Below are 57,671 nucleotides of genomic sequence, written 5' to 3'. Positions count from 1 at the left end.
AAGATCGGCGCATATTGAAATCCAATAAAGCTATTTTGTTGACCGGAGCACTTGCTTTGGCCGTTTACCCTCTCGCGTTTTATAGCTCTATGAGAATGGCCGGTGTGGCGATTGGGACGGTAGTCTCTATCGCGAGTGCGCCATTCTTCGTTGCATTTCTGGAGTGCCTGTTTGGCAAAGAGAAAACAATCGATACCCGCTGGGTGATAAGCCTCATCGTGGGCGCAACTGGTATCCTTTTACTGACTCTATCAGAGACATCAACTTCCACACAAACTGATATTCAACACATGAAATTCATAGGAATAGCGCTCGGATTGCTTGCGGGTTTCACCTATGCCACTTACGCGTGGGCAGCCAAAATGCTCATCACTGAAGGCATACATTCCAAATCTGCGATGGGGAGTATTTTCGGGCTGGGTTCACTATTGTTGTTACCTTCATTGTTTTTTACTGGTGGTAATTTGTTTGCGACACCAATAAATACATCCGTCGCTTTGTACATGGCGTTTGTTCCAATGTTTCTTGGCTATGTCTGCTTTGGTTATGGGTTAAAAACGGTGTCTGCCAGCAAAGCGAGTTTGTTGACGCTGTTTGAGCCTGCTGTAGCAGCAGTATTTGCCGTAGTCGTAGTCGGAGAGCATATTGGCGTGTCAGGGTGGGGAGGAATTGGGCTGATAATGGTTTGCTTGTTACTTCAATCCTATCAGCCCAAAAATAGAGAGAGTTTGTTAGCTACGCAAAGCCAGTGAAACTTTGGAAGTCGGCTGGCGCGCTAAGGCGTCGCTGATTTCCCATCCAGCCTGAGCGAGACGGTTTAGATCTACGCCTGTTTCAATCCCTAAACCTTGGCAAAGGTAAACCACATCTTCTGTCGCTACGTTACCAGAAGCGCCTGCGGCATAAGGGCATCCCCCTAAACCTGCTACGCTGCTATCTACAACACGAACGCCCATTTGAAGAGCTTGGTATATATTGGCAAGCGCTTGTCCCCAAGTGTCATGGAAATGAACAGCGACCTGTTGTGAAGGCACTCGCTCAAAAACCGCGTTGAGCATGTTCGCAATTCGTACTGGCGTACCCGTACCAATCGTGTCTCCAAGAGACACTTCATAGCAACCAAGATCAAGCAGTGCTTGAGCAACCTTGGCGACCTGACTGGGCTCGGTTGGGCCGTCATAAGGGCAATCGACGATACAGGATAAGTAACCTCTAACCGGAATGCCTTTGTCTTTTGCTTGAGCCACCACTGGGCGAAATCTTTCCAGGCTTTCTTCAATAGAACAGTTGATGTTCTTCTGACAGAAACCTTCTGAAGCCGATGTGAATACCGCGACTTCATCGGCACTGGTGTTTAGGGCTTGTTCGAAGCCTCTCAGATTGGGAGTCAGCACCGAGTAAGTCACTCCTGTTATACGAGTGATTTGAGACATCACCTCCATCGAATCTGACATTTGTGGTACCCATTTTGGCGAAACAAAGGAACCCGCCTCAATGTGTGTTAAACCGCAGCAGGACAGTTGATTAATAAGTGAAACTTTCACTTTTGTAGAAACCAATTCCTCATTTTGCAAACCGTCGCGAGGACCTACTTCGACTATCTTGACTGACTCTGGCAGTAACGAGGTCGTCGTCATTTACGGCCTCCCATTGCCCAATTTGGTGGTCGCTTATCAAAGAAAGCTTTAAGACCTTCTTGCCCTTGTTCAGACACCCTGACTTTTGCGATTAATTGACTGGTGTATTCAATTAAAGCATCGTCAAGCGCCTGAGAATCACACTCGCGAATCAGAGCTTTGGTTTGTGTTAGAGCAGCAGGGCTATTGAGCTGCCACTGATTTACCATTTCAGTGACGGTTTTCTCCAGTTCGCTGGCTTCAACAGCTTCATGAATTAAACCAATCTCAACCGCTTTGTTGGCGCCAAAGCGTTCTGCAGTCAGCATGTAGCGTCTCGATTGGCGAGCACCGATCGCACGTTTCACATAGGGGCCGATGGTCGCTGGTACCAATCCTAGCTTTACTTCGCTGAGACAGAACAAGGCGCTATGATCAGCAATCGCGACATCACAGCAACAGATGAGCCCCAGAGCTCCACCAAACGCACAGCCATGAACAACAGCGAGAGTAGGGTGAGGGAAGTTATCCAAGCAGCGCATCAACTGAGCAAGTCTTGACGCATCTTGCTGATTTTCCTGCTCACTTTTACCTACCATTGACTGCATCCAGCCAAGATCAGCGCCAGCGGAGAAATGCTTTCCATTACCACGTAACACTAAGCATCTAACATCCGACCGCTGTGCCAGTGAGTTAATCGATTCTATTAACTGTTCGATAACCTGCGCGTTGAACGCATTGTGCTTGTCTGGCCGGTTAAGTGACAGATTGGCAACGCCGAACGTATCGACGTTGCAAGTGAGATAGTCGGTATCTTTCAGAGTGGTCATGTCAGGCTCCTACATTCTAAAGATACCGAAATGGCTATCAGGCATCGGAGCATGTTCTGTCGCGGTGAGCGCTTGGGCGAGAACATGTCGAGTTTCTTTAGGATCAATGATGCCATCATCCCAGAGGCGAGCACTTGCGTAGTATGGATGGCCTTGTTCTTCATACTGATCAACGATGGTTTGCCTGAACTGACCTTCTTCCATTTCTGACCAAGGTTCGCCTTGGCGTTTCAGGACTTCACGTTTCACTTGGGTGAGCACGCCAGCTGCTTGCTCACCGCCCATTACTGAGATGCGAGCGTTAGGCCACATCCACATCATCGTTGGCTCATAAGCTCGACCGCACATACCGTAGTTGCCCGCTCCGTATGAGCCGCCAATGATGATGGTGAACTTAGGCACATCAGCACAAGCCACTGCCATGACGAGTTTGGCGCCATGTTTGGCGATGCCACCTTCCTCAACTTTTTTGCCAACCATGAATCCCGTAATGTTCTGTAGGAACAGCAATGGAATTTTTCGCTTGGCACACAACTCGATAAAGTGGGCGCCTTTCTGCGCTGATTCCGCAAACAAGATGCCGTTGTTGGCGACAATACCAATCAGTTTGCCCTCGATACGAGCAAAGCCACACACTAGTGTTGTGCCAAACAGGGCTTTAAATTCATCGAAGTCGGAATCATCAACAATGCGCGCAATCACTTCTCTTACATCGAAAGACAAGCGCAGATCGGCATTGACGATGCCGTAGATATCTTCAGCGGGTAGACGTGGTGGCAACACCTTTTCCGTCTGGGGTATCACAGGTTCTTGATTGCTGCTTGCAAGTGCTTCTCGCGCCATATGGAAAGCTTGTTGCTCATTTTCTGCGTAGTAGTCTGCAACCCCTGATTTACGGCAATGAACATCTGCACCGCCGAGTTCTTCGTCCGTCACGATTTCACCTGTAGCCGCCTTAACTAAAGGAGGTCCGGCAAGGAAAATGGTGCCTTGTTTTTTCACGATGACAGAGACATCTGCCATCGCCGGAATATAAGCGCCACCTGCGGTACAAGGCCCAAGAACAACCGCTATTTGTGGTATACCCTTGGCAGACATGCGTGCTTGATTAAAGAAAATACGCCCAAAATGGTCTTTGTCTGGGAACACCTCAGCTTGGTGAGGTAAGTTCGCGCCACCAGAGTCGACCAGATAAACACAGGGTAAGTGGCAGCGTTCAGCGATTTCTTGTGCTCTGAGGTGTTTTTTCACTGTCAGTGGGTAGTAGGTACCGCCTTTGACTGATGGGTCGTTGGCCAGCACCATACAGGTAACCCCTTTTATTTTGCCGATACCTGCAACGACACCTGCACAAGGGATTGATTCTTCATAAACATTCCACGCTGCGAACTGACCGACTTCTAAAAAGTCTGATCCTTGATCGAGCAGAAGATTAATTCGTTCTCGTACCGGAAGTTTTCCTTTCTTTCGCTGCCTTTCGACAGCCCTAGCGCCACCACCTTGTTTGATGGATTCAACATCTGCGTTCAATTTTTCGACCAGTCCACTCATCGCTTGCTGATTTTTAGTGAACAGGGGAGAGTCGGTTTTGATTTTAGTTTTTATGATTGCCATAACATCCTCGTTAGCGTGACTCTTCAAACAGTTCACGCCCGATAAGCATCCTGCGAATTTCAGAAGTACCTGCGCCAATTTCATAGAGTTTGGCGTCTCTTAATAAGCGACCGGCAGGGAATTCATTGATGTATCCATTACCGCCTAGCAGCTGGATGGCATCGAGTGCAAGCTGTGTTGCTAATTCGGCGCTGTAAAGAATCGCGCCAGCGGCATCTTTTCTTGTTGTTTCACCGCGGTCACAGGCAGCGGCAACGGTATAGACATAAGCGCGTGCTGCGTTGGCACGGGTGTACATATCCGCCACCTTGGCTTGAACTAACTGGAACTCACCGATGGACTGACCAAATTGCTTACGGTCATGAACGTAAGGCACAACAAGGTCCAAACAAGCCTGCATGATGCCTAATGGGCCAGCAGCCAGTACCACGCGCTCGTAATCTAAGCCACTCATTAAGACTTTGACGCCTTGATTTACTTCACCAAGTACGTTTTCAACGGGTACTTTGCAGTTGTTGAAAACCAGCTCGCAGGTGTTTGAGCCTCGCATGCCGAGTTTGTCGAGCTTTTGAGCGTGACTGAACCCTTCAAAATCACGTTCGATGATGAAAGCGGTGATGCCTCGTGAAGCCGCGCTAGGGTTGGTTTTAGCATAGACGACGAGTACGTCCGCATCTGGGCCGTTGGTGATCCACATTTTAGTGCCATTCAGCACATAATGATCGCCGTTTAATTCGGCTTTGAGCTGCATACTGACAACGTCTGAACCTGCATTGGGTTCGCTCATTGCTAGCGCACCAATGTAGGAGCCATCGATTAATTTAGGTAGGTATTTTTCTCTTTGAACAGCATTTCCGTTGCGGAAAATCTGATTCACACACAGGTTAGAATGAGCACCATAACTAAGTGCAACAGAAGCAGACGCACGGCTTATCTCTTCCATGGCTACCACGTGTGCTAAATAGCCCATTGCGGCGCCACCATATTGTTCGTCTATGGTCACGCCAAGCAAGCCCATTTCACCCATTAGCGACCATAAGTGGTTCGGGAATTGGTTTTCCTCGTCCACTTTGGCCGCGATAGGTGCAATGTGCTCGCGGGCAAAAGCATTCACGTGTTCCCGCAACATATTCACAGACTCATCGAGCCCAAAGTTGAGGGGGGTGTACTGAGATATCATATCGCCTCCGATTCAGCGGTTTTTGCTGGTTACGATCCCTGGCGGATTAATGATGTCTCGAGAAGCGCTTTAGCTGGCTTGTGAACGCTGCAACGCTTCTTCACATCGTTGGCGAGCGGTATTCAAATCGTCAAGGACGATGGTGATGTCCTCAAGTTGACGTTTGAGTACATCTTCCTTCTCATCAATGATTTTGAGCATCTTAATCAACTGGGTATCTATTTGATTAGTATCGTAAAGCTCTAACAAGTCGCGTATCTCGGCCAATGAAAAACCAAGTCGCTTCCCTCGTAAAATCAACTTAAGACGAACCCTGTCTCTGCGCTGATAAACTCGCATACTGCCTTTGCGCTCAGGTTGAATTAGGCCCATATCTTCGTAAAAGCGGATACTTCTTGTTGTGATATCAAACTCTTTAGCGAGCTCGCTGATTTTGTATGTTTCCACCAGATGAAACTCCCCAACTGCCAGGTGATAGACAATCACACTTTCCACTACGACGGTAAAAAAGATTTTACAGGTTGTGAATGTGTTTCTTTACGTTAACGTAAATGTTAGTGCTATGCTTACGTAAACGTCAAGAAATAACCATGCAAAAAACAAATGGCTTTGAAAAGTGAAAGCAGCGTCGTGAATTTAGCTGCTTTGTGGTCGCAGAGGTAGTAAAGCCGTTACTCAACAATCTTGTGAGGAGCAGGCAATGCAAGAGAAAGAGATTTGGATAGTTGCAGCGAAGAGAACGCCAATGGGGCGTTTTCAGGGCATGCTTTCTGAATATTCTTCACCCAAGCTAGGGGCGGTCGCGATAAAGGCGGCAATGGAAGAGCAATCTTTATCGCCAGAGTTAGTCGATGAAGTGTATATGGGCTGTGTGTTGCCCGCAGGCTGTGGGCAAGCGCCAGCGAGACAAGCGGCTCTAGGGGCTGATCTACCGAAAGCGGTAGGTTGTACGACCATCAATAAAGTTTGTGGCTCCGGTATGAAAGCAGTAATGCTAGCAAACGACCTTATTCGAGCGGGCAGTGCCAATTGCATTGTTGCGGGAGGTATGGAGAGCATGACTAATGCGCCGTATCTGCTCAAGGAGTCACGCTCTGGGATGCGTATGGGTCATAAATCGACCTACGATCATATGTTCTTAGATGGTCTGCAGGATGCGTATGAAGGTGAACTCATGGGAGTTTTTGGTCAGCAAATTGCCGATAAGCTTGAATTTACCCGAGAGCAGATGGATGAGTGGGCAACCTTGTCGGTTAACCGAGCCATTGAAGCACAGCAGCAGGATTTGTTTGCCGGTGAAATTGTCCCTGTTGTCCTCAAGAAAGATCCTCCGCTTGATTATGATGAGCAACCACGCTCAATCAAACCCGAAAAAATACCTCAGTTAAGGCCCGCATTCGCCAAAGATGGTTCGATTACTGCAGCCAACTCCAGCGCGATATCCGACGGGGCTGCCGCTCTTGTGGTGATGGATGCGCAGACTGCCAAGCAACAGGGTTTGGAACCACTGGCGATTATCAAAGGTCATGCAACGCATGCCCGTATTCCTGCTGAATTCACATTGGCACCTGTTTACGCGATTGAGCAGCTTCTATCTCAGCTTGATTGGGCGGTGGACGAAGTGGATTTATGGGAAATCAACGAAGCTTTTGCTGTGGTGACGCAGATAGCTGTCAAACAGCTCAGCCTCGATAGCGAGAAAGTTAACGTGAAAGGCGGTGCGTGCGCATTAGGCCATCCCATTGGTGCCAGTGGTGCAAGGATTCTTGTCACGCTGATTCATAGCCTTCGTCAGTTGCAGGCTCTGGGCACAGATGGAAACAAGAACAACAAACGCGTGGTGCGAGGTGTTGCATCACTCTGTATTGGTGGCGGTGAAGCAACCGCAATGGGCATTGAGATCCCACTATAAAAGAAAAGGACATCATTATGACTCAGTCAGTTCCCTTATTTATTGGCGGTGAGTTCTGCCAGTCACAGACCAATGAATGGGTTGAGGTGACCAACCCGGCAACCAGTGAAGTCATTGCCAAACTTCCTTGTGCGACTGAACAGGAAATTGAGCAAGCAATTCAAAATGCCGCTGAAGTATTTAAATCTTGGAAGGAAGTTGCGGTATCGGAGCGAGCTCGCTTGATGTTGCGTTATCAGCACTTACTTAAAGAGCACCATGATGAGCTAGCGGAGCTTCTTTCAAAAGAAACCGGCAAAATTACGATCGATGCGAAAGGTGATGTTTGGCGCGGTATTGAAGTGGTTGAACAAGCCGCGAATATCGCAAGCAATATGATGGGCGAAACCGTCGAAAATGTTGCGACGGAAATTGATACTTACTCGATGATTCAACCGCTAGGGGTATGCTGTGGTATCACACCGTTTAACTTCCCAGCCATGATTCCCTTGTGGATGTTCCCACTGGCAATCGCCGCAGGGAACACCTTTGTTCTTAAACCTTCTGAGCAAGTACCGCTTACTGCGATGCGTTTGGCTGAGCTATTTGAACAGGCTGGCGCGCCAAAAGGCGTTCTTCAGGTTGTTCATGGCCGTAAGAATCAGGTCGATAAACTGCTCGTTCATCCTTTGATTCGTGCTGTGTCATTCGTAGGCTCTGTGCCAGTTGCTCAGTACATCTATCAGACGGGCACCAACTTCAATAAACGTGTTCAGGCGTTCGCTGGTGCGAAAAACCATATGGTTGTGATGCCAGACGCCAATAAAGCGCAGGTGATTAATAACTTGGTCGGCAGCTCAATTGGCGCGGCTGGTCAACGATGCATGGCAATCTCAGTTGCCGTGTTCGTTGGAAGCTCGAAAGAGTGGGTCGATGATCTTAAAACGGAAATGGCGAAGATGACTCCGGGTGCATGGGATGATGGTAACGCAGCGTACGGCCCATTGATCAGCAAAGAAGCTAAGAATCGCGTGGTGAGTTTGATTGAAGAAGGCAAAGCGCAAGGGGCTGTGTGTGAACTAGACGGAACTCAGTGCCATGTTGAAGGCATGCCAGAAGGTAACTGGCTGGGCCCAACCTTGTTCACAGGTGTAACGACTGATATGTCGGTTTATGAGCAGGAAATCTTTGGTCCTGTTTTAGTTTGCCTGGAAGTCGAGACACTAGAAGAGGCGATTGAACTCATCAATAACAACCCATACGGCAACGGAACATCGATTTTCACCGCAAACGGTGCGGCTGCACGCAAATACCAACACGAAATTCAAGTTGGTCAAGTGGGTATCAATGTCCCTATTCCAGTGCCTTTGCCGTTCTTCTCATTCACTGGATGGCGTGGCAGCTTCTATGGCGACCTACATGCTTATGGTAAGCAAGCGGTTCGATTCTATACCGAAACCAAAACCGTCACGTCACGCTGGTTTGATGATGATATCCCGACAGGGCCAAACCTAACCATTCAACTGCGATAACGGGAGGACAAATGGATTTTGAACTTAATGAAGACCAACGTGCATTTGCTGAAACCGCTCAGCAGTTTGCGATGGATGAGTTAGCGCCGATGGCTGCAGAGTGGGATGAAAAGCAGCTGTTTCCAAAAGATGTACTTAAAGCTGCAGGTGAATTAGGTTTTCTCAGCCTGTATACGCCGGAAGATCAGGGGGGCTTGCAGCTGAGCCGTCTTGATTCCTCAATCATCTTCGAGCAACTGGCGATGGGGTGCACTTCCACCACAGCATTCATGACCATTCACAACATGGTGACTTGGATGATTGCCAGTTTTGCTACTGAAGAAGCCAAAGAAGAGTTTTGTCCAAAACTGATCACTGGCGATTGGCTTGGTTCATATTGTTTAACTGAGCCAAACGCGGGATCTGATGCTGCCTCATTGACAACCTCTGCGAAAAAGCAGGGCGATGAGTACATCATCAATGGTGGTAAAACCTTTATCTCCGGTGCTGGTGACACGGAAGTGTTAGTTGTGATGGCGCGTACAGGCGATAGCTCAGCAAAAGGTATTTCTGCTTTTGTGATTCCTGCGGATGCTGAAGGTATCAGCTACGGGCGAAAAGAGCCCAAAATGGGATGGAACAGTCAACCAACACGTGCCATCACGTTTGACAATGTTGTAGTACCTGAAAAGTACTTGTTAGGGAAAGAAGGGGAAGGCTTTACTTTCGCAATGAAAGGGCTGGATGGAGGGCGTATTAATATCGCGACTTGTTCCATAGGTACAGCACAGCAGGCGTTGAATGAGGCGATGCAATACGTCAAAGAGCGCAAACAGTTTGGTAAAGAACTGGCTCAGTTTCAGGGGCTGCAGTTCAGGTTAGCTGACATGGTGACTGAGCTGGTCGCTGCCAGACAAATGGTGCGCCTCGCTGCAAGCAAATTGGATAATCAGGACCCAGAAGCCACGGCATATTGTGCGATGGCAAAACGATTTGCAACCGATGTCGGTTTTAAGATTTGTGACCAGGCACTTCAGCTATACGGAGGCTACGGCTATATCAAAGAGTACCCGATGGAGCGTCATTTCCGCGATGTGCGTGTTCACCAGATCCTTGAAGGTACTAATGAAATCATGCGATTGATCATCGCACGTCGAATGCTAGCTGAAGGCTCTCAACTACTCTAATTGAAAGGATGCTCAACGATGAATCATTCAGAAGGAAGTACCATTCAACATACGATTCGCAACCATGTCGCAGTCGTTACCATGAACAACCCCCCAGCGAATACGTGGACAGCGCAAAGTCTGGCTCAATTGAAACAACTCGTCTTAGACCTTAATGAGAATAAAGACGTTTACGCTTTAGTCATTACCGGACAGGGTGAGAAGTTCTTCTCTGCAGGCGCTGATTTAAAATTGTTTGCAGATGGTGATAAATCTGTCGCGGTGGATATGTCGCGCTTGTTTGGTGAGGCATTTGAAACCTTATCTGCATTCCGTGGTGTTTCCATTGCCGCCATTAATGGCTACGCGATGGGGGGCGGTCTGGAAGTGGCTTTAGCTTGTGATATTCGAATCGCAGAAGAGCAGGCGGTTATGGCGCTTCCAGAAGCCAAAGTTGGCCTATTGCCTTGTGCTGGTGGTACGCAAAACCTGACGGCGCTTGTCGGTGAAGGGTGGGCGAAACGCGTTATCTTGTGCGGTGAACAGATTGATGCGGCAAAAGCACTTAACATCAAGCTGGTTGAAGAGGTTGTCAGCAAAGGGAATGCCCTTGATGCAGCAATTAGCCTTGCAGAAATGGTGGCAAATCAATCTCCGTCTTCGGTCACTGCTTGTAAATCATTGATACAAAATACAAGGACGAGCCCATTAGCACACGGTTTGATGAAGGAACGTGAACTGTTTATTCAGTTGTTTGACACTCAAGATCAAACAGAAGGTGTCAACGCGTTTCTAGAAAAACGTCAACCTCAATGGAAAAATGGCTAGGAGGCAATATGACAGCAACCGTTCATTTTAAAGAGCTACCTTGCCAAGACGGGAATACCAAGATTGGTGTGGCGACCCTTGACAATGCGCCATCACTGAATGCCTTGACCTATGACATGTTAGCTTTGCTTAAAGAGAAACTCGAACGCTGGCAAGAAGACGACAGTATTGCTTGTGTCTTATTGGAAGGGCAAGGCGAGAAAGCGTTCTGTGCTGGTGGTGACGTACGCACCATGCATGATGTCATGCGAGATCAATCCAGTCAGGAAATCGAAGCGTTTTGTACCACTTTTTTCAAACTTGAGTACGAATGTGATTACCTGATCCACACCTACTGCAAACCAATTATTGCATGGGGTGAAGGCATCATCATGGGCGGTGGAATGGGCCTTTATATGGGCTCTAGCCACAAAGTGGTGACGCCATCAACGCGCCTGGCCATGCCTGAAGTGAGCATCGGCTTGTATCCCGATGTTGGGGCCACGTGGTTCCTTAATAGGCTTGAACCTGGGGTAGGGCTATTCCTCGGTTTAACGGGAGTGATGATCAACGGTAGCGATGCGCTTGATGTAAATTTAGCTGACCACATGGTGCTTTCAGAAGAGAAAGAGTCGCTGGTTGAGCGCTTGTTATCTTTACTCTGGGACGAGCGGGAAGACGCTTATGACGCGGTGACAGACTTGCTCGTTGAATTCGCTGACAAAGTTAACGGCCACAAGCCAGACCCGCAAATGCAGCCCTTTATGCAGGATATCCAACGCGCGTGTAGCGCTAGTAATGTTGTAGAAGTAAGTAAGAACATTCTCGAGCTGGAAGGGCAAAGCAAGTGGCTCGACGTTGCGAAAAGAAATCATGCCTCAGGCAGCCCGATCACATCCCATATTTGCTTCAGGCAGCTGAATCAATACAAAGATCTGTCATTAGCCGATTGTTTTCGTCTTGAATTGAATCTCTCGGTACGTTCTGGGTTGTTAGGAGAGTTTCGAGAGGGCGTCAGAGCCAGATTGATTGACAAGGATGGCGAGCCTAAATGGCAGTTCAGCCGTGTCGATAATGTTGATGAAGCCGTTATTGATACCTTGTTTGCATCACTTTGGGATGAAAAGTCGCACCCGCTGGCACAGCTGGGCCATTACTGAGCTCTACGAGCAGGGAAAGAAGGAAATAATTCATGAGTACCATAGCGTTTATAGGTTTAGGTAATATGGGTGGCCCGATGGCCGAAAACTTACTTGCTGCTGGTTTGAAAGTGCAGGTGTTCGACTTAATGCCTGAAGCAGTAAAAAAACTGGAGTCTGCGGGTGCCGTTGCTGCGCCCACAGTGGAAGATGCTGTCAAAGGCGCGGATACGGTGGTAACAATGTTACCTGCCAGCGAGCATGTGCGAGCGGTATATCTTGGCGACCATAGCGGTGGTGTTGGCTTACTAAATATGGTTGAAGATGGCACTTTTCTGATTGACTCTTCGACTATTGATCCCCAGTCAGCTCGCATTGTTGCCCAGTGCGCGGCAGAGAAGGGGCTTGATTTTGTTGATGCACCTGTCTCTGGCGGTGTGGCAGGGGCAAAAGCGGGGACGCTTACTTTCATTGTCGGAGGTTCAGACAGTGCCTTTGAAAAAGCAGAGTCTGTTCTTAAACATATGGGCAAAAACATCTTCCATGCTGGTAAAGCTGGTGATGGACAGATGGGTAAAATCTGCAATAACCTGATGTTGGGTATTCTTATGTCAGGGACTTGTGAAGCACTCAACCTAGGCATTGATAATGGATTGGACCCGAAAGTCCTTTCTAACATCATGCTGCAAAGCTCTGGCCGTAACTGGGCACTGGAACTGTATAACCCTTGCCCAGGTGTGATGGAAACAGCACCTGCTAGCAACGAATTTAAGCCAGGTTTTATGAGTAAACTGATGCTTAAAGACTTGGGGTTAGGGCTGGATGCTGCTGCGCAGAGCCAATCTTCCGTGCCGATGGGGTCTTTAGCCCGAAATCTGTATGCTTTTCACAACGCAAATGGCAATGAAGAGCTAGACTTTTCAAGTTTGTTCGAGTTTTATCAATCTAAAAAGTAACGGAGTTCGCCGATGGATCTAAAACAGAGCGTAATAGCGATTACTGGTGCAGGGCAAGGCTTAGGTCAGATGATGGCTATCACACTAGCGCAAGCTGGCGCGGAACTAGCCCTACTGGATGTTAACGAAGAAGCCCTGATGGATACCAAAGAACAGTGCAACATGCTCGGGGTTAAAGCACTGACTTACAAAGTTAATGTGACGGATGAGCAGGAAGTGGAGCAGGTATTCAGTGACATTGTCACTGATTTTGGACAGTTAGACGGCCTGATCAATAATGCTGGGATTCTTCGCGATGGTTTACTGGTGAAAGTCAAAGATGGTGAGATGACTAAAATGTCGCTTGAGCAATTCAACTCCGTGATTGACGTGAACCTTACCGGAACGTTTTTGTGTGGACGAGAAGCCGCGGTTCAGATGATCAATTCCAAGCGAAAAGGGGTCATCATCAACATTTCTAGCGTTGCTCGTGCTGGGAACATCGGTCAGACAAACTATGCGGCGTCTAAAGCAGCTGTGGCGACTCTGGCGGCGACTTGGGGTAAAGAGCTGGCAAGGTATGGTATTCGAGCGGCCGCTATTGCACCTGGTGTGATTGAGACATCGATGACGGGAGCGATGAAACCAGAAGCGCGCGAGCGTCTGGAAAGAATGGTACCCGTGGGTCGGATGGGCGATCCCAAAGAAATTGCGAATACCGCTAAGTTTATCTTTGAGAATGACTACGTGAATGCGCGTGTATTTGAAGTCGACGGCGGGATATTCATGTAAAGCTTAAGCTTTCAAACGTTAAAAAGGCACGTGAGTTACGTGCCTTTTTTGTTTTAGAAATGAGTTACTTTAACTCGAACTTCCCTTTCATAATTGCCCAGTGGCCAGGGAAAGAACAGAAGAAGGTGTAGTCACCACCTGCTTTCATTTTTTCTGTACTGAATGTCACTGAAGTGCTTTCGCCACCACCAATGATTTTGGTGAACGCGTAAACACGTGCATCATCTGGTTTGACGTAGTTGTTCGCCGCGCCCGCCGACATACCTTCCGTACCTACAGCCTGAACATTCGCTGTATCGGCAATAACCACGTTGTGTCCCATAGAGGTTGCAGCCAGCTTACCTGTATGGTTCAACGTTAGTGTGACTTCTTTACAGCTAGACGGGACGCTAATGCTGTTAGTTGAGAACTGCATCATGTCGTTCGCATCAACAGAAACAGAACATTCTGCGCTTGCTTGAGCTCCGAAGCTGACCGAACCAATGACAACAGCAAGAATTCCAACACTACGTTTAATCATATTTATTCCTCACGGTTTGTAGTTGAGACCTATTCTCATATACGTAAGAAATAGAAACTTTGATCACTTTCACTAAGTGCTGGATTTCTCGTTAAATACAGTTACATATTCTGATAATTGGGACCACCGCCACCTTCTGGCGGTATCCAAGTGATATTTTGCGAAGGATCTTTTATATCACAGGTTTTGCAATGCAAGCAGTTGGCGGCATTGATCTGTAGCTTTGGCTTGTTATCTACCGTGACAATTTCGTACACGCCAGCAGGGCAGTAGCGTTGGCTGGGCTCATCAAAAAGAGGCAGGTGATTTTCAATAGGAATACTTTCACTGGCAATAATCAAATGACAGGGCTGGTCTTCTTCATGCTGTGTGCCTGAAAGGTAAACAGAAGAGGGCTTATCAAAACTTAGTTTGCCATCGGGTTTAGGATAGTGAATCGCCTCGCACTGGGAAATTTCTTTCATCGAAAGGTAATCTGCTTGTGGATCGGAAATCACCCACGGTGCTGCTTTGTTAAACAGAGACTGCCAGATGTTTTGTTCGAAGGTTGCTAGTGCTCCTCCCATAATCGCACCGTATTTGTGGATTGAAGAGGCAAAGTTTCGGCTCTGCTTTAGCTCGTCAAACAGCCACGATGACTCAAACAGGCTTTGATAATCAGCTACTTTCTGGCTATCGTCTGCTTGGAGTGCGTCGAACACCGCTTCGGCAGCGAGCATGCCGGATTTCATAGCAGTATGACTGCCTTTGATTTTTCCTGAATTCAACGTCCCTGCGTCGCAACCAATCAGTAGCCCACCCGGAAACTGCTGTTTGGGTAATGAGTCAAAACCGCCTTTAGCGATCGCTCTTGCGCCATACGAAATCCGTTCACCGCTTTCGAGGTATTGTCGAATCACAGGGTGGTGCTTAAAACGTTGAAATTCATCGAATGGGCTGAGGTATGGGTTCGAGTAGTTTAAATCAATGATCAACCCGACGACGATTTGGTTATTTTCTAGATGGTAAAGAAAACTACCACCGCTAGAGTCTGTTTCGTTCAGAGGCCAACCTGCGCCATGAAGCACACTACCTGCCATATGGATCTCGCTGTCCGGAGGGAGTTGCCAGATTTCTTTTAATCCAAGGGCGTAGTGTTGCGGTTGTCGACCCTCATTGAGGTTGAACTTGCTAATGAGCTGTTTGCCCAAGTGGCCGCGTGCACCTTCAGCAAACACAGTGTATTTGGCTTTCAGTTCTATCCCAGCCTCAAACGTTGGTTTTTGTTCTCCTGATTTGTTCAGACCCATATCGGATGTGTTAATACCCGTTACGGCACCTGATTCATCATAATTCACACTAGCAGCAGCAAAACCCGGATAGACTTCAATCTCCAACTCTTCGGCTTTCTGACCAAGCCAGCGGCACAAGTTCGCTAGGCTAATTACGTGGTTGTTGGAACTGTTGTGCATTAGCTTGGGAGTCAAAAATGCAGGCATCTTGATATGGTTGCTTGCTGTCGTCATGTACATGAACTCATCACAGGTGACGGGATTATTGATTGGCGCACCAAGTTCTTTCCAGTCAGGGAAAAGTTCATCCAAAGCTTTGGTTTCAAAAATTGCACCTGAAAGTATATGTGCACCGACTTCAGCCCCTTTTTCAACAACACAGATCGATAGAGGTACTTCGTTGATTTTACTGAGTTGGGCGAGTTTGATTGCGGTCGATAACCCCGCAGGTCCGGCTCCAACGACGACGACATCAAACTCCATACATTCTCTTTCCATGGTGTAAACCTACCTTGCCAATTAATTCTTATAGATAAATATAGTGCAGTTGACGTAAACGTAAACTTTACTAAGCTGAGTATAGGTTAAAAAACCGACATGAGTTGTGTTTAATGTGATATTAAGCCGCAAAGTTGCGACATAAAACAGCGATAAACACATCATCTATCAACTTGTTATCGTTCTGGAAATGCTTTAGCACCAAGGAGGAGATGTGAAAATACTAGTCGCCATAAAGCGAGTGATTGACCCTTATGTCAAAGTTAGGGTGAAGAGTGATGGCAGCGGTGTTGAAACCAACAACGTCAAAATGTCGATGAACCCATTTTGCGAAATTGCAGTGGAAGAAGCGGTTCGCCTGAAAGAATCCGGTGTTGCAGAAGAGGTGATTGTCGTCTCTATTGGTGATATTGCCTGTCAAGAGAACCTCAGGGGGGCATTGGCGCTAGGTGCTGATAGAGCTATTCATATAGAGGTAAATGAGTCACCAGAACCGCTAGTCGTGGCAAAGTTACTGAAAGGCTTAATCGAGCAAGAGCAACCTGGCATCGTCCTTCTGGGTAAACAATCCATTGACACTGACAACAATCAGGTCGCGCAAATGCTCGCCGCGTTGACTCATAGACCGCAGGGCACATTTGCTTCCAAAGTCCAAATCGACGGAGACTGGGTAAGTGTAACACGCGAAGTAGATGGCGGTTTAGAAACGGTGAAATTGGCTTTACCTGCAATCATTAGTACCGATTTGCGTCTTAACGAACCTCGTTATGCTTCATTACCGAATATCATGAAAGCCAAGAAAAAACCTTTAGATGTTATTTCAGCAGCGGATCTCGGTGTTGATTTGGTACGCAGCCATGAAATCATCGAAGTAATGACTCCAGCTGAGCGTTCTTCTGGAGTGATGGTCTCCAGTGTGGGAGAACTGGTTGATAAACTTAAGAATGAAGCCAAGGTGTTGTGAGGGAAATAAGTATGAATGCGAAAACCTTAGTCATCGTTGAGCACGATAACCAGACCTTGATAGCGGATACATTGAAAACCTTGTCAGCGGCGTCATCACTCAGCACTGAAATCAGCGCACTGGTCGTAGGCAGCGCTTGTCAGCGAGTCGTAGAGCAAGTCGCTAAAGTCGATACAGTCAAAGAAGTGTTGGTCGCAGATTCAGACGCTTATCAAGATCAGCTAGCAGAGAACTGTGCTTCATTAGTACAACAGGTTGCGGCGGACTTTACACATGTGCTTGCTCCTGCGACGACGTTTGGCAAGAACCTAATGCCAAGAGTTGCGGCTTTACTGGATGTCGGACAATTGTCAGATGTTATTAAGATTGAGTCTGAGGATACTGTTATCAGACCTATCTATGCCGGTAATGCGCTAGCAAAAGTAAAATCATCAGACCGGATTAAAATGATGACCATTCGAAGCTCTGCATTCGATATGGTACCGATAGACGACGATTCTTCCGCAGAGATCAAGCCTGTGGATATTAACGTCGTAAACGATTTATCCCAATTGGTGGAGCGTCAGAGAACAGAAAGTGCACGTCCAGATTTACCTGCTGCGAGAGTGGTTGTGTCTGGCGGCCGAGGTCTTGCTAGTAAAGAGAACTTTGTGATGGTCGAGCAGCTCGCTGATAAGTTAGGTGGTGCTATTGGCGCGTCACGTGCTGCTGTAGATGCAGGCTTTGTTTCTAATGATCTTCAGGTCGGTCAGACAGGCAAAATCGTCGCACCTGAGCTTTATATTGCAGTCGGGATTTCAGGGGCGATTCAGCACTTGGCAGGGATGAAAGATTCTAAGGTGATTGTGGCTATCAATAGTGATCCTGAGGCTCCCATATTCCAGATTGCCGATTATGGCTTGGTTGGCGACCTGTTTGAAATATTACCAGAATTAACTAACTCAATTTAAAAGTAAAACCCCGCTAAAAATTAGCGGGGTTTTATGTGTAAGCGAGCAATAATTCTCCTAAACTCAATCTATTGGTGTTTAGTGAGGGGATTCGATGAGCATACACTTAGATATAGCCACATTGTCTATTATCTGTGTTTTGTTGGCTTTATGTTATTGCATTGGATTGTTATTGATTCAGCAACTTCAACCTACCGTTAGAGGTATTAGCACAATAGCTTTTGCGCTGCTTTTACTCTCCGTGAGTTTCCTTCTCCTTAGCTTTGGTAATCAAATCACTCATTGGATCTCTAAGATACTCGCCAACTCTTTAATGGCGTTTAGTTACATCATTTTACTTTGGGGAGTTTGTCAATTCAGAGGCTTCCCGAGAAAAACTGCCAACATAGGTTTTTATACTTTTCCAGTATTGATAGTCGGGTTAACCTATTTTACGTTCTTTATGCCTTCGACCAATGCACGTGTCATTCTTATGAGCACGTATGTATCAAGTTTATGCTTCATTACTATTATTGCTAATCAAAAAGGCAAAAATGCCGACATGACACCCTCTAAGTATCTGCTTTCAATAGGATTAGCAACACAGGGCATCTATAATTTATTCCGTTTTATCTGGACGTTGTTTGAGCAAAGAATTGATGACTTCATGCTTTCTGGAACCGCTCATCAACTGGCGTTTGTTAGTACATTACTCATGATCATATTCATCGGTTTTTCAGTGACATGGATGCTAACAGGGCGACTTGTTGCGACTATCTATGATACTTCCATCAAAGATGAATTGACCCAGCTTTATAACCGTCGTGCTTTGGAAGAGCTACTTCCTAGGGAAGTAGCTCGTTCGAGCCGGCACAGGCAACCTCTATCTTTGTTACTTCTTGATATCGATCACTTTAAAAAAATCAACGACACGTATGGGCATCAAGCTGGGGACCGAGTGCTAAGGACTATGGGTAAGCTTCTGATACTGCAAACCCGTAAAGACGATTTAAGCTTTCGCTATGGTGGGGAAGAATTTTTAGTCTTATTACCAAATACTGATACTGAAAATGCGGTCATTGTAGCCGAAAAGCTGAGAGAGGCGATTAAGAAAGCAAAAATGTTACCGAGTAATGTCGATTTTTGTACCGCAAGCTTTGGCGTGACTCAGTTTAACGGAAGTGATGATTGGCAAAGCGCCATAGAGCGCGCAGATCAGGCACTCTATAGCGCGAAGGAAAATGGCCGCAACCAAGTCGCGGCTAAAAAAGCTAGTTAAGCTTCATTTCCAAGTGCTCAACTAATAGTTTGGTAAAGCGAGCTGCTTCGCCTCCGGTGCACGCTCTATGGTCAAAAGTGACCGAGAGTGGCATCGCTTTGACTGCGACCGCTTCATTATTTCGCATCACGACTTTTTCAATAATACGCCCCGCACCGACGATCGCTACCTGAGGAGGGGAGACAACGGGAGTCGCATAAATTCCTGCAATGGCACCAAAATTAGACAATGTGATAGTGGCATGTTGCAACTGCTCACGGCCAATTTTCCGGTCACGGATGCCTGTCACCGTTTCATTTAGCCACGAGCGTATATCTTCCGTTTTCACCTCGTTAGCGTTACGCAGAACGGGGACGTATAAACCGTGGCTGCTGTCCACTGCAATACCAATATTCACAGAGCTATGTACGCATCGAGTCATCGTTTCGGCGTCAAACCAAGCATTAAGTGCTGGCTCTTTCTCACAGGCATGCACAATGGCTTGGATTAGCCGACTCGAGATATCTTCCCCTTTTTTCCAATTTTCTAACAAAGCCTCCTCGGTGATCGTCACTGACGCCACATTGTGATGAGACTCAGCCATGGTGCCAGCCATGGTTCTACGAGCGCCTTTTAGCACTTCTGTTCCCGGTTGCTGTTTGCCAGCTTCTTCATAAATATCAGCGTCGGTAATTATACCGTCATGACCACTGCCTTTTACTCGAAGAAGATCCACCCCGAGTTTTTTCGCAAGTAAGCGCGCAGAAGGCATCGCTGTGATCGGGGAGCCTTCGCTGGTATTGTGTGAAGCACCGATCCAAAAATCGTCGACATCGACTTGATGAGTTTGGCTTGAGACATTGCCAACAACAGTTGCAGCATCTTTTTGTTTGGATTCTGCTTTCTTTGTCGTCCCTTCTTCTTCGATTTCTAACAGAAGGCTACCGATATTGATGACATCACCTTCCTCTCCATGTCGGCTGACAATTTTACCACTATAGGGCGCTGGTACTTCGACAACAGCTTTTGCTGTTTCGACTGTTAATATAATTTGGTCTACTTCGACCATATCACCGACGTTCACATGCCATTGCACAATCTCTGACTCTGCGAGCCCTTCACCAAGATCTGGCAATAAAAATGATCTCATTTCCATCCCTCCACGAGTTCTTTTGCTGCAATAACAATGTCTTCTTCCTGAATCATAAAATAATCTTCATTTCGGTAGTAAGGCATAACCGTGTCCATACCTGTTACGCGTTTTGGTGGCGCCTTAAGAGTGCACATAGCATGTTCGGCCGCACGTGCAATGATCTCCGCACCGACACCACAGGTTTTACTGGCTTCGTGCACGACCAGTAAGCGTCCTGTCTTGTCGAGCGATTTCAAAATAGTATCCATATCGATAGGTTTGATGCTCGCGAGATCTATTACCTCAGCTTCAATACCTTGTTCTGACAGCCTTTGCGCTGCTTGTAATGACTCAACCACACAAGCGCCCCATGTGACTAGTGTGACGTCACGGCCTTTGCGAAGCGTAAAACAACTATCAAGCGGTAGAGCTTCGCCATTATCAATGACATTAGATTTAACTGTGCGGTAAATACGTTTTGGCTCAAAGAACATCACAGGATCATTACTGCGAATAGCCGCTAGCAGTAATCCATAAGCACGCTGGGGTGATGATGGAATCACAACTCTGAACCCTGGAATGTGAGCAAACAGAGCTTCGATGCTCTCTGAATGATGCTCTGGTGCATGGATACCACCGCCAAAAGGTGCACGAAAAACCGCCGGGCAGGTTAGGCGGCCTCGTGTTCGATTACGCATTCGAGCAGCGTGACACATCAGGTGCTCCATGGCGGGAAACACAAACCCTTGGAACTGAAACTCTGCCACAGGTCTCAAGCCCTGCGTTGCCATACCGACACTCACACCGCCGATCAAGGCTTCTGCAAGTGGGGTGTCAATGACTCGTTTTAGACCAAACTTTTCTTTTAGCCCAACAGTGGCACGGAATACACCACCATTGTCACCCACATCTTCACCTAAAACGACAACCTTAGAATCCTTGCTCATTTCATGATGCAAGGCGAGGTTAACTGCTTCAACGAGTGTAATCTCAGACATGTTTGCCTCCCTGCATTCGCATCGCTTTATTGATCAGTTCATCTCTCTGGTTATTCAGTTCTGTAACGGGGGATTCGTACAGATAGTCAAACGCAGATTCAGGAGCTTGAGGAGGGAGGTTAAGATAACGTTCAACCGCTTCTTCGACTTCTAGCTTTGCTTTAGAAAGTAAGGCTTGCTCTTCTTCTTCAGACCAGTGCCCGTAATTGAGGAGGTAATTTTTGAGGCGGAGAATGGGTTCGTATTGCCAAGCTTGGTTTAGTTCATCTTTGCTACGGTAGCGGCTGGCATCATCTGCGGTCGTATGATCACTAAGACGATAGCTGATTGCCTCAATAAGCGTTGCGCCTTTACCTTTTCTGGCTCTATCTAAAGCGGTAGAAACAGCGTCAAACATGGCAACAACGTCATTGCCGTCAACCGTGATACCAGGTATGCCAGCGCCTTTCGCTTTCTCCGAAAGAAAATCAGCAGCACATTGTAGTGCACGTGGTACTGAAATCGCCCATTGGTTATTGTTAACCACAAACACCAGTGGAATATTCCAAGCACCAGCACAGTTGATGGACTCAAGGAAGTCACCTTTTGATGTTGCACCATCGCCACAGGTGACGAGTGCAGCATTATGGTCGCCTGCTATTTTTAACGCCGCCGCCACACCAACTGCATGAGTACATTGTGTGGCAATAGGAACACAGAATGGTAAGTCTTGGCACGATAGGTGACTACCCTCTGGGCAGAAGTCACTACCGCGTTCATCACCACCCCAGTATTGAAGATTCTTCTCCATACCGATACCGCGAACCCACATTGCAGGCATATCACGATAATAGGGGACGAAAACATCTTGTACTCGCAGTGCGTGGCCGATGGCAATACCAAAGGCTTCAGCTCCCAAGTGAGATGGGTAGGTTCCTAGCTTTCCGGTTCTTTGTAAGGCGACAGCTTTATTGTCGTAGGTGCGTGCGACAACCATGTCGCAATAGAACTTTTTCAGTGTCGCAGCATCAGCCCACTCAGGGAGTGGTTTAACTACTTGACCATGATGATCGATAAATCGATTCATGGGTAAGGCCTGAACGTTCATCTCAAGCTCCTTGTTACGCTGCATTCTTTGGCAGCAATTGATTAACATCCTCCGGGCAAAACCAAGTTTCGCGTACTGAACTCTGTTATAGCCTGAAATACTATTCTAGAGAATTAGCCATATGCATTCTTTCACACTGCTATATAAACTTAATCCAGTGATGAATCTTGGTTATGCCAGTTAACCTAAGTGTAACCAAAATGTTAAATTGCGCCTGATTTGGGGCGTTACCTCGGAGTAAACTAATTCTTACAAACGTTAAAAAACAGATGAAAGTGCTGGTTTTTTTGAGTGGGAATATCGAAATCTGAAAAGATTCACTATCGATTTGGAGAATTTTACAAGAATATTATCCGGTTTTTTTTGCAAAATTTGTCTGAAAACTTCTTTTTGATACTCACAACAGAGCCAAACTCGTTACTAAATGAATAGCTCTACGATGTCATTGATTCGCACACGACATACTGGTTGATTAAATGACGCTATTACAGGCAGATATAAGTTGATCGAGAATTATTTTTGATGAATTTAACAGGTTAGACCAGTTTGCAATTACTACTTAATGAGTAGGGTGGATTGGCTTTTTTTGATTTTATTTCAATTGGTTATAGAATTTTTAACCTCAGGGTTTAATTTTCCATACAACAATAAACCTAACCAAAATCGAAAAAATCGACTTTTATGATTACACTTATATCACTAAATGCATATAAATCGTACGTCAGCTGGCAAGACTCTTCTGAATAAACACAGAGGCGGAGATGGAGTTTCCGCAAAGAGGTTCGGTTATGAAGATTGCCACTAAAATAGTTTTGGCTTCAACCTTATTATGTAGTATTGCCGTTGTTGCAACAGGGATTTTTGTAGGGTGGAGAGCATCAGTGCTCTCAGAACAAGCACTGTTTCAACGTGCCGTTAGTCAGCTTACTTCCATTCGAGAAAACAAAAGAAGTGAAATAGAAAATTACTTCCAACACATACGTGGGCAAATGTTGACCACAGCCAATTCCATTGGTGTCAGGGATGCGATGGTGGCGTTTAAAGACACATTTGAGCGTTATCCTGTTGAATCTGTGAGTGCCAGTGATTTATCTCGCCTTAGCAATTATTACACATCGAGTTTTGGCACAACCTATCGAACGGCTAATGGCGGAAACTCTGCAAATGAAATGCAGAAGTTGAATAGGTTGTCACCAAGAGCAAAAGCACTTCAAGCTCGTTACATTGGTGTCAACCCAAATCCACTAGGCGAAAAGCATCAAATGATGGCAGACTCATTGGGTACGGAATACGATGAAGTGCATCGTAAGTACCACCCAAGTATCAAAGGCTTTTTAGAAGAGTTTGGTTATTACGACATTTTCTTAGTCGATCCTAGCGGCAACGTTATTTATTCGGTATTCAAAGAACTTGATTATGCGACAAATCTTAACTCTGGCCCTTATGCAGGCAGCGGTATCGCCAGAGCGTTCAAAGGGGCGCTAAATTTAGGGTCTTCTCAATATCACCTTGAGGACTTTGCGCCATACTTTCCTTCATATGAAGCGGCAGCCTCCTTTATTGCCACTCCCGTCAGAGTGGATAATCAAACTATTGGTGTACTGATATTCCAGATGCCCGTCGATAAGATTAACGGCATTATGACCTTTGAGGAAAACTGGAGTTATGCTGGACTCGGTAATTCAGGAGAGACCTATCTTGTGGGGCCCGATCATTTGTTAAGAAGTGAATCTCGCTTTCTTATCGAAGACCCTGACCAATATATTAAGGAGCTAGAAAGCTCAGGTGTGTCTAGCTCGATAATTGATCAAATACAAGGTAAGTCTTCAGCGATTGGTCGTCAGATGGTGGACACGGATAGCGTTAAAGCAGCATTCCGAGGGCAAAGTGGTTCTAATGTGATTAATGATTACCGTGGTATAGAAGTTTTGTCGGTGTATTCTCCTCTAGATGCTGCGGGATTGCAGTGGGCTATTGTGACTGAAATAGATAAGGCAGAAGCGTTAGCGGATTTGGATGTGCTTGTTCAGTCCAAACTTACGACTGTGATGACCAGTATTGTCGTAGGTGTAATAGCGGCCGTATTAGTTTCGTACTTTCTTGGTAACAGTATTGCGCGACCTATACGCATTGCGAGCGAGAAAATACAAAAAATCAGTCGTGACAATGATTTGACAGAGCGCCTTGAGGAAGACGGCAAAGATGAGATGGCTGATCTGGCGATGTCCCTCAACTCTCTCTTTACTCACTTACAGGATATTATTCGTAAATTTGCTGAGGCGACCGAAAATCTCAATAGTAATACTCAAAGTATGACAGGGAATATGAACAGTACTCGAGCAGCCGTTCAGGATCAGAATCACAGAACGGAATCGGTAGCGACCGCGGTAAACGAAATGAGTGCTTCAATTGCTGAGGTGGCACAGTTTGCGAGTCGAGCGGCTGAGTTTGTTAAGAATGCGAACGATACAGGCAGTGAAGGGGTAACTGTCGGACGTAATTTGGGCTCAGAAATCTCACGTTTAAACGAAGAAATGCAGACCGCTGTCGAGGCTATTGGTCGTTTACATCATGAAAGTAACTCCATTGCTGAAGTATTGGATGTCATACAAGGTATTGCAGAGCAAACAAATTTACTTGCTCTCAATGCTGCTATTGAAGCGGCAAGGGCGGGGGAACAAGGCCGCGGTTTTGCTGTAGTTGCGGATGAAGTCCGCTCCCTAGCTGGGCGTACTCAATCATCAACAGAAGAAATACGTGAGAAGATTGAATCTTTGCAGCGTGAAACTAATGATGTATCGAAGAGTATAGAAAACGCTAATAGCACGGTTTCACAAGGAGTAGATACGTGTGACCAAAACGCAGTTATGCTGGAACAGATCGTGACCATGCTGAACGATCTTAATGAAATGAATGTGCAAATTGCGGCAGCAACAGAAGAGCAGAGAGCGGTGACTGATGAGATCAGTGGCAGTATTACCTCTATCGCAGATGCATCTTCAGCGGTATCGAGCCAAGTTAGTGATGTGGATAATGTTCTTCAGGGCTTGTCTTCACAGGCTGAGCAGTTAAATGCGGAAGTTTCTCAGTTCAAATATTAGCTAGCCATAAGTAAAGCCATCGCTGTTACCTCTGTTAAAGCAGAGTATCCAGCGATGGCTTTAAACTAAGCTCTTAATGACTTAGTAAAGGCAGGTTTTAAAATTCGTACTTAGCAGTAATGGCCCAGTTACGACCTGCTTGAGTCAAATCTTTGTTTTCCTCAGTTAAGCCACGTACGTCATTCCAGTTGTAGTACTCTTTGTCTGCAAGGTTGAAAATACCAGCACGTAGCGTTAGATCCTCAACAGGAACATAGTATGCTGTTAGGTCAGCCACCGTTGCGCTTGAAATTGTGATGTACTCATCGCTAGAGCCTGATGAGTTAATGTCTTTAGCATCTTTACCGGCAGTATAGCTTACGCTAAATGATGTACCCCAAGAGCCAGTAGGTGAGTCATAATTGACACCAACGATAGCATTCCAAGGGTTTACGCTGTTCAACGGCTTACCTTCGTGGTCCTCACCTTCAGTGTAAACAGCGGCGATACGTGAGCTGAAACCTTCCACAGGAGCAATCTCATCCCAATAGAATGTGTTTGAAGCTTCAATACCTTTAATTTTGGCTTCGTCTATGTTTACGTTTTTGTATACCGAAGGATCAGCTGGCGTATTTGAACCACTTACTATTTGCGAATCAATGAAGTTGTCATAATCACTATAGAACAACGAGATTTCTGAGGAAGAAACGTTGGTATTATGGCGCCAACCTAGCTCGTAAGAAACACTTTCTTCGGCTTCTAAATCAGGGTTTGGCGAGTTAATGTAACCGTGAGCTGGATTACCAAATGAGTAATATAGTTCTTGGAAGTCTGGTGCGCGGAAGCCTTGGCTAATCTGAGCAAAAACTTTGTTTTGTTCATCTAGCGTATAGACTGTGCCAAGGCGGCCCGTCAATGCAGAGTCAGAGTATTTTTTGTATTCTGATTGGTCGTTCCCACTTGGGTTTGAGCTTGCATCACCCGGATCTGTCTCAAATGAGTCAAAACGGATACCTGGTGTAACAACAAGGTTACCAAACGTTATTTCGTCCTGTACGAAGAAGCCATATCGTGTTTCAGATGCTGCAGGGATATAGAAAATGACTTTGTCTGCATCAATGGAGTTATATTCATTGTTAAGATTTTTGATGTCTTTATCAGAATATTCGACACCATAAATCAAGTAGTGTTCTGCATTCCCTACAGAGAAAGACTTATCTAGCTGCAAATCAAACTGTATCCCTTTGTCTTCGTAGATATAGTCTTTCTTTTGAACATTACCTGCTGTTGGCAAAAACATTCCGCCATTCGATGTGCGGTTTGTAACACCATTTTCTTCCTTTTTCAGCCAATCGAGCTGCCAAGTAAGAGTATCCGCGAACTGAGCATTAGTGTTCCAAATATGCTCGATGCCAATTTGTTGCTGTTCAGTGGTGTCGTCACCGGTATAGTTAGTGTAGCTAGTGCTTGTAAGATCAGTATCTACGGTATTGTGAATCACATTACCAGTGAACTTAAGACGGTGATCGTCATTGACTTTGTAATCCAGTTTTACAAGTAAGTTATTATTTGTCGTATCTTGCTTGTCAGGCGTCCCAAAGTTATCAAGTTCGTCACCATCACGTCTTGTATAGGCAACAAGCGCTTCCAAATCATCAAACTTCTTAGCTACAGCGACAGACTCACTAAAAGTATTACTTGCTGAAGAGTAGTTGAACTTGAGGTGGCCACCTGACTCACGGCCATCAAGAAGGTCCTGAGGATCAATCGTTTCAAAAGCAGCGATACCCCCAATCGCATCTGAGCCGTAAAGAGATGACGCTGCACCTTTAACGATTTCAACTGACTTTAAGAGATCGGTGTCTACATCAACACGAGAAGAGTTTATGAAGTTGTATGATTGAGTACCGGAAGGGGTGAATTGATTTGTTTGAGAAACCCCGTCGACTAACACCTTGATACGATTTCCTTCCATACCGCGAATGTTGATGCTCTGAACACCTTGACGTGAATTACTTTGAATTGTGACCCCAGGTGTGTACTTAAATACATCTTCCAAACCTGATGTCATGTTGTTTTCGATATCATCTGCTGTAACAACAGATACCGATCCAGCAACATCTTCAAGTTGTTGTTCTGTGCGTGAAGCGGATACCACGACCTCGTCAAATAATGCATACTCTTCAGCGTGCGCGTTCGAGGCAAGAGCGAGTATAATTGAAGCTGATAATAATGATTTTTTATACATTGTTGTAATTACCTTTAGATCCACAATGAGGCTTATGTTTGGGACGGACAGAACTCTATAGGATCTAAATGATAATTACTATCGTTCGTATTATTTATTCGTGTTGCTTCTTTTACCGATCTTCGTGTTAATTAATTAAAAGTCTTTTTAATACAGTCGGATAAACATTTTATTTACAATTGTAAAGATTTATTTAGTACGCTGGAAATGTGATTATTTTCGCTAATCATTAATTTATATTAATAGGAATAACAGCATTGCAAAGTCCAATTACTCTAGAAGCCATGCATATTCTCGATGCAATAGATCGCAGAGGAAGCTTCGCAGCAGCAGCGAATGAGCTCGATAGAGCACCTTCATCGCTGAGTTATCAGATACAGAAACTTGAACAAGATCTAGACATCATGATCTTTGACCGCTCAGGGCACAAAGCGAGTTTCACCAGTGCCGGTAAGCTCATTCTTGAAAGAGGGCGAGCCATTTTAGCCGCGACTGAAAAGCTAGTTAATGATGCCAGTGTGCTTGCTAATGGCTGGGAGTTAGATATCACACTCGCTTTTGATGGGGTGATTCCGGTACAACACTTTTTCCCTATGGTAGAGGCTTTAAGCAATGTCAGTTCAACACGTATTCGGCTACAAGAAGAGATTCTTGCCGGTTGTTGGGAATCACTTGATGAAAGTCGATCTGATCTGTTGGTCTGCCCAAAACCAGAAACGTTACCACTTGATGTGAAAGCGGAATCGATTGGTTCATTGAAAATGATTTGGGTCGCAGCACCGAATCATTATGTCCATAAACGGAACGGCCCATTCGATGAAGCAGCAAGAGCTAAGTATCGAGTCATCGCAATTGCTGATACCGCACGAGAACAACCAGCTATAAGCGTTAACATCCTTCAAAGACAACCAAGGCTAACCGTTAGCAATCTACCGGCCAAAGTTAAAGCTCTGCAATCCGGCTTAGGAATCGGAACCCTGCCGCAATCGGTGGCAAAGCCTTTAATAGATGATGGAACGCTCGCTAAGATCTCAGATACGGAAACGTTTGATATAGACATCATACTTGCTTGGAAAAGAAACCAAATGGGTGAAGCAAAATCATGGTGTATTAAGTATCTTAAGAAAAATTGGATGCTTAAAGAGTGATCCAAGCTCGTTGCTGGCTTACTGAAGCGGGAGCACCATGTCAGCGACGCCATCTTCAAACTGAACATCAAGTTTGAACCCGAGTTTCTGTGCCAACATCAACATTCCCCTGTTAGTTGGCATGGTCATACCCGACATTTGCTGAGTTCCTTTGTGGCGACAGTAGTCTATGATTTTGTTCATCAAAATCTTACCTAGCCCTTTTCCTTTGAGGTCAGATCGAATCAAAATCGCAAACTCAGCATCTGTATTTTCAGGGTTTATCAATGCACGAGAGACACCGATGATTTTCGGTTGCGAATCATAGTCAGCTACGGCAACAAACGCCATTTCTCGGTCGTAATCAATTTGCGTCAAGTTAGCTAGAGCCTCGTGGTTAAACTCTCCTACATCACTAAAAAAACGCTTGTACAGATCTTCTTTAGATACATTACGAATAAAATCTGCATGGCCAGGTTCGTCTTCAGGAAGGATAGGGCGTAATAGGATAACTTCACCATCTCTTAACTCAATTTTTTCTTCATACTCAACTGGGTATGGGCGAATAGCTAACCGTTTTTGAGCATCACCTTGATATTGTTTGAGGATTAAATCTGCATCAAGAATGGTAAAGCTATCTCCAACTGCAAGGACTGGATGGATATCCAGCTCGTGAACTTGAGGGCAATCCACGACCATTTGTGATATCCGAACTAGAAGTTCAGACAGACCTTGGATATCCATTGGTATGGGTAGCTTTTGCAAGCGAATTTTACCGCTCTTTATTGCCCTGACGATCAAATAGCGAGCCAGTGTCATGTTGAGCGGTGGGAGCGCAGACGCCGCATCGATAGACTCATCCCACTCTGAGCCGCCTTGCCCAATTAAAATCACAGGGCCAAATGTCTCATCGGTTTTGACTTTGATACGTATCTCTTCGCCACCTGCAAGTTTTGCCATGCCTTGAACCAAAAGGCCATGCACATGAGCAGAAGGATAGGAAAGCTTCGTTCTGTCGAGAATCGCTTGTGAAGCACTGGCGACTTCATGACTATTACGTAAGTTGAGCATAACCCCTTGTACATCAGACTTATGGGCAATATCTGGAGATCGGAGTTTTACCGCGACAGGGTAACCAATTTGTTCGGCAACGTGAACCGCTTCACTGGCATCAGAAGCAATCCAAGTGGGTAAGACATTAAAATCAAAGTGCTTAAGAAATTGCCCAATTTGGTGAGTATCTAGTGATACTGTTTCTTTATCCAGTAGTTTGTTGTTTATCCATTTCTTGGCTTCATTTAACTCTCTAATATGCACTGGTTCTGCAGTGGTTGGTGTCTCCATCAATTGTTTTTGATTTCTCCTGTACTCAACCAAGTGCATGAATGCAACAACGGCACTTTCGGGCGTTCGGTAGGTTGGAATTCCTGCTTGAGTAAATATTTGACGGGCAGGCCGCGCCGTAAGTTCACCGGACCAGTTAGTGAGTATATTAAATCGTTTATGCCTAGGGTGCGCTTTAATTGCTTCCACGATAGCCATTGCCGTTTTCTCGGAGTGGGCGATAGCAGAAGGGCTATGCATAATCAGAATGGCATCAGCACAGTCGCTATCCATTAAAATATTGAGTGTATCAATATAACGCTGAGGTCCTGCATCACCCACTAAATCAATCGGGTTATTGTAACTCCAACTGGAAGGTAATACGCCACTGAGCTGTTCTATCACTTCGTCTGGAAGAGCAGCTAGTTTCCCACCACGGACTAGCAGGGTATCAACGGCCATGATTGCGGGACCGCCACCATTAGTGATAATGGCAAGGCGTTCACCACGAAGTGGGACTGAATGAGTCAGTGTTTCTACTGCAGCAAATAGCTCATGTGAGTTGTTTACCCTTAACATACCGGTACGGCGAATTGCTGAGTCATAAATAATATCGAGGGTATTGTCTCCACCAGTGTGGGCTTGAGCGGCTAACCGACCTGCTGACGTTTTACCTCCTTTCAATACCAAAATTCGACGATTTCGAGATGCCGCGCGAGCTGCAGACATAAATCGTCTTGCGTCTTTTATGGTATCGACGTAAAGCAGTATAGCTTCCGTATGAGCATCAGTACTTAGGTGATCGAGCAAATCTGCAAAGTCTATATCGAGGGCATTACCAAGAGAGATAAAAGCAGAAAAGCCAATGTTTTTGTCATTTGCCCAATCGAGTATTGTGGTGCACATCGCTGCTGATTGAGAGATAAAAGCAATTTTCCCTTGCTGCGCAGTGACCGGCGAAAATGATGCGTTAAAATTGATCCAAGGTAGGATAATACCAAGGCTATTAGGACCTAATACACGCATATTGGACTGTTGAGCGACCGTAAGACAGGCTTCCTGAATACTACAACCATCGTCAGTAGCCAAATGCATATCTGCAGAGAGAACAATAACCGTTTTTACTTTTTTCTCGGCAAGCTGCCTGAAGAGTTCTAAATTCCGGCTCGCGTTTGTACATAAAATAGCGACATCTGGTGTAATGGGGAGTGAATCTATATCTTTATAAGCAAGAACACCACACACTGAGCTATAACGTGGAGTGACGGGCATAATTGCACCTTCGAACCCGCCTTGAAGAAGATTCTTCATAACGATATTGCCTGCTCGCATCGCTCTGGTCGAAGCTCCAACAACAGCGACTGACTTTGGTTTAAGTAAGTGGCTTAGACTATTCATTTATGCACTCCGACATTCAGCGTTTAAGCTAATATTAACCAAGCACTTAAATGAATTCAGAGATAATTAGGCGTTGTTTTAATCAGATCACCTGACGTGACTCCGACTTTGTGCCATGTGTCACAGTGTATTGATATATAATTAGAATGTTGGGTTGATTCTAATCCTATCTAACGGCATGATTTACAGTAACTTCTACAAAAGGCATTTGAAGAATTCATGAAAAAAATCGCAATAGTTGGCTTATCAGTGGTGCTTTCAGCGTGTGTATCGAGTGATTACGTAACTGACGTGTCCTCTGAAAGCTATCGTGAGGATTACAAAACAGCGGCAGTAGAGAAGCCGATTGTTTCAGAGCAAGGCGTTACCAACGGCGTCACGGAAGAAGCGGTTAAGACTGTAAGGCCGATGGCTGAGAAGCAAATGACTAACATGCAACCTCAGAAGAAGGCTAAGCCAGCAGTCGCGATTATCCCACCAACTGCAAAACAAAAAGCGATGAACCCACGTTATGGTTTCACGATTCAGGTTGTTGCGGTTGGCAGCCAAACCAAAGTGGACCAGTTTGCACGTAAACTACCACGTGATGGCGAGCCAGTGTGGGAAAACTATAAAGTCGTCAACGGCACAAAGTGGTACACAGTCCTTTACGGAGACTACGCCACTCGCGCTGATGCGAAGAAAGCCATTTCAAAACTTCCTAGTGACCTTCAGGATATGAAACCTTTCGTTAAGAGTATTGATGCGATTAAGAACTCTGAGTTCCCAACGCTGAATAAGCTTAACTAATTTCATAAAAAGGGGCATCAGCCCCTTTTTTAATGTGCATTAATCCATCAAACAAACTGTCAGAACGGTCATAATTCGGTTAAATCAATGAATCCTTGCCGAGTTTTTATTATGATTAACTCTACTAATCCCTCTGTTATTTCACGGAAAGATCCTTAATGGCGAATACAACAATTTTACTACTTTGTGGTGGCGGTTCGGCTGAGCATGAAGTGTCGCTCATTTCAGCAGATTTCGTACAATCCCAACTTGAGTTAACACCTGAATTTGAGGTGATTCGAGTAGAAATGAAACCTGAAGGTTGGTATCAAGGGGAGCAACTGGTTTATCTCGATACAAACGCTGGAACTTTGAACTCTGAAGTAAATGCAACAAAACTGGATTTTGTTGTGCCATGCATTCATGGTTTTCCGGGGGAAACAGGTGATATCCAATCGATGCTTGAGCTTACAGGTATTCCTTATTTGGGTTGTGGCCCTGAAGCCAGTGCGAATAGCTTTAACAAGATCACGTCGAAACTTTGGTACGACGCTCTTTCCATTCCAAATACACCATATATCTTTTTGTCTGAAAACAATAAGTTAGCATATGATCAAAGCTTAGCGGCGTTCGAGCAGTGGGGTAGTGTATTCGTTAAAGCAGCAAGACAAGGTTCTTCTGTTGGCTGTTATAAAGTGACAGAAAAAGCTCAACTTCAAAGAGCAATCAATGATGCGTTTGGATATTCAGATCAAGTCTTAGTAGAAAAAGCCGTCAAACCCCGCGAATTAGAAGTTGCAGCGTATGAATACAAAGGCCAATTGCATGTGACGCCACCAGGAGAAATTAAAGCGCCGGAAGACACGTTCTATTCATACGAAGAGAAATACAGTGCAGATAGCCATTCGACAACAGATGTTGAAGCGACGGATCTGACTGACGATCAACGACTCATTATCCAGCAGGCTTCTGAAAAAGTGTTCAGACAGATGAAACTTCGTCATTTGTCTCGTATCGATTTTTTCCTTACTCCGGATGGTGATGTGTATTTGAATGAGGTCAATACTTTTCCCGGTATGACACCGATTTCGATGTTTCCTAAAATGGTCGAGCACAGTGGCTTAAAATTCTCCGAGTTCCTAGCAGATTGTATAAGACGCTCACTTTAATCCCACGGTTTAAAACGTTTAAATATCATCATTTCTGCTTCTGCGATGACCTTATTTCCCAAGTATTGATAAGGCATCGCAGGGCTTAACCATCGACCATAGTGTTGAATATCCACCGTCTTTATCCCTTTGCGTGACATTTCCTTCACGGCTCCAACTCTCAATGACTGACCTGAGAATTTGACGTTTAATTTTAGCTTGTCACTTGCTGATCTCAAAATTCTATAAATAGAAGAATCATTCAATTGGTCAGTACTAATATTTCCATGCTTATCAATGGCACTAAACAAAAATGTATTCTGTATAGGTAGCGTCTTCAACCACTTTGATAAATATTTGTAAGCATTATCTGTAAGTGTGTAGGTTGAGTCTCCAATAAAAACAAGACAATCATTCGTTCCTAGTTTAATGTTGTTTCGAGTTAATTGTTTCAGCTCTGAACGCTTTAGCATGCACTCAAACATTAAGTGATAAATCGCTAGGTCACGTACTACCTTGATTGAAGGTTTCTTGTCGAGCTTTTCTGTCAGCTGATCAAGGTGATGCCGTTCAAAAGGGATGGCAGGGCTTGCATCACCGGATTTCTCGATTCTTAACTGAGATAATGATTGCTGAACATTAGAATGACTTGTTGGGTCACTCATTGCTAGCGTTTTATGAACAAGTGAAATGGTTACAATGTAACGCCTAAGGGTTGAGTATTTTCTTTGAGCAGACTCTCTTTCCAAAAAAAGACGTACAGCCGCCGTAGAAGCGGGAAGAGTATTAACCGATTTCCTCCTGCAATAATCAGAAAATAAATTCCAGTCTTTTGTTAATGCTAACAGAGAGTTATGTGCGTATTGACCATCTGTGAGTGAATTCATCATGTCTATGCTCACAGATTGAGTAAACAGTTTAATGAATCGATTTCTTGTATCTAAATCTGTGATTACCCTAATATTTTTCTTCATTCAAGCGCACTATAACAGAATTATCCTTACCCAATATACTTGATTAAGGGCGATATACAATTATTATTAATTTAACTTATTACTAAAATAAAGTGACTATGGCTGCTGCGACATATAGAGGTTTTACCCTCAAAACTGCTGGAAGTTCTACTGACATATGGCAAGTTCAGATCAAAAATCATGTTTTGTCTGGAAGCATGCCAGCAGTAAAAAAGAGTATTGATTGGTTTTGCGATACTGCCACAATAATTGATCCCAAAGAGTTTGGTTCCCTGGGAAATAAAAAACAGGCCGAAGGTAATCCAGCACAAGAGAACTTTCATGGCTACACTATAAAAAATGATACTGGTGAGCCTAACGCTTGGTATTGTTTCTTTAACGGCAAACTCATTAAGGGTGGAAAGCTTGCGATCCAGAAGCATATAGAGGCATACTTGCTGGCTAAACAAAAAGCCGAACAGAAGAAGTAGTACTTATGAGTCTTGTTTATTCCACAGAAGTTGGCCGAATCAAACCTGAAGATGAAAAGGTTCAACGACCCAAAGGTGATGGTATTGTTCGTATCCAGCGACAAACCAAAGGGCGCAAAGGCAAAGGCGTGTGTATTGTATCTGGGTTAGATTTGGATGATGCACCACTTAAACTATTAGCCGCAGAACTGAAGAAAGTGTGTGGATGTGGAGGCTCTGTAAAAGATGGCAATATCGAAATTCAAGGTGATGCGAGAGAGAAAATAAAGGCTCACCTTGAAAAGAAAGGTCATACAGTGAAACTCGCTGGCGGTTAAGGACAACTAATAATGGTTTGTTAATCTCTGATTAAACAAACTGTTTATTAGGTATTTTATGGTAAATCTGATTATGTTTAATTTGAGAAATACCATATAACAGAAGAAGAGAGCGCTTGAACTGGCGCTTTCTATTTTTTATATAATTTAACATAACGTAAATAATGCGCACTTAGCTAGGGCTTCGTTAGGGCTGCCAATCCACAATATCAAACCTCCGCAAGCCATTGATATTCCTTGCAAACCATGCCCATTAAACTTTTTTGCAATGCTTTCCCACATCGCTTTGATGTTGGGATTATCGTTGCGATCAGCGTGACAACCTAATAATGCTATTTCAGGATCTAATCCTGCACCTTCCGCAAGAAAAATCGCTTCTTCATCAGAGATATAGCGAATACCTTTGCGCATTTTACTTACTTTGTTCGGCTCGATATTCAAATCGTGTGCTATTTGCTTGTCTTGTAGGTAGTTTTGCGCCTTTTTATAGGCATCTAACAGTTCATTTGCATACATATCAAAACCTCCGTTTGTCATTATCTTAGCTGTTTAATCCCGATTTTGCGCTATTTACAATCCCCATTAATGGCAACTAGAATCCCCATAAATCGGTATTCGGACTAAGGGATTCAAATGAAAACTCTCGATATCACTAACGCACTCATTCTCGACACAGAAACCACTGGCCTTGATTCTGATGCTGAGATTGTTGAAATCTCACTGATTGACGCAGTTTCTGGTGATGTGGTGTTCACTTCCTTGGTTCGTCCATGCGACCCAATCCCAGAGCAAGCACAAGCTATTCACGGGATCTCAAACGATGACGTTCGCCAGTCAACAAACTCTCAAATGGTCTGGGAGCAAATTGAGCCTTTACTTATCGGTAAATCCTTAATCATTTACAACTCTGACTATGATATCCGGTTGATTTGCCAATCCTTATTACGTTTTTGTTCTTCCATGTATGTTCTTGAAATACAGAGCTTGCTGACTGATAAATCCCATTGCGCCATGCTTTGGTACGCTGATTTCTATGTGGCCGTCATTGTGGGTCTACGTCAATTAGGAAGTTGATATGGAAACGATTTTAACGCTTCTCCAAAACCTTGGGGATATGGGTCAAACGGTGGTCGATTTTTTTGAAAGTACACCGAGTTACTTTGAGCAGATTTTCATTTATCTCAATGCTTGGTATATCAAAATTCGTCTTGTGTTACTGATTAAATATTTGGAGCTCTCCTATCGTACGGCTGAGTTTCTTTTGAATGAAATTGGTGTGACTGAGCTGATAATCAGCACCTTTAATGCTCTGCCTAGTGAGATACGCTTCTATGCGTTCCTGTTCAAAATCCCTCAAGCCGTCAGTATTTATTTGAATTTCATTGCGACTGGCTTTGTGCTCAAAATGACAAGGGTGTAACACGATGGCTGTACGTATCAGAACGGGCGCCAATGGCGCGTATAAATCTTCTTATGTGGCTTACTTTACGGTTTTGAAGGCATTGAAAGCGGGTCGCGTGGTGGTGACGAACATTCAAGGCATGGCACCACTTCATATCATGGAAAAACGCCTTGATATCAAATTTCCTTCAACCACCAAATTGATCCGCATATCGAGCAAAAATGAGCGTGGTTTGGAGCTGTGGCAATACTTCTTTTGCTGGGCACCGCTTGGGGCGTTGATTGTCATCGATGAGTGCCAGGATATCTATTCGCCTAAAGTGGGCTTTGACATCAAAAAGATTCGGTATAGACCGCTTCAAGAATTCCTTCCTCTCTTACCTGAGGGGTATGAGGATTTTTTCAACTCTCACTATGTGCCGGTTAACATGGACGAGTTAGACCCGTGTGACATTGATGACTGCGGCCACGCTGAGTATGACGAACAAGGCCGGATTATTTATCCGTTCACTTTTAACGAGGGGTTCATGCGTCATCGTCACTACAACTGGGATATTGAACTCCTCTCTCCCGATTGGAAGCAAATTGACTCCGGTATCAAAGCCTGTGCTGAAGAATGTTTCTTCCACAAAGGCCGTGATGGTTACTTCTGGGCTAAGCGCAAGCCATACATCTTCGACATGACAAGACGGTCACAACCCCTTCTATCCCTAAAGGCTCGCACGCGAACTTAACCACGCAAAAAATCCCGCTTGATGCGTTCTTATTGTACAAGTCCACAACGACCGGAAAAGCGCAATCATCCGGTCAGATGAACACACTATTCCGTAGTCCGAAATTCATGGCGGTCTGCTTACTTATCATTTTTGGTTTGGGGTATTTAATCTATGGTATATCCGATTTGGTTCATCGTTATTCTGAGGAAGATACGCAAGCGCAAACGACTCAAGCTTCGAATTCCGATACCCCACAAACTCATCCATCTAGTGAAACGGATGCTCAAGGGCATTCTCATGTATCTCATGGTGGGGATAGCAATACGACTCACCTTAGTGCCGTTGATCCAGATGCTCGTTTAAACCTGCTGCGCAATATGCTTGGCATGTATGACATTCAATCGCTTTACTACACAGGCCATGCGACCAAGCACACCGATAAAGGGTTTGATTTCTTTGTTACGCTGGAAGCGGTTACCCCTTTAGGCACGTACCACCTCAATGACTCGTTCCTGACCGCCAATGACATTCAATTTGTTCACTACGATGACTGCTTCTTAAAACTGACTAAGCAAGCGGCCAGTCTTAATGTCTTTTGTAAACCTGTCCAGAGAGAGCCGATAGAACGTGGCTCTCAATCTGGCTCACCTGAAATTAAACTTTTCTATGACTTCACTATGTGGATCCTTGGGGAGGCGGCCAGACTCGTTAAGTCTCGCTTTAAAGCCCCGCAGGGATAAGCAATGCACGAAGTGCAAGCGAAGCACCAAGCCGCCTGATTAACTTTGCAATTGTGTCATTGGTGGGCGGCGCGGTCAGTGCACATAACCCGATAAAGAAAAATAACCTTCGTCCTGCCAAGCCTCTGACAGTGTCTTAGTGAATGCACAATCGAATGCGACATGGACGAGGACGTATTACACCTAAGGCGCTTAACGGGTACAGGTTAATCAGTCTGATTCGCACTCAAGCTATGAAATAAATCACGAAGAGCAACTTCAATCTTAGAGCGCTCATTATCAGAGCAAGACTTGTAGTAATCAGAAAGCTGCTTGCACTCAAAGGCTAAAGCGGAAACCAACCGTACATTTTCAGTAGGAAGCCCCTTTTTTCGGCCAGAGCCCGAACGCTTACCGCCATGCTGTGCTTTGGCGTCTTTGTTTTTCATAGAAGAACACTCATTATTAACGCTAAGTGGCGTACCCCACCCATCCAAAAAGTAGAACTCAGGGGACTTATCCATATAGCTACGAGCAATGCGCACGGAGGTTTCTGGGTGTTCCATGTAACAATAGCCTTCACGGAACATACCTACATCGTGCTGAAAATCAGAAAGAAGCCTCTTGATGTCATCACCCATCGCAGCTTTGCATTGTACACTCATAACTTGATTCCTGTAACTCATTTCATGACTCTTGATTATTGTAACAGGTATCATAATTAAATCTTGAATTGTGTAACTAATTTCATGTGATGTACCTCTACAATCCAACACTTGATAATTGTAACGGGTTTCATGTGGAAACGATGCGCACCAGTGAATAAGCGACGACGACGAAAACTGAGGAGGAGAAGAGTTGAGCTTGGTGCGTCATTGTCATACATCCCCTACTCCTAGACCTTACAAGCTTTAACCAACGATTTAATGCAATCGGTTTGATATTTAAATCCCTTTCCTGTAGAACATTTTCGAAATCAATAAATCAACCACATCTATAAGGGAAAATGAGATGTTTAAGTATGCATTTCTGCTTTTGTCATTGGCTTCACATCTAGCGCATGCCGACTTAATTAAACCAGATGATAAAGATTACTGGACCGTTGATGGCCTAGCTCACTATGTAAGGTCCAGAGAAGATGACAACTACTACGTTCGCTTCGTTTCAAATCACAATAACCCATCGGTTGTCGCCTTTGCTGGCCGTGGACGTTTCTGTATTGATGAGGGTCAAACCACCAAAATGAAAGTTCAGTACCAATGGGTTAACTTTATTCAGCGATGCTCTTCTGGACGTGCCTATTGGATACCTAAATCACAACAAGGCATTAACTTCGTCAAAAAAGAGTTCTCAGGTAACTCAGACGTGCAAATCATGTTCAATAACGTGGTCTACTCTTTCTCCACAAAGAAATACACGTCTGTTAGACAGCATTGGGAAAGAACGTTAAAGACGCTAGGAAAAGCACTCTAGTGGTGGGCAGAGTACGCCCCGTATAGTAATACGGGGTGAAAGTCCAAGCTTATTGCAATCTAATGAGATATCACAAACTAATAAAATAACACTGTATCCAAGATTGGTGTATAGTGATGCACTGTGAATCACCATATATAAGTCTATACTTTACTTATGAAATCTGTACGCACGGCATTTACACTGTCAGAAGCACAACACCAAGAGTTGCAGAAAATATCAAGCTCAAGCGGTGTTTCTATCTCGTGGATCGTTCGACATGCTGTCTCTGAGTTTTTGAATCATCATAAAGACAATCATTTTAACCCTTTAGTAGCTCAACATAATTCTGAGGTTAATGAATGAAAGAAGTAACTAACTCTGACCAGCTAAGCCGTTTGCTAATTGAAAACTACAAGTCTATCAAGCACTGTGATATCAAAATGGGCTGTTTGAATGTTTTAATTGGTGCAAATGGAGCGGGAAAATCAAACTTCATTGGATTTTTAAAATTAATTCCGGCCATATTGGAGCATCGTTTGCAACTTACGGTGGGAAAATCAGGTGGCCCAGATGCACTTCTTCATTTTGGTCGGAAAGTATCTGATAACATCAAAGGCGAGTTTTATTTCGGAAACAACGGGTACAAATTTAATTTAGAGCCGACCAGCGATAATAGAATGTTGTTTTCTCGTGAATCTCTGTGGTGGAATATGGCTGGTGATATGGGTGTATATTCTGGTCACTTTGAATCTATGGTGGATAACCACCGTTCTGGTGTTAAACAATATACCCTTCCAATAATGCGTATGTGGAGAGTTTACCATTTTCACGATACAAGTGATTCAGCAAAAGTAAAGCAGGTTCACCGAATTAATGATAATGAATATTTACGTGAAGATGGCTCCAACTTGGCCGCATTTCTTTACCGTTTGAAAGAGAACCATAAAAACAACTACAAGCGTATAGTTAAAACTATTCAAATGGTGGCTCCTTTCTTTGGTGATTTTTATCTAAGGTCTACAGCAAGTAATTCAGACTTTATTGAATTGGAATGGACAGAAAAAGATCAAGACATACCTTTCAAAGCAAACGAACTTTCGGACGGAACGCTACGCTTTATCTGTTTGGCTACAGTTCTATTGCAACCTGAAGAGTTTATGCCAAGTGCGATTATTGTAGATGAGCCAGAGTTGGGCTTACATCCATACGCAATATCGGTTTTAGCTGCTTTAATTTCGGCTGCGAGCAATGAACATCAGTTGATAGTATCAACTCAATCTGTTGAATTAGTTAACGAATTTGATATCGAAGATTTAATAGTTGTTGATAGAGTGGACGGCGCATCTACTTTCAAACGCTTAGAAGAAGAGCACCTCAACGAATGGCTGCAAGATTACAGTCTAGGTGAAATGTGGAAGAAAAACTTATTGGGTGGGAGGCCACAACGTTGATACGTGTTAAGATTTTTGTTGAGGGCCAAACCGAAGAAACTTTTGTAACAGATGTTCTAGCCCCTCACTTCGCTCTACAGAATATCTTCTTTGTACCTATACTGGCTCAAACAAGCAGAGGCCATAAAGGAGGTATTGTAAGTTATGGTAAAATCAAACACCAAATTGAAAAGCTGTGTAAATCTGACAATGATGCTTATGTGACTACATTGATTGATTTTTATGCCTTGCCTACTGACTTTCCAGAAATACGTGCTCCAGAGTTAACAGCTAAACGAGATCTATTTGAAAAGGTTAACCACCTAGAAACCGCCTTCGAAAACGATATTGATCAGCCAAACTTCATTGGTAACTTAACATTACACGAATATGAAGCTTATCTTTTTTGTGACCCAACCCATTTTGGTTACTGGCTAGATGATAATGATGATGCGATAGAAAAGCTTATAGCCATAAAAGATTCTTTCGCTAGCCCAGAACATATTAACAATAGCCCACAAACTGCCCCTTCGAAGCGTATACTTTCAGTAATGCCAAGTTATAAGAAGACCGTTCATGGCCCGTTAATTGCCGATGATATTGGTCTTGATGAAATTCGTAGGCAATGTAAACATTTTAGTTCTTGGTTAGCCAAGATAGAAAAGCTGAATCAAAAATAAAAAGGGGCTCAAATTGAGCCTCTTTGGTTATATTAGACGTTTTAATACTCGCGCATTTCTTAATATTTTTCGCGCAACTCCTATGTCGTTCGAAGCACCTAACTCTAGTAGGGCAATGCCTATCAGCACTTGCTGTGCTGTGACCAACTGTCCAGTTGGGAGTTCTAAACGATCATATCTCATTACAAAGTTTTTCCAGTCTTCACATGAACTTAGTTCTCTGCCCCTACTCATTCGCATCAACCGTTTACACTCTGGAGGAATGGAATTCCCCCTATCCCATCCCTTGATTGTCCTCACACTTTTGAAACAAAGATGCGCTGCATCCTCTACTGATAAACCGCATTCAAACTCACGAAAAATATAGTTTTTTGTCATTTCGTGATACTTCATGATTTACTCTCTCAAAAACGAAAGAATTTATTAACCTATTGATTGTTTTAACATGAAAACCATTGAACATAAGTAGACATAATGCGTACTTGGATTGTGGGCGCAATTTACTAATGCCCAGTTTGAGCCATTAAAAAATCCGCCTCCACATCTGGTACTTATCATACAGCTCATGCGAAAATGCTATGTGTTCATCTAAAGCTGAAACTGATTAATCAATGAAAGTACTTGCTCTCTCTCTTTCTCTTCTTCTTTTATCTGGCTGTTCTACCACTATTAAGGAGGATTTATCATTTATTGAGAATGTTGAGTATGAGCATGTTATTGGCGTACCAAGAACTAACAAAAAGAATGTGATGTTTACCTATAGTCGCGAAGGCAAGAAAGATCGAACTGTGGTTTTAACTATCGATTTTGAACCAGTCGTAATGCGCTTTAAGCTTTGTGAAAACAATGGCCAATATGATGGTTTGAGTGATGCTGATATCAGTGTAATTCCAAAGCTCACCATTAACTGTTACTCGTGGGTTGCAATCCATCCACTCGAAAATGATAAATATCTTCTTTCCTACGAACTGAACCTGTTGTTAGGGTTTCAACCAAAGTATATCGACGGCAAGAAAGTTCTCGAGCCTATTATGAAGAAACTTGCCCAGTATAAGGCTGTTTATCGTCCTGACTCAGTCGCGTATCCATTAAAAAGATACTCTAATGATAAGTTAGTTGAATCTACGTTCGTTGATTTCAATTTATAGCGAGCGTTTGATGTCCGCCCCCACAATGTTTAGATATTAAATTATCTGCCTTTTATCTCGTATTTACCTCTTATAATCACAGCCAATAAGTGACACTGTATCTTTTTATAGTGAAGTCAAACTAGAGCTTTCTGTCATATTACAACTTATCATTTCTACGCTCAGAGATCGGACTCTAACATTTCTTTCTAATCCAAACATTCCAAAAGCTATCTGTGACACCATAACTCATAAGAACAAAATGCTATGGAATAGTGAGTGCTTACAGATAAAAGGTTACTCTTTGTAATTAAATTACAACAAAGGGGTGCGCCACTTTGTTGTGGAGATGAATATCTCATTCTAACTCATTGTATTTAAATGACTTAGTGTGAAATTCTCATTACTTAATCGTGTGATTCATTTTGGCTCAAAGATAATTTCCTATGGAAAATATCTTTGCAGTGTAAATAAAAAGAGAGCAGTTTCCTGCTCTCTCCTATATAAATAAACGGCTCTACTCTTTTGGCTTTGCTTGCTGTCTGATTTCTTCAGCGACAATTTTGATGGCTTCTGCTGTACTTATCCCCTGTGCCATTAGCTCTTGGATTTTTTCAACAGCTTTTTGTTGTTCATGGTGAGATAGAGATGGGAAATCATCTAGCATAAAAAAGGCTCCTATTTACTTAGGAGCCGACTATATTATGATTTCTTTATTATCACCAGAACTTCTAATAACTTCCTAAGAAGTTGATATAGGCACCCATTGAGTTTTCGTTGGTGTAACTTGCACCGACATCCATTTGGAACAGGTTCAATGGTGATAGACCTATACCAGCAGTAATAGTATCGTCTAGATTGTCATAGGCGAGATTACGTCGCCACCCTGCCCTTAGCTTAAGTTGACGCATGATGTCGATTTCACCGCCGACTCTCAGATATTGAGTGTTATCATTAAAATTTGTGTAACGCTCATCTTCATTAATATCGTAATCGACACTTAGTGTAGCGTAGTCGGCAACTAAGCCCACGCCAACTGTGTATTGAGGTTTCATTTCATAAGCGTATGAAGATGCAGGAATAGATCTAGTCTCACTTGAAATAGATGATTCTAAAGTCTGCTCACCGAGCTCCTGAGTCATAATATCTCGGGAAACAAGGTTCATCGCTGATACACCAGCGCGTAAAGGCCCATGGAACCAAAGGAAACCAGCATCCATGTTAAACATGGTTTCGCCAGTGCCATTGTCTCGGACGTCTTTGATATCATAATTATTTATGTTTGCACTATACACATAGGTGTAGACACGTTGAATCTTAGGTGAAATACCAAAAGATATGTGTTGGCCAAGGAAGGTTTGATACTTAGCCAGAGAAATACCAACTTCAGTCACCCCAATAGCAACTGCGTTGACAGTGCTGAGTTCAGCATTAACGGCCACGTTTAAATCACTATTACCAGTGTCAGCATCGGTGTAGATATCTGTTTGTGCAAATGATTCCGCATAGGCCTTACCGAAAAGGTTCGCTGCAATAAAACTATTTGGTATTGCGAAAGCGACTACCCCCCCAATTTCGAGCTTTGCAATATCATTTTCTAAACCATTGAGGGTAGTTTGAAGTCGAGCAGCATCTTCAGAAGTAATACTATTGCTACTGACAGCACTATTAATGATGTCAGCAGCTTGGTCTAATCCATCAACCATCTCGTGCTCATCATTATAGGCTAAGCCAAATGAGGGGATGATCATACCAACATCGTCGTTGCGTCTATAGATTGCTGTGATGGCTGGGTTGTAGAAAGGTGCTGTTAAGAAGTTTGCAGAAACAACCCCGACTCCCCCCATTGCATCGCCTCGTGCTTCTACTGCATAGGTGGCTGCATAGGAACTTGTTGAAGCCAAAGCGATAGACAACGATAAGATTTTTATTGAATTTTTCATATCGATATAAACTTTCTATTTCCTTATGTTTATATCGTCCTATTGTGTCTTAACTTTAATTATTCCTCTATAGAAACGTCATATGTTTTACTAATTATTTGGGACTGTTCAACAATTATTGGGCCTTGCCATCTTTGATGAGTCATGGATACGGCTAAGACGTATCGACCGGGTTCAACAATATTCGGTTCTAAAGCGTTTGGATAATCGGACTCATAGGTGTCTCCCCACACTTTATTATATTGTCCATCAACATAGTTATATAGAGCCGTATCTAACTTTGGCAAAGGGCAATGAGAATTCAATAACGCATTTCTTTCGACCCTCCATTGATCTTTGGATTGCCAGCGTACCGTGACTTTTGCCTTCGGTTCGCCGAATACTATCCAAGAGCTCCATGAAGTCTGATCTTTGGCTGTAACATCTAAGCGATATAAGCCCATAGGGATTTTGCTGTTTAGATTGTAACGCTTAACGTATGATTTAATCTGTTCTTCATTTTCAGCTAGCTTAACAAAGGAATTATCTGTAGAAATGCTTTTCTGCACCCAGCGAGAGAGTGAAATATCAGTGACATCTTTTCGAGACGCAATTTCAATTAGCGCACGATATGAATCTCGTCCTGGGCTTTGGGTTTCGATTGCACGAACCGTAACCCCTTTTATCCAGTCAGGGAAGGGTTTTGAATCTAGACCTTTGCCGCAATCAACTTGAAGTGACTGCTGAAACAGCTCATTAAGGTGTGGTGAGATTGCTCTATTCTTCTCCTGTTGCCAAACTTCAACTAACGATGTAAACATCGCTGGGAGATCATTATTCAGCAAATAACGGTGGGCTTGAGTTAGCGGAGAATTACTCTCAAACCATGGGATATTAGCCGCAGAGGTAGGCGTGCTAGCTAGCACGCCTAGAAGTAACGCTTTAAATTTCATCAGGCCTTCATTTTGTAGCCAACCCCACGAAGGGTTTCAATTTCCAATCCAGGCAGCTTCTGTCGTAACTGAAGAACATGAGTATCGACTGTTCGAGTCGTTGGGAAATGATTGTACCCCCAAACATGATCGAGTAGCTCGTCACGAGTAAATACGCGGCCTAAGTTACTTGCTAAGAATAAAAGCAAATCGAATTCAGTTCGGGTTAATGTAATGGACTCATCTTTATAAAAGACTTCACGAGTTGCTTTATCTATCACTAAATGTTGAGTTTTTACTTTGCTGTCATCTTGAGCATCAGACTCAGGCGCTCTCAGCTGAGCACGAATACGAGCAAAAAGCTCAGCTTCCGCAAAAGGCTTCGTTAGATAGTCGTTTGCTCCCGCATCTAACCCCGTAACCTTGTCTTTTACTGTTACCAGTGCGGTTAACAAAATGACAGGAACATCTTTTATCGCCTTCCAGCCAACCAGATGCTCTACGGAATCACCATCCGGCAATTGACGGTCCAAAATAACAAGATCCGCCTTATCCCAATATTGCTCTACATCAGCAATGGTTTCAGAGTGAAAACATTCATACCCTGCTTGTTCTAGGCTGACTAACAGGCCATCGGCTAGGTTTTTATCGTCTTCAACAAGAAGCAGTGTCTGTTTCACAAGGTATCTCCAATATAAACGTTGTTGGCGGTCCAATCAGGGTCATTTTACCCCCCATTCTGCCTACCATAGATTCAACGATTGTTAAGCCTAAACCAAGACCAGCTTTACTAACAAATGGCTTACGTAATTGTCGCCAATCTTTTTGAGTTAACTCGCCTTGGTCTATCACTTTAACGGTAATTAAATTATCATCAGTGCTGACATCCAGCACTATCGGCGCAACACCATATTTGGTCGCGTTGCGTATCAGGTTATCAATACAAGTTCCTAGCCAATAAACATTCAGCTTTGCTGCTACATCATGATTGACTGCTAATTGGATCTTGCCATTAAATTCTTCATCAACTTTAAACTCTAACCATTCTTTCACTGATGGCACCCATTCGGTGGCCAGAGGTTTATTGTCTGATTGTAAGTAATCTTTGCTGGCTTCAGCCAGCTGTCTTAAGCGCCGAGAGTCTTCACACAGTCGACGAAACTCATCATAAACTGACTCAGGCAGCTTTTCGAACTCACGCCGAAAACCTTCGACCGTTAGAGATAGACTCGCGATCGGGGTTCTAAGTTCATGTGTTAGTATCTGAAGAATCAACATTCGACTCTTCATTTCTTGGCGTTTAGTGTTCCAACGGTAAACAGACCATCCTAAAACCAACAGAATATTGGCAATAACCAATATGACCATGCTGACTCGAAGTATCTGAGAGTGATCTTCAACATCCCAACAGAGATTCCCCCTTTGGACAAAACAGCTATTCGACTCGCTTTTTAGCTGAACACTTAATCCTGCGTCATCTGCATTTTGTTTCCAAATACTTTCTGGGAAAACTAAGTAACTATCATTTTGACGTAGCCACATCTCACCCTGCTCAAGAAACATACTCGATCCTGAAAGCAACGCGAGTATTGTTTCTTCGTTCATTCTTTGCAAGCGGCCAAGCAGTGTTTCCCTTGGCGCTAATGGCCTCTCCTTAATATGCATATACTGTTGGAGCTGCTCTTGTCTTTCAGGATGTAACGAAACATAACGTTTGGCATAAGTACCGCCACCCGGGTGAATTAACCCACTGCGTGCAAACCATTTTTCACTCAGCTTTGTCCCTTTACAAACTGCTCGAGTAAATACCAACGGTTCAGTAATCAACGGGCTTAACGGCAGTTTCCCAGTACAGTTTTGTGCCAGTTGATACAAACGTTGAATATCTTTCAATGGATAAGACGAGGTCTGAGGAAGCATTGAATCTGGGGTGATCAAACGGGTTGGGTAATCAGATTGTATGATACGAATATCGTAAGATGCACTGAATTGATCCTGGCTGAAAGAATCGACAAATTGATCGATGCGTTCAGGCAGCGAATCAGCATTAGCACTGAAACTCAATGCTGCTGTACATACTGTTAATATATTGAAAACCGTTCTAATCAATGCAAAAATTCTATAAATCAGTAGGTTAGATTTAGAGTAAAACATTATGGCAAAAATATAAATTTCAAATGTAATATTGGTGTCAATAATGCTACTCAGAAAACAAAAGAAGCCAGCAGTTGCTGGCTTCTTACTTAGTTAGACTATGTTACAGAGCTTTAGAAATGGCGTCTACACTCTCTTTCGCGTCACCAAATAGCATCTGTGTATTGTCTTTAAAGAACAGCGGGTTTTGCACTCCTGCATAACCTGTGTTCATAGAGCGCTTAAACACAATAACGTTTTTCGCATTCCAAACTTCTAGAACCGGCATGCCAGCAATCGGACTGTTTGGATCTTCTTGCGCTGCTGGATTAACAGTATCGTTTGCACCAATCACGAGAACTGTGTCGGTTTCATCAAAATCGTCGTTAATTTCATCCATTTCCAGAACGATATCGTACGGAACTTTCGCTTCTGCCAAAAGTACGTTCATGTGACCCGGTAACCGGCCAGCAACTGGGTGAATGCCAAAACGTACTTTTATACCCTTAGCTCTCAGCTTCTCAGTAATTTCATGAACTGGGTATTGTGCTTGAGCAACAGCCATTCCGTAACCTGGAGTGATAATCACCGACTTAGAGTTTTTCAGCATTTCAGCGACTTCATCCGCAGTGGATTCACGGTGCTCTCCATGCTCAACATCGGTTGAAATAGAAATTTCCTGACCAAAACCGCCTGCGATAACACTGACAAACGAACGGTTCATTGCTTTGCACATAATGTACGAAAGGATGGCGCCTGAAGAACCAACCAAAGCCCCCGTTACGATGAGAAGATCGTTTGCAAGCATGAAGCCTGCCGCTGCGGCAGCCCAACCAGAGTAAGAGTTAAGCATTGAAACGACGACTGGCATATCAGCACCGCCGATAGAAGCGACAAGATGATAACCAAACGCGAATGCAATCAATGTCATTACAATAAGTGCGAACATGCTGCCATCAGCGTTCACAAAATGCATCATAAGCAAAGTCGAAACAACAACTGCTGCCAAGTTCATTTTATGTTTGTGCGGAAGGTTCAAAGGAGAAGATGAAACAATACCTCGAAGCTTACCAAATGCGACAACAGAGCCCGTAAAAGTTACCGCACCGATGAACACACCCAAGAAGACTTCAACTAAATGAATCACATGTTCAGCGTGTGTCGCAGCTTCTGGTGCATCTAGGTAGCTGTTGTAGCCCACCAAAACCGCAGCCATACCAACAAAGCTATGAAGAATTGCAACCAACTCCGGCATTTCGGTCATTTCTACTTTCTTAGCGTAATGAATACCAATGGTGCCACCAATTGCCATTGCGATAATGATCCAAACAAAGCCTTGAGATTCAGGACCAAAGATCGTTGCAATCAAGGCGATCGTCATACCGGCAATACCGTAGTAATTACCTGATTTCGCTGATTCTTGTTTGGATAAACCAGCTAGGCTCAAAATAAAGAATAATGCAGCAACAATATAAGCTGCTTGTACTAATCCTGCAGACATTCTCGTTACTCCTTAGTCTTTACGGAACATTTCAAGCATACGTTTAGTGACGGTGAAGCCACCAAAAATGTTGATACTTGCAATTAAAACGGCAATAAATGCCAAGAAAGATACAACCCCATTCCCCTGACCTATCTGCAATAAAGCACCAACAACAATGATGCCTGAAATTGCATTAGTCACAGACATAAGAGGAGTATGGAGTGCGTGCGTTACGTTCCAGACAACGTAATAACCTACAACACACGCGAGGACGAACACCGTAAAGTGAGAGAGAAATGCTGCAGGCGCGACAGACGCAATCCAAGCAAAAGCACCAACACCAATAGCTAAAGCGGCAAGCTTCTTGACCGGAGAAACTGGCTCTGCGATTTTTTCTTCAACTTTCTCTGGCTCAGCAGGTTTCTGTTGCGGCTGAGCTGATACTTTTATCGGAGGAGCAGGCCATGTCACTTCTCCTTCTTTAACAACCGTAACACCGCGAAGAACAACATCTTCAAAGTCGATATCAATATTACCGTCTTTTTCTTTGCAAAGTAGTTTAAGCAGGTTAACTAAGTTAGTCGCATAAAGTTGAGATGATTGAGTCGGTAATCGGCCAACCATATCGGTGTAACCGACAATTTTAACACCATTGTCAGTCGTAATGACTTTATCTGCTTGAGTGTATTCGCAGTTACCGCCGTTAGCAGCCGCTAGGTCGACAATGACACTTCCCGCTTTCATGCTATCCACCATTTCTTTGGTGATTAGCTTAGGCGCAGGCCGGCCTGGAATGAGTGCCGTTGTAATAATGATATCAACATCTTTAGCCTGTTCAGCATAGAGCTCTTCCGCTTTTTTGTTGAATTCATCTGACATCTCTTTTGCGTAGCCATCGCCCGCACCAGAATCTTCTTTGAAATCGACTTCTAGGAACTCAGCTCCCATCGATTGAACTTGCTCTTTGACTTCCGGACGAACGTCAAACGCTCGAACAATTGCCCCTAAGCTACCAGCAGCCCCAATTGCAGCAAGGCCAGCAACACCAGCCCCAGCCACAAGCACTTTGGCGGGTGGAACTTTACCTGCCGCTGTAATTTGGCCTGTGAAGAAGCGACCAAACTCATGGGCAGCTTCAACCACTGCACGGTAGCCGGCAATATTGGCCATTGAAGACAATGCATCTAACGCTTGTGCCCTTGAAATTCGAGGCACTGAATCCATTGCCATTACGTTAATGTTCTTGCTCGAAAGCTTTTCCATCAACTCTGGGTTTTGAGCTGGCCAAATAAAGCTGATGAGTGTAGCACCCTCTTTAATTAAGGCGATTTCATCGTCGCTTGGTGCGTTAACTTTAAGAATGAGGTCTGACTGCCATACCTCTTCCGTGGTGACAATTTTGGCACCAGATGATTCAAAGGAGGAATCATCAAAACTTGCAAGTTCCCCTGCACTAGATTCGACATTAACATCAAACCCTAACTTCAACAGCTGCTCAACCGACTTGGGCGAGGCAGCCACTCGCGTTTCACCCGCGAGTATTTCTTTTGGCACACCAATTTGCATAGCTATTCCTTGACTACTGGCAACAATGATTAACTGTTTTTATCTAACGGTTTCATTAACTTCAAGCACTTTGTAACAAAAATACAAAATATCATTACATATAACCGTTGGTAATGAAGCACTTCGAGTATTACATGATGATGAAACAACGCTTTCACTAAAATTTGAGAGGTCGTACCAGCTGCATTTAATTATTAATTAAATCAGATAAATAGCGGTAATACACAGAATAAAAGAGCCATCAGCATAACGACTAATGGCTCTTAAATTTATGACATTCATCAAGTTGGAAAGACTAATTAAAAATATTATCGCCCATCTGATCGATAAACATTTGCGCTTTTTTTAACATAAATTCATTAGCATCCGATTCAGAAGACAGAACATCTGAGCGTATAAATCGATGCTCTTTAATTTGCCCTTCAAATTCTTTTGTAATACGACCTGCGATTCGATACTGACCACCTTCAGGCTGAGCTTCTTGGTAAATCAGAAAGCCTTTATATTCTATTGGTTCAACTTCGGCTTTAGCTTGCTCTTTACTAGCGCCACCAAACAAACGAGAAAATAGTCCCACCTAGTACTCCTTAGGTATCTTGCTTATGCATAATCAGAGGTTTTTCAAACCATTCAAGTTCCGTATCATCATCGAATCTTGGTTGGCTAAACATGATTGGAACTTCATCTTTACGATTTCTTCTTCTATCGTCAACTATCATTGTCAACGCAGCTTCAACAGCTGTGACTGAATACCTCTTAAGAACAACGAGCCTTTCCTCTGACAGCGCAGATAAGAAGTCGATATCATGACGAATATAAACAGGTCTAAGTTGACTTAGGGCCAAACAAGCCAAATCTGCGAGTTGTTCATGATCAAACTGGTCAGTGTATTTACTGTGAGCTAAAACCTGGCCTACAAGAGTTTCCATGTAGTTGTGAACATCAACACTAATTTGCATAAACCTTAACTCCTTTAAGATTTGGAATTTTCTTATGAGTATCAGTTAACTATAAGGCACAAAGTGGGATTCGGGGTATTTTGCCGTCACTTTTTGACCATTGTTTATACTAACACTCACTTTTCATTCATTAGTTTAGTAAAAAGCTTGGAAAATCATCAAATCAAAGTATTCTAAGGCTTGTATATTAAGAAGTTAATAAATAAGGCTAAGGCTAGGTACATGTCGTTTTCTTTGGTAACAACAAATTGGTTTCGTTTAACGTTTCCGGTGCTGCTGTTAGCGATGATTGGTTTGGGCATGAATAATGTGATTCTTCTCACTCAAGCCAACTTAGGCATTACTGCAAATCTCCCCTATTTTTTATTCCTGAGTGTTATCGGATTAGGTCATGCCTTCAAACAGTGTCGAATTGCTATGGTGGCACTGACCATGCTTGTCGTCTATTGGTACATACAAGAACACCTACAAAGCTCACTCTCTACAGGCTCTACTTTACTTGAGCTCTCTCTATTAGCATTTGTTGTCCCTATTGCTTGTGCGTTGGTGTATCCATACAAAGAAAGAGGCGTACTAAGTCGGTCATTTATAATCTACATTGTTACACTGTCACTCATGGGTTTGTGGTGTTACCTTATCCTCACGCATTTCTATGAAGGTGGCTTCAAAAGCTTTGATAAAACCTTTCTCTACTCTGAGCCAAGTGTCTCTAGGTTACCTCTGATACTGGTTCTGTATTCGATCGGCGCCGTATTATTAAGTGCGATATTCGTTTTAAAAGCCAATCGTATTATTGACGCGGTGGTATACTCAGCTATAACGCTTTCAACTGTTACGTTTACCTTCTTCCACATTCAATATGTGTCCAGCACTATGTTCACCCTATCGGGTTTTCTCTTGCTCATTTACATGTTTTCAGCGAGTTACGAGCTTGCCTTCAAAGATAGATTAACCGATATTCCTGGTCGTCTGGCATTAGAGTCTGATTTGCGTCACCTAGGTAAGCGCTACACTATCGCTATGCTTGATATCGACCATTTCAAATCATTTAACGATACTTATGGCCACGAAACCGGAGATGATGTCCTTAAACTTGTCGCCAGTAAAATGAAGCAAGTCGGGGGACGAGCAAAGGTCTATCGTTATGGGGGGGAAGAGTTTACGGTTTTGTTCAAAAATAAAAACGTAGAGGAGGCCTTGGATCACTTAGAACTGTTACGAGCTTCCATAGAAGAATATGAAATGGTTGTAAGAAACGAGAAATCCAGACCCAAAAATGACAAGACAGGCGCCAAAAAACGTAAAAGATCGAGCTCCCATGATCACGTTAATGTGACAATTAGTATTGGGGTCGCAGATTATAGTGACGCTGATAATGTCGGTGAAGTGATGAAGAGTGCTGATGCGGCTTTATATAAAGCCAAGCGTGCAGGACGAAACCGTGTCGAAATTGCATAATTTACATATAAAGGCTCAATTTATTGAGCCTTTAAACTATTAGGATAAAATCGCTTACTCGATATAACTGAATCGATTACGACCTTCACTTTTTGACTTGTAGAGCCCCTCATCTGCCTTTGAATACATCACATCTGGTATTTCGCTACCTTTGGGAGTGAAACTGCACACGCCTTGTGACACCGTCACATAGTCGGAGACTAAACTATATTCATGTTTGATTGCTAAGGTTTCGAGTGTAGATTGAATACGTCTTGCGTGCTGCTGAGCATGTTCGGCGTCCGTATGACCTAATACAATAACAAACTCCTCCCCACCGTATCTCCCAACAATCTCACCGCTGCGTGAAAATAAGGAGTCCAAGGCTTGAGCAATCTCTATCAAACACTTATCCCCTTCAATATGACCATAGTTATCGTTGTAGAGTTTAAAGTGATCAACGTCGAGCAAAATCAAGCTCAGCGGTAGGCTGTGACGACCATGGACAGCAATCATTTCTTTAAGTTTTTCATCAATGTAGCGACGATTCTTCACTTTAGTCAGGCCATCTTCACTGGCTAATTTTTCCAGCTCTTGGTTCACCTTAGCCAATTCGGCCGTTTTTTGGTTAAGTTCACGACGCATAAAGGCAATGCGTTGCATCGCAATTAATTTGGAAGCAAGAACCAATTTATCGACGGGCTTGGTTAGGTAGTCATCCCCACCCGCTTCAATTGCATTAGCGATCATCGTTGGTTCATCGTGACTACTAAGAAAAATGATGGGTATCCACTCTTTGTAAATGGAACGAATACGCTTAGAAACTTCAAAACCATCCATTTCAGGCATTGAAATATCGAGTAAGATGAGTTCTGGTTCAAATGTGGGGTACATTTCTAATGCCTGTTCCCCTGATTCGGCCATTTCGACGGTATGGCCCAGCTGTTTTAGACGAATAGCCAATTGCATGCGCTCCATTTGCACATCATCGACTAAAAGTATTTTCATCGAAGATCCCGATAATTCCACTCGCGTTACCTGTTATTTATAAACTGGCCGAAAAATCAGCTGGTTATAAAAAATAATACTCTAAGGTCACCAATTCCTCCACTATGGTTGACATTTAATGTGGATTTTTTAGGATAACGCCGCTGTATACGTAAAATTTATGAGATAAAAATTAATGTCTGACGCAAATCAAACAGAACAACCTAAAGTTGACCTTTCGACAGTTTCAGCAGAGCTTCGTCAAGTCATCGAATTTGACGATGTACCTGAAGCGATGCACTTCATGGTGACATCCATTCACGAAGTCTCTGAAGAAGCGGTTCGGGAAGCTTGGGATGAGCTACCAAAAAGTGCTCAAAATGTTCTAGATAACTTCGAGCAATTTCATGCTCTAATCTCTGTGAGTCAGGCGTTTGCAGGTGTTAATGTAATGGAAGAGTTCCCAACGTTAAAGCTACCTGAAGATATGACTGATGAGCAGAAAGAAGAGTATCGTGCTCAGCTTCTTGATCAAGTTCTTCATAACTGTGTAAAAGATATGGTTAAACAGATTAAGAAAGCACGTCGTGACCCCATTTTAAAGCGTGATTTCACTGACGTTTTCGCCAAGTAACAACACCAAAAATCGCCGCATGATACAGTACGGCGTTTTTAATGGCTCAATACAACATCTTTTTGGGTCACACTCACCCCTTTAATTTGTGCAAACACTTCAAGCCCTTCTTCGAGTTCTAGCTCATCTTTGGCCCAAGCGGTAATCGTCGCCCATAAATAACACTCTTTATCCAGTTTTAGCTTAACTGAAACACTTTGACGCTTTGCACCGTTTGAGTGAGTTTGTATTTGATCAATTGTGGCCTTAAGTATGTTTCGTATCGAGCTTTTATCCGGTCTATCCAATGCAATAGACACATCACTGGCTCTTACTTGAAGTCTGACTTTGGCATTATTCTCCATTTCTAAACGCTGAACCCAGAGGCAAACATTTTCAGCCAGCTTAACCTTAGTCAATGCATAGTCTGAGTTATGGTGAAGGATTTTAGCCTCAAATAGCGAGCTTTGATCAGAGAAAGATTGCCAAGGTCTCATCGCTCTTGAAGACCATACCTCCTCGAGGTTTCCTGAAGTCACCACTTTGCCATCATCAATCACGACAATGTGATTTGCTAGGCGTACAACTTCATTCAAACTATGAGAGACATAAAGGATCGGAATTTCTATTTCGCTCGCCAGCTGTTCCAAAAATGGTAAAACTTCTCGTTTGCGAGGGATATCAAGCGAAGCCAGAGGTTCATCCATAAGAAGTATTTGGGGTTTAGATAATAACGCTCGACCAATGGCAACTCTTTGCTTTTCTCCACCTGAAAGTTGGATTGGGAATCGTTTCAGAAGTGGCTCAAGAGCAAGCAGCTTAATTATTTTATCATAGTGGTTTTGGTCAAAATCTTTCACACCATAAAGAAGATTCCCCTTTACACGATAGTGCGGAAAAAGCCTCGATTCCTGAAACACGTAACCAACCTGACGCTTATACGCAGGAATATTCAGTTTGGTCTGAAAGCTATATAGTGTCTTGTTCGAAACAACAATCTCTCCTTCATCAGGGGCTCTTAAACCCGCTATAACATCAATAATTGATGTTTTACCTGCCCCAGAGCGGCCGAAAATAGCCGTTATCCCTTTTCCCGGTATAGACACATCAACATCGAATAACTGCTCATCGAGAGTCTGCTTAAATTGGATTAGGATATTACTCATCGTTGTGTTCCTAATCTTTTGGCGCACTGACGATTCAACATTTCCGAGCCGATTAAAGAAGCTAAAGCAATGACTACAGAGATTGCGCACAAGCGCATCGTTTCTAATTCTGCTCCAGGCGTTTCAATGAAAGTAAACATAGCTAAAGGAATCGTCTGGGTTTCTCCGGGAATATTAGATACGAAACTGATCGTTGCGCCAAACTCCCCTAGGCTACGTGCAAATGAAAGCATTGTCCCTGTGATGATTCCGGGAATTGTCAGTGGTAACGTGATGGTAAAGAAGATTTTAAGTGGAGAGGCACCAAGTGTTGCGGCTGCCTGCTCAAGTTTAGGATCTACACTATCTAAGCTCAGGCGAATTGAACGAACCATCAGAGGTAGAGCAACAATCACACACGCAAGTACCGCCCCTTTCCAGCTGAAAGAGAAGACTAGCCCGAAATATTCGTACAACCATTGGCCAATAAAACCTTGGCGTCCCATTGAAATCAGGAGTAAGTAACCAATAACAACAGGAGGAAGTACCAAAGGAAGGTGAATTAAGCTGTCGAGCCAGCTTTTACCGATAAACTGCTTTTTAGCCAGCAGCCAACCAAATCCAATCCCGATAGGAATCAGCCAACAGATAGTATAAAGCGCAACTTTTAGGCTAAGCATTAGCGCCTGATATTCGTAATCAGAAAGCAATGAAGATAATCCTAGTTAAATCCGTATTGTTTTAGTATCGCTTGCGCTTTTTCACTTTGGAGAAAAGCCTCAAACTCTAAAGTGGCCGGTTTTTCGTTTAATCTAGCCATAGGATACGTAATTAGTGAGTAAGTCGAAGATGGCAAGGTAGCGACAATCTTCACTTTATCACTCACCATCGCATCGGTTATATACACTATCCCTAGAGGCGTTTCTCCTCGCTCAACAAGTGTTAGTGCTACCCTCACATTATTGACCGGCGCTAGATGATCTCTCAAAGATTCCCACACACCTAACGTCTCTAATGACTCTTTAGCATACATTCCTGCTGGAACAGCATTAGTTTGCCCTATCGCAATTCTTTGCCCAGACAGTTTCTTCAACCACTGTTCACTACTTCGCACATCAAAATTGGTAGGCTTATTTAACGGAGCAATAACTACTAACTGATTTTCAGCCAAATTAGTGACATTGTCACTCTGTATCATGCCCTTTTGAATAAGGTAGTCACTCCACCTAAGGTTGGCAGAGATAAAGATGTCTACGGGCGCCCCGTTAAGGATCTGCTTAGCAAGTGAAGAAGAACCTGCAAATACAGGGGTCACTTTCGTACCTGTTTCTGTTTGAAATTCTTCTGCCAGCTTCTTAATCACATTGGTCATTGAGGATGCCGCATAAACATTAACAGACGCATGAACCACAACGGAAGTAAACAGCGTAAAAATAACGACAGTCAGTCGCTTAAAAAAAATCATCATCTATTTCAGTTATAAAGTTCTGGCCAGATTACATCGAGCTTCATATGTTGTTCAACAGCATCGGCAATACGGTCTATAGCGAGCTCTTGATTTTTATGATGGTCAATTGCGCGAATATCCGCAGCACCTGCCCACCGGCACACCAGTTCCATTGCTTCAGGGGTATCCAAAATACCATGTAGATAGGTACCAAAGATTTGATTGCAATCACTGATTACGCCATCTGATAAACCATTATCTAAAGAAATCGGGGATAAGCCTTCACCGGATGTCCTGCCAACATGAATTTCATACCCGCTCACAGGAACCGATTCGTTACATAGTTCGAGTATTCCTCTTACATTGGTCAGCGCTTTTTCTTTCGTCAATTCAGTTTCAACAGGTAAATAGCCTAAAGCATCTGCGCGCCCCGCTTTACCTTCAACACCGAAAGGATCGTGAATCGCCTGTCCTAGCATTTGGTAACCACCACAAATTCCCATAAGCTTGCCGCCTAGCCTAACATGT

55 protein-coding genes and 1 pseudogene (2 of these 56 cut by a window edge) are annotated in these 57,671 nt (G+C 43.8%); 26 read left to right on the top strand and 30 right to left on the bottom strand.

Annotation, left to right across the window (positions count from 1 at the left end; all coding sequences use genetic code 11):
• Nucleotides 1-752: the 3' portion of a DMT family transporter gene (locus tag CTT30_RS19245; protein ID WP_252036686.1), read on the top strand. The gene continues 190 nt to the left of window position 1, outside the view; 752 of the gene's 942 nt are visible here — the last part of the coding sequence; its start codon lies off the left edge, out of view; its stop codon occupies nt 750-752.
• Here CTT30_RS19245 and CTT30_RS19240 read toward each other — a convergent pair.
• From CTT30_RS19240 to CTT30_RS19220, 5 genes are all read right to left on the bottom strand, one after another.
• A complete protein-coding gene (locus CTT30_RS19240; RefSeq protein ID WP_252036685.1) occupies nt 732-1,637 on the bottom strand; it encodes a hydroxymethylglutaryl-CoA lyase in 906 nt (301 codons plus the stop codon). The two genes, CTT30_RS19245 and CTT30_RS19240, sit on opposite strands and share 21 nt — an antisense overlap.
• Complete coding sequence (locus tag CTT30_RS19235; protein ID WP_252036684.1) at nt 1,634-2,446, bottom strand: enoyl-CoA hydratase/isomerase family protein; 813 nt, start codon at nt 2,444-2,446, stop codon at nt 1,634-1,636. The genes CTT30_RS19240 and CTT30_RS19235 overlap by 4 nt, the downstream gene beginning before the upstream one ends.
• A gap of 9 nt (nt 2,447-2,455) precedes the next feature.
• Nucleotides 2,456-4,060: a carboxyl transferase domain-containing protein gene (locus tag CTT30_RS19230; RefSeq protein ID WP_252036683.1), complete on the bottom strand. Its 1,605-nt coding sequence runs from the start codon at nt 4,058-4,060 to the stop codon at nt 2,456-2,458.
• 10 nt (nt 4,061-4,070) lie between these two features.
• Nucleotides 4,071-5,240 (bottom strand): isovaleryl-CoA dehydrogenase, encoded by a 1,170-nt coding sequence (locus CTT30_RS19225; RefSeq protein ID WP_252036682.1) that lies wholly within the window; start codon nt 5,238-5,240, stop codon nt 4,071-4,073.
• Between the two features lie 69 nt (nt 5,241-5,309).
• Entirely contained in the window at nt 5,310-5,687 is a 378-nt protein-coding gene (locus tag CTT30_RS19220) for a MerR family transcriptional regulator (protein WP_286037072.1), read from the bottom strand.
• Between the two features lie 253 nt (nt 5,688-5,940).
• Between CTT30_RS19220 and CTT30_RS19215 the strand changes: the two genes are divergently transcribed.
• The 7 genes from CTT30_RS19215 to CTT30_RS19185 are packed head-to-tail and all read left to right on the top strand — an operon-like array spanning nt 5,941 to nt 13,481.
• Nucleotides 5,941-7,152, top strand: a complete 1,212-nt coding sequence (locus CTT30_RS19215) for an acetyl-CoA C-acyltransferase (RefSeq protein WP_252036681.1) — start codon at nt 5,941-5,943, stop codon at nt 7,150-7,152.
• Between the two features lie 17 nt (nt 7,153-7,169).
• Complete coding sequence (locus CTT30_RS19210) at nt 7,170-8,663, top strand: CoA-acylating methylmalonate-semialdehyde dehydrogenase (RefSeq protein WP_252036680.1); 1,494 nt, start codon at nt 7,170-7,172, stop codon at nt 8,661-8,663.
• Nucleotides 8,664-8,674: 11 nt separating this feature from the next.
• Nucleotides 8,675-9,829, top strand: a complete 1,155-nt coding sequence (locus CTT30_RS19205; RefSeq protein ID WP_019275783.1) for an acyl-CoA dehydrogenase family protein — start codon at nt 8,675-8,677, stop codon at nt 9,827-9,829.
• A gap of 18 nt (nt 9,830-9,847) precedes the next feature.
• Entirely contained in the window at nt 9,848-10,636 is a 789-nt protein-coding gene (locus CTT30_RS19200) for an enoyl-CoA hydratase (RefSeq protein WP_021455857.1), read from the top strand.
• 8 nt (nt 10,637-10,644) lie between these two features.
• Entirely contained in the window at nt 10,645-11,775 is a 1,131-nt protein-coding gene (locus CTT30_RS19195; protein WP_252036679.1) for an enoyl-CoA hydratase/isomerase family protein, read from the top strand.
• Between the two features lie 32 nt (nt 11,776-11,807).
• Nucleotides 11,808-12,710 (top strand): 3-hydroxyisobutyrate dehydrogenase, encoded by a 903-nt coding sequence (gene mmsB / locus CTT30_RS19190; protein ID WP_252036678.1) that lies wholly within the window; start codon nt 11,808-11,810, stop codon nt 12,708-12,710.
• Nucleotides 12,711-12,722: 12 nt separating this feature from the next.
• Nucleotides 12,723-13,481 (top strand): SDR family oxidoreductase, encoded by a 759-nt coding sequence (locus tag CTT30_RS19185; protein WP_006960839.1) that lies wholly within the window; start codon nt 12,723-12,725, stop codon nt 13,479-13,481.
• 64 nt (nt 13,482-13,545) lie between these two features.
• Here CTT30_RS19185 and azu read toward each other — a convergent pair whose 3' ends face one another.
• The gene (gene azu, locus CTT30_RS19180; protein ID WP_252036677.1) at nt 13,546-14,001 is read right to left on the bottom strand and encodes an azurin; all 456 of its coding nucleotides are present in this window, start codon (nt 13,999-14,001) and stop codon (nt 13,546-13,548) included.
• A 101-nt stretch (nt 14,002-14,102) separates the two neighbouring features.
• Nucleotides 14,103-15,770, bottom strand: a complete 1,668-nt coding sequence (locus CTT30_RS19175) for an electron transfer flavoprotein-ubiquinone oxidoreductase (protein WP_252036676.1) — start codon at nt 15,768-15,770, stop codon at nt 14,103-14,105.
• 214 nt (nt 15,771-15,984) lie between these two features.
• On the opposite strand from CTT30_RS19175, the gene CTT30_RS19170 reads away from it, so the two are divergent.
• From CTT30_RS19170 to CTT30_RS19160, 3 genes are all read left to right on the top strand, one after another.
• Nucleotides 15,985-16,734, top strand: a complete 750-nt coding sequence (locus CTT30_RS19170; RefSeq protein WP_252036675.1) for an electron transfer flavoprotein subunit beta/FixA family protein — start codon at nt 15,985-15,987, stop codon at nt 16,732-16,734.
• An 11-nt stretch (nt 16,735-16,745) separates the two neighbouring features.
• Nucleotides 16,746-17,684 carry an electron transfer flavoprotein subunit alpha/FixB family protein gene (locus CTT30_RS19165; RefSeq protein WP_252036674.1) on the top strand — a complete coding sequence of 313 codons (939 nt, stop codon included), beginning with the start codon at nt 16,746-16,748 and terminating at the stop codon, nt 17,682-17,684.
• A 94-nt stretch (nt 17,685-17,778) separates the two neighbouring features.
• Nucleotides 17,779-18,942 carry a GGDEF domain-containing protein gene (locus tag CTT30_RS19160; RefSeq protein WP_252036673.1) on the top strand — a complete coding sequence of 388 codons (1,164 nt, stop codon included), beginning with the start codon at nt 17,779-17,781 and terminating at the stop codon, nt 18,940-18,942.
• On the opposite strand, the gene CTT30_RS19155 is transcribed toward CTT30_RS19160, so the two are convergent.
• From CTT30_RS19155 to pdhA, 3 genes are read right to left on the bottom strand one after another with little or no spacing between them, the layout of a single operon-like run.
• Entirely contained in the window at nt 18,935-20,071 is a 1,137-nt protein-coding gene (locus CTT30_RS19155; protein WP_239864076.1) for a dihydrolipoamide acetyltransferase family protein, read from the bottom strand. The two genes, CTT30_RS19160 and CTT30_RS19155, sit on opposite strands and share 8 nt — an antisense overlap.
• Nucleotides 20,068-21,051, bottom strand: a complete 984-nt coding sequence (locus CTT30_RS19150; RefSeq protein ID WP_239836331.1) for an alpha-ketoacid dehydrogenase subunit beta — start codon at nt 21,049-21,051, stop codon at nt 20,068-20,070. The genes CTT30_RS19155 and CTT30_RS19150 overlap by 4 nt, the downstream gene beginning before the upstream one ends.
• Nucleotides 21,044-22,138, bottom strand: a complete 1,095-nt coding sequence (gene pdhA / locus CTT30_RS19145) for a pyruvate dehydrogenase (acetyl-transferring) E1 component subunit alpha (protein ID WP_239864077.1) — start codon at nt 22,136-22,138, stop codon at nt 21,044-21,046. The genes CTT30_RS19150 and pdhA overlap by 8 nt, the downstream gene beginning before the upstream one ends.
• Before the next feature lie 788 nt (nt 22,139-22,926).
• Between pdhA and CTT30_RS19140 the strand changes: the two genes are divergently transcribed.
• Nucleotides 22,927-25,239, top strand: a complete 2,313-nt coding sequence (locus CTT30_RS19140) for a methyl-accepting chemotaxis protein (RefSeq protein WP_252036672.1) — start codon at nt 22,927-22,929, stop codon at nt 25,237-25,239.
• A gap of 97 nt (nt 25,240-25,336) precedes the next feature.
• Here CTT30_RS19140 and CTT30_RS19135 read toward each other — a convergent pair whose 3' ends face one another.
• Nucleotides 25,337-27,466: a TonB-dependent hemoglobin/transferrin/lactoferrin family receptor gene (locus tag CTT30_RS19135; protein ID WP_252036671.1), complete on the bottom strand. Its 2,130-nt coding sequence runs from the start codon at nt 27,464-27,466 to the stop codon at nt 25,337-25,339.
• Nucleotides 27,467-27,723: 257 nt separating this feature from the next.
• Between CTT30_RS19135 and CTT30_RS19130 the strand changes: the two genes are divergently transcribed.
• On the top strand, nt 27,724-28,614 hold the full coding sequence (locus CTT30_RS19130) for a LysR family transcriptional regulator (RefSeq protein ID WP_239836335.1): 891 nt from the start codon (nt 27,724-27,726) through the stop codon (nt 28,612-28,614).
• Nucleotides 28,615-28,632: 18 nt separating this feature from the next.
• Here CTT30_RS19130 and CTT30_RS19125 read toward each other — a convergent pair whose 3' ends face one another.
• Nucleotides 28,633-31,314, bottom strand: coding sequence for a bifunctional acetate--CoA ligase family protein/GNAT family N-acetyltransferase (locus CTT30_RS19125; protein ID WP_252036670.1), 2,682 nt, complete (start codon nt 31,312-31,314; stop codon nt 28,633-28,635).
• 219 nt (nt 31,315-31,533) lie between these two features.
• Here CTT30_RS19125 and CTT30_RS19120 point away from each other — a divergent pair, with 219 nt between their 5' ends.
• On the top strand, nt 31,534-32,103 hold the full coding sequence (locus tag CTT30_RS19120; RefSeq protein WP_239864081.1) for an SPOR domain-containing protein: 570 nt from the start codon (nt 31,534-31,536) through the stop codon (nt 32,101-32,103).
• Nucleotides 32,104-32,261: 158 nt separating this feature from the next.
• Complete coding sequence (locus CTT30_RS19115; protein ID WP_252036669.1) at nt 32,262-33,251, top strand: D-alanine--D-alanine ligase; 990 nt, start codon at nt 32,262-32,264, stop codon at nt 33,249-33,251.
• On the opposite strand, the gene CTT30_RS19110 is transcribed toward CTT30_RS19115, so the two are convergent.
• On the bottom strand, nt 33,248-34,204 hold the full coding sequence (locus tag CTT30_RS19110) for a tyrosine-type recombinase/integrase (RefSeq protein ID WP_252036668.1): 957 nt from the start codon (nt 34,202-34,204) through the stop codon (nt 33,248-33,250). The two genes, CTT30_RS19115 and CTT30_RS19110, sit on opposite strands and share 4 nt — an antisense overlap.
• Before the next feature lie 98 nt (nt 34,205-34,302).
• On the opposite strand from CTT30_RS19110, the gene CTT30_RS19105 reads away from it, so the two are divergent.
• Nucleotides 34,303-34,674 (top strand): DUF3319 domain-containing protein, encoded by a 372-nt coding sequence (locus CTT30_RS19105; protein ID WP_239874653.1) that lies wholly within the window; start codon nt 34,303-34,305, stop codon nt 34,672-34,674.
• Between the two features lie 5 nt (nt 34,675-34,679).
• The gene (gene yciH / locus CTT30_RS19100; protein WP_239864086.1) at nt 34,680-34,991 is read left to right on the top strand and encodes a stress response translation initiation inhibitor YciH; all 312 of its coding nucleotides are present in this window, start codon (nt 34,680-34,682) and stop codon (nt 34,989-34,991) included.
• A gap of 147 nt (nt 34,992-35,138) precedes the next feature.
• On the opposite strand, the gene CTT30_RS19095 is transcribed toward yciH, so the two are convergent.
• Nucleotides 35,139-35,507: a DUF3693 domain-containing protein gene (locus CTT30_RS19095; protein WP_252036667.1), complete on the bottom strand. Its 369-nt coding sequence runs from the start codon at nt 35,505-35,507 to the stop codon at nt 35,139-35,141.
• A gap of 117 nt (nt 35,508-35,624) precedes the next feature.
• Here CTT30_RS19095 and CTT30_RS19090 point away from each other — a divergent pair, with 117 nt between their 5' ends.
• The 3 genes and pseudogenes from CTT30_RS19090 to CTT30_RS19080 all read left to right on the top strand — a co-directional run bounded on the left by CTT30_RS19090 (nt 35,625) and on the right by CTT30_RS19080 (nt 37,848).
• A complete protein-coding gene (locus CTT30_RS19090) occupies nt 35,625-36,065 on the top strand; it encodes a 3'-5' exonuclease (protein ID WP_252036666.1) in 441 nt (146 codons plus the stop codon).
• A 1-nt stretch (nt 36,066) separates the two neighbouring features.
• Nucleotides 36,067-36,411, top strand: coding sequence for a DUF2523 family protein (locus CTT30_RS19085; RefSeq protein WP_252036665.1), 345 nt, complete (start codon nt 36,067-36,069; stop codon nt 36,409-36,411).
• Nucleotides 36,412-36,415: 4 nt separating this feature from the next.
• Nucleotides 36,416-37,848 (top strand): annotated as a pseudogene (locus CTT30_RS19080) (zonular occludens toxin domain-containing protein).
• Nucleotides 37,849-38,054: 206 nt separating this feature from the next.
• On the opposite strand, the gene CTT30_RS19075 reads toward CTT30_RS19080, so the two are convergent.
• Complete coding sequence (locus CTT30_RS19075; RefSeq protein WP_252037557.1) at nt 38,055-38,492, bottom strand: hypothetical protein; 438 nt, start codon at nt 38,490-38,492, stop codon at nt 38,055-38,057.
• A gap of 346 nt (nt 38,493-38,838) precedes the next feature.
• Here CTT30_RS19075 and CTT30_RS19070 point away from each other — a divergent pair, with 346 nt between their 5' ends.
• The 3 genes from CTT30_RS19070 (at nt 38,839) to CTT30_RS19060 (ending at nt 41,392) form a co-directional block, all read left to right on the top strand.
• Nucleotides 38,839-39,300, top strand: a complete 462-nt coding sequence (locus CTT30_RS19070; RefSeq protein ID WP_252037555.1) for a hypothetical protein — start codon at nt 38,839-38,841, stop codon at nt 39,298-39,300.
• A 341-nt stretch (nt 39,301-39,641) separates the two neighbouring features.
• On the top strand, nt 39,642-40,733 hold the full coding sequence (locus CTT30_RS19065; RefSeq protein WP_252037554.1) for an AAA family ATPase: 1,092 nt from the start codon (nt 39,642-39,644) through the stop codon (nt 40,731-40,733).
• Nucleotides 40,694-41,392, top strand: coding sequence for a DUF4276 family protein (locus tag CTT30_RS19060; protein WP_252037553.1), 699 nt, complete (start codon nt 40,694-40,696; stop codon nt 41,390-41,392). The genes CTT30_RS19065 and CTT30_RS19060 overlap by 40 nt, the downstream gene beginning before the upstream one ends.
• Before the next feature lie 27 nt (nt 41,393-41,419).
• Here CTT30_RS19060 and CTT30_RS19055 read toward each other — a convergent pair whose 3' ends face one another.
• On the bottom strand, nt 41,420-41,785 hold the full coding sequence (locus CTT30_RS19055) for a regulator (RefSeq protein WP_252037551.1): 366 nt from the start codon (nt 41,783-41,785) through the stop codon (nt 41,420-41,422).
• Nucleotides 41,786-42,003: 218 nt separating this feature from the next.
• On the opposite strand from CTT30_RS19055, the gene CTT30_RS19050 reads away from it, so the two are divergent.
• Nucleotides 42,004-42,540: a hypothetical protein gene (locus CTT30_RS19050; protein WP_252037550.1), complete on the top strand. Its 537-nt coding sequence runs from the start codon at nt 42,004-42,006 to the stop codon at nt 42,538-42,540.
• Nucleotides 42,541-43,036: 496 nt separating this feature from the next.
• Here CTT30_RS19050 and CTT30_RS19045 read toward each other — a convergent pair whose 3' ends face one another.
• From CTT30_RS19045 to CTT30_RS19005, 9 genes are all read right to left on the bottom strand, one after another.
• A complete protein-coding gene (locus tag CTT30_RS19045; protein WP_252037548.1) occupies nt 43,037-43,186 on the bottom strand; it encodes a YoaH family protein in 150 nt (49 codons plus the stop codon).
• Nucleotides 43,187-43,250: 64 nt separating this feature from the next.
• Nucleotides 43,251-44,462 carry a conjugal transfer protein TraF gene (gene traF / locus CTT30_RS19040; RefSeq protein WP_252037546.1) on the bottom strand — a complete coding sequence of 404 codons (1,212 nt, stop codon included), beginning with the start codon at nt 44,460-44,462 and terminating at the stop codon, nt 43,251-43,253.
• 59 nt (nt 44,463-44,521) lie between these two features.
• Nucleotides 44,522-45,394 (bottom strand): DUF2861 family protein, encoded by an 873-nt coding sequence (locus CTT30_RS19035; protein WP_239838966.1) that lies wholly within the window; start codon nt 45,392-45,394, stop codon nt 44,522-44,524.
• Nucleotides 45,394-46,053: a response regulator transcription factor VxrB gene (gene vxrB / locus CTT30_RS19030; protein ID WP_239838957.1), complete on the bottom strand. Its 660-nt coding sequence runs from the start codon at nt 46,051-46,053 to the stop codon at nt 45,394-45,396. Before vxrB ends, CTT30_RS19035 begins: the two co-directional genes overlap by 1 nt.
• Nucleotides 46,028-47,527: a sensor histidine kinase VxrA gene (gene vxrA, locus CTT30_RS19025; protein WP_252037544.1), complete on the bottom strand. Its 1,500-nt coding sequence runs from the start codon at nt 47,525-47,527 to the stop codon at nt 46,028-46,030. Before vxrA ends, vxrB begins: the two co-directional genes overlap by 26 nt.
• Before the next feature lie 103 nt (nt 47,528-47,630).
• A complete protein-coding gene (gene pntB, locus CTT30_RS19020) occupies nt 47,631-49,007 on the bottom strand; it encodes a Re/Si-specific NAD(P)(+) transhydrogenase subunit beta (RefSeq protein ID WP_252037543.1) in 1,377 nt (458 codons plus the stop codon).
• Nucleotides 49,008-49,019: 12 nt separating this feature from the next.
• Nucleotides 49,020-50,555, bottom strand: a complete 1,536-nt coding sequence (gene pntA, locus CTT30_RS19015; RefSeq protein WP_239864091.1) for a Re/Si-specific NAD(P)(+) transhydrogenase subunit alpha — start codon at nt 50,553-50,555, stop codon at nt 49,020-49,022.
• 295 nt (nt 50,556-50,850) lie between these two features.
• A complete protein-coding gene (locus CTT30_RS19010; protein ID WP_239864092.1) occupies nt 50,851-51,132 on the bottom strand; it encodes an HlyU family transcriptional regulator in 282 nt (93 codons plus the stop codon).
• A gap of 10 nt (nt 51,133-51,142) precedes the next feature.
• Nucleotides 51,143-51,514: a late competence development ComFB family protein gene (locus tag CTT30_RS19005; RefSeq protein WP_239838952.1), complete on the bottom strand. Its 372-nt coding sequence runs from the start codon at nt 51,512-51,514 to the stop codon at nt 51,143-51,145.
• A gap of 222 nt (nt 51,515-51,736) precedes the next feature.
• On the opposite strand from CTT30_RS19005, the gene CTT30_RS19000 reads away from it, so the two are divergent.
• Nucleotides 51,737-52,972 (top strand): GGDEF domain-containing protein, encoded by a 1,236-nt coding sequence (locus CTT30_RS19000; protein WP_252037542.1) that lies wholly within the window; start codon nt 51,737-51,739, stop codon nt 52,970-52,972.
• A gap of 54 nt (nt 52,973-53,026) precedes the next feature.
• Here CTT30_RS19000 and CTT30_RS18995 read toward each other — a convergent pair whose 3' ends face one another.
• Nucleotides 53,027-53,959, bottom strand: a complete 933-nt coding sequence (locus CTT30_RS18995) for a GGDEF domain-containing response regulator (RefSeq protein ID WP_252037541.1) — start codon at nt 53,957-53,959, stop codon at nt 53,027-53,029.
• Nucleotides 53,960-54,134: 175 nt separating this feature from the next.
• Here CTT30_RS18995 and CTT30_RS18990 point away from each other — a divergent pair, with 175 nt between their 5' ends.
• Complete coding sequence (locus CTT30_RS18990; protein WP_239838949.1) at nt 54,135-54,572, top strand: DUF3069 domain-containing protein; 438 nt, start codon at nt 54,135-54,137, stop codon at nt 54,570-54,572.
• 38 nt (nt 54,573-54,610) lie between these two features.
• Here the strand turns inward: CTT30_RS18990 and modC are convergent, their stop codons facing one another.
• The 4 genes in view from modC to CTT30_RS18970 are tightly spaced (at most 11 nt apart) and all read right to left on the bottom strand, a layout consistent with a single transcriptional unit that may run on beyond the window.
• Complete coding sequence (gene modC / locus CTT30_RS18985) at nt 54,611-55,717, bottom strand: molybdenum ABC transporter ATP-binding protein ModC (protein WP_252037539.1); 1,107 nt, start codon at nt 55,715-55,717, stop codon at nt 54,611-54,613.
• Nucleotides 55,714-56,406 carry a molybdate ABC transporter permease subunit gene (gene modB, locus CTT30_RS18980; RefSeq protein ID WP_252037537.1) on the bottom strand — a complete coding sequence of 231 codons (693 nt, stop codon included), beginning with the start codon at nt 56,404-56,406 and terminating at the stop codon, nt 55,714-55,716. Before modB ends, modC begins: the two co-directional genes overlap by 4 nt.
• Before the next feature lie 11 nt (nt 56,407-56,417).
• Nucleotides 56,418-57,164, bottom strand: a complete 747-nt coding sequence (modA, locus tag CTT30_RS18975) for a molybdate ABC transporter substrate-binding protein (protein WP_353505755.1) — start codon at nt 57,162-57,164, stop codon at nt 56,418-56,420.
• 5 nt (nt 57,165-57,169) lie between these two features.
• Nucleotides 57,170-57,671, bottom strand: the 3' portion of a protein-coding gene (locus tag CTT30_RS18970) for a cobyric acid synthase (protein ID WP_252037535.1). Its footprint extends 962 nt past the window's final position; only the last 502 of its 1,464 coding nucleotides appear in the window; its start codon lies off the right edge, out of view; it ends in the stop codon at nt 57,170-57,172.

It is taken from the genome of Vibrio coralliilyticus (genome assembly GCF_024449095.1).
In the GTDB taxonomy this organism is placed as follows: domain Bacteria; phylum Pseudomonadota; class Gammaproteobacteria; order Enterobacterales; family Vibrionaceae; genus Vibrio; species Vibrio coralliilyticus_A.
Note: the sequence above shows the minus strand (reverse complement) of the source record. Positions and strands in the feature narration are given on the sequence as shown.

What these genes read in the sequence shown, in the direction of transcription:
- CTT30_RS19065 (WP_252037554.1), top strand. Translation starts at nt 39,642, where the DNA reads ATGAAAGAAGTAACTAACTCTGACCAGCTAAGCCGTTTGCTAATTGAA.
- CTT30_RS19115 (WP_252036669.1), top strand. Translation starts at nt 32,262, where the DNA reads ATGGCGAATACAACAATTTTACTACTTTGTGGTGGCGGTTCGGCTGAG.
- CTT30_RS18990 (WP_239838949.1), top strand. Translation starts at nt 54,135, where the DNA reads ATGTCTGACGCAAATCAAACAGAACAACCTAAAGTTGACCTTTCGACA.
- CTT30_RS19165 (WP_252036674.1), top strand. Translation starts at nt 16,746, where the DNA reads ATGAATGCGAAAACCTTAGTCATCGTTGAGCACGATAACCAGACCTTG.
- CTT30_RS19135 (WP_252036671.1), bottom strand. Translation starts at nt 27,466, where the DNA reads ATGTATAAAAAATCATTATTATCAGCTTCAATTATACTCGCTCTTGCC.
- modC (WP_252037539.1), bottom strand. Translation starts at nt 55,717, where the DNA reads ATGAGTAATATCCTAATCCAATTTAAGCAGACTCTCGATGAGCAGTTA.
- CTT30_RS19120 (WP_239864081.1), top strand. Translation starts at nt 31,534, where the DNA reads ATGAAAAAAATCGCAATAGTTGGCTTATCAGTGGTGCTTTCAGCGTGT.
- CTT30_RS19185 (WP_006960839.1), top strand. Translation starts at nt 12,723, where the DNA reads ATGGATCTAAAACAGAGCGTAATAGCGATTACTGGTGCAGGGCAAGGC.
- CTT30_RS19105 (WP_239874653.1), top strand. Translation starts at nt 34,303, where the DNA reads ATGGCTGCTGCGACATATAGAGGTTTTACCCTCAAAACTGCTGGAAGT.
- CTT30_RS19035 (WP_239838966.1), bottom strand. Translation starts at nt 45,394, where the DNA reads ATGAAATTTAAAGCGTTACTTCTAGGCGTGCTAGCTAGCACGCCTACC.
- CTT30_RS19225 (WP_252036682.1), bottom strand. Translation starts at nt 5,240, where the DNA reads ATGATATCTCAGTACACCCCCCTCAACTTTGGGCTCGATGAGTCTGTG.
- CTT30_RS19125 (WP_252036670.1), bottom strand. Translation starts at nt 31,314, where the DNA reads ATGAATAGTCTAAGCCACTTACTTAAACCAAAGTCAGTCGCTGTTGTT.
- CTT30_RS19045 (WP_252037548.1), bottom strand. Translation starts at nt 43,186, where the DNA reads ATGCTAGATGATTTCCCATCTCTATCTCACCATGAACAACAAAAAGCT.
- pntA (WP_239864091.1), bottom strand. Translation starts at nt 50,555, where the DNA reads ATGCAAATTGGTGTGCCAAAAGAAATACTCGCGGGTGAAACGCGAGTG.
- CTT30_RS19150 (WP_239836331.1), bottom strand. Translation starts at nt 21,051, where the DNA reads ATGTCTGAGATTACACTCGTTGAAGCAGTTAACCTCGCCTTGCATCAT.
- CTT30_RS19175 (WP_252036676.1), bottom strand. Translation starts at nt 15,770, where the DNA reads ATGGAAAGAGAATGTATGGAGTTTGATGTCGTCGTCGTTGGAGCCGGA.
- CTT30_RS19095 (WP_252036667.1), bottom strand. Translation starts at nt 35,507, where the DNA reads ATGTATGCAAATGAACTGTTAGATGCCTATAAAAAGGCGCAAAACTAC.
- mmsB (WP_252036678.1), top strand. Translation starts at nt 11,808, where the DNA reads ATGAGTACCATAGCGTTTATAGGTTTAGGTAATATGGGTGGCCCGATG.
- pntB (WP_252037543.1), bottom strand. Translation starts at nt 49,007, where the DNA reads ATGTCTGCAGGATTAGTACAAGCAGCTTATATTGTTGCTGCATTATTC.
- traF (WP_252037546.1), bottom strand. Translation starts at nt 44,462, where the DNA reads ATGAAAAATTCAATAAAAATCTTATCGTTGTCTATCGCTTTGGCTTCA.
- CTT30_RS19230 (WP_252036683.1), bottom strand. Translation starts at nt 4,060, where the DNA reads ATGGCAATCATAAAAACTAAAATCAAAACCGACTCTCCCCTGTTCACT.
- CTT30_RS19005 (WP_239838952.1), bottom strand. Translation starts at nt 51,514, where the DNA reads ATGCAAATTAGTGTTGATGTTCACAACTACATGGAAACTCTTGTAGGC.
- CTT30_RS19200 (WP_021455857.1), top strand. Translation starts at nt 9,848, where the DNA reads ATGAATCATTCAGAAGGAAGTACCATTCAACATACGATTCGCAACCAT.
- CTT30_RS19235 (WP_252036684.1), bottom strand. Translation starts at nt 2,446, where the DNA reads ATGACCACTCTGAAAGATACCGACTATCTCACTTGCAACGTCGATACG.
- modA (WP_353505755.1), bottom strand. Translation starts at nt 57,164, where the DNA reads ATGATGATTTTTTTTAAGCGACTGACTGTCGTTATTTTTACGCTGTTT.
- vxrA (WP_252037544.1), bottom strand. Translation starts at nt 47,527, where the DNA reads ATGTTTTACTCTAAATCTAACCTACTGATTTATAGAATTTTTGCATTG.
- CTT30_RS19090 (WP_252036666.1), top strand. Translation starts at nt 35,625, where the DNA reads ATGAAAACTCTCGATATCACTAACGCACTCATTCTCGACACAGAAACC.
- CTT30_RS19205 (WP_019275783.1), top strand. Translation starts at nt 8,675, where the DNA reads ATGGATTTTGAACTTAATGAAGACCAACGTGCATTTGCTGAAACCGCT.
- azu (WP_252036677.1), bottom strand. Translation starts at nt 14,001, where the DNA reads ATGATTAAACGTAGTGTTGGAATTCTTGCTGTTGTCATTGGTTCGGTC.
- CTT30_RS19055 (WP_252037551.1), bottom strand. Translation starts at nt 41,785, where the DNA reads ATGAAGTATCACGAAATGACAAAAAACTATATTTTTCGTGAGTTTGAA.
- CTT30_RS19075 (WP_252037557.1), bottom strand. Translation starts at nt 38,492, where the DNA reads ATGAGTGTACAATGCAAAGCTGCGATGGGTGATGACATCAAGAGGCTT.
- CTT30_RS19155 (WP_239864076.1), bottom strand. Translation starts at nt 20,071, where the DNA reads ATGAGATCATTTTTATTGCCAGATCTTGGTGAAGGGCTCGCAGAGTCA.
- CTT30_RS19050 (WP_252037550.1), top strand. Translation starts at nt 42,004, where the DNA reads ATGAAAGTACTTGCTCTCTCTCTTTCTCTTCTTCTTTTATCTGGCTGT.
- CTT30_RS19215 (WP_252036681.1), top strand. Translation starts at nt 5,941, where the DNA reads ATGCAAGAGAAAGAGATTTGGATAGTTGCAGCGAAGAGAACGCCAATG.
- CTT30_RS19110 (WP_252036668.1), bottom strand. Translation starts at nt 34,204, where the DNA reads ATGAAGAAAAATATTAGGGTAATCACAGATTTAGATACAAGAAATCGA.
- CTT30_RS19160 (WP_252036673.1), top strand. Translation starts at nt 17,779, where the DNA reads ATGAGCATACACTTAGATATAGCCACATTGTCTATTATCTGTGTTTTG.
- pdhA (WP_239864077.1), bottom strand. Translation starts at nt 22,138, where the DNA reads ATGAACGTTCAGGCCTTACCCATGAATCGATTTATCGATCATCATGGT.
- CTT30_RS19240 (WP_252036685.1), bottom strand. Translation starts at nt 1,637, where the DNA reads ATGACGACGACCTCGTTACTGCCAGAGTCAGTCAAGATAGTCGAAGTA.
- CTT30_RS19070 (WP_252037555.1), top strand. Translation starts at nt 38,839, where the DNA reads ATGTTTAAGTATGCATTTCTGCTTTTGTCATTGGCTTCACATCTAGCG.
- CTT30_RS19195 (WP_252036679.1), top strand. Translation starts at nt 10,645, where the DNA reads ATGACAGCAACCGTTCATTTTAAAGAGCTACCTTGCCAAGACGGGAAT.
- CTT30_RS19210 (WP_252036680.1), top strand. Translation starts at nt 7,170, where the DNA reads ATGACTCAGTCAGTTCCCTTATTTATTGGCGGTGAGTTCTGCCAGTCA.
- CTT30_RS19000 (WP_252037542.1), top strand. Translation starts at nt 51,737, where the DNA reads ATGTCGTTTTCTTTGGTAACAACAAATTGGTTTCGTTTAACGTTTCCG.
- CTT30_RS18995 (WP_252037541.1), bottom strand. Translation starts at nt 53,959, where the DNA reads ATGAAAATACTTTTAGTCGATGATGTGCAAATGGAGCGCATGCAATTG.
- yciH (WP_239864086.1), top strand. Translation starts at nt 34,680, where the DNA reads ATGAGTCTTGTTTATTCCACAGAAGTTGGCCGAATCAAACCTGAAGAT.
- CTT30_RS19140 (WP_252036672.1), top strand. Translation starts at nt 22,927, where the DNA reads ATGAAGATTGCCACTAAAATAGTTTTGGCTTCAACCTTATTATGTAGT.
- CTT30_RS19085 (WP_252036665.1), top strand. Translation starts at nt 36,067, where the DNA reads ATGGAAACGATTTTAACGCTTCTCCAAAACCTTGGGGATATGGGTCAA.